Origin of the sequence: Achromobacter sp. JUb104, from assembly GCF_024806975.1 — a bacterium.
In the GTDB taxonomy this organism is placed as follows: Bacteria; Pseudomonadota; Gammaproteobacteria; order Burkholderiales; family Burkholderiaceae_B; genus Achromobacter; species Achromobacter spanius.
The window spans coordinates 1-57,671 of sequence record NZ_JANUEY010000005.1; the positions used below are offsets into that span (position 1 = coordinate 1).

A 57,671-nucleotide genomic window follows, 5' to 3' on the forward strand; every position below is an offset into this window, starting at 1 on the left:
CAAATAGCACCATCACGTCACCCGCCCGGCAAAACGCATCCGTAGGATGGGTGGAGCGCGGCAGGCCATAGCCCAGTACCCAGCCCCCCAACGCGCGAAACCCATCAAGCACCGCCAAATAGCACCATCACGTCACCTGCCCGGAAAAAGCACCCGTAGGATGGGTGGAGCGCGGCAGGCCAAAGCCAAGAACCCAGCCCCCCCACGCGCGAAACCCATCAGGCACCGCCGAATCGCGTCATATATACCCGGCACCAAGCACCCCGAATCGCGTCACCGACCCGCAAAAGCCCGCAGGACGGGTCAGCGCGGCAAGCCCAAGCCAAAAGCCCATGGCCCCGAATGCCTGTCACCCATGTCCCCGAACGCCTGTCGCCCACGTCCCCGAACGCCTGTCGCCCACGTCCCCGAACACTTGTCACCCATGTCCCCGAACACGTGTCACCCATGTTCCCGAACACGCGTCACCCATGTCCCCGAACACGAGTCACCCATGTCCCCGAACACCTCTCTCCCCGTCCCCGCTCCAAACATCCGCGCGAAACCCAAGCCTCCCCATCCACCCCACCCCCAACCCGATTCTTGTTGCGGCCAGTTTCAACTGGAACTTCCAGCGCGCGAAACCGGGACTGACTAGTAGACAATACGGCTTTCTGCATTAGTGCCGGAACCGTTCCATGTCCGAAAGTCGTCCTGTTTCCCAACCCTCCCGCTGGAGCCGCCGCCGCGTTGTCGGGCTGGTGGTGTTGTTGCTGGTGGTGGCGGGTGTTGCCTGGTTTGCGTTGCGGCCTTCCCCCAAGCAAGCCGGGGCGCGGGGGCCGGGCGGGGCGCGTCCGTCGATGGCCGCCATGGCCAACATGCCTGTGCCGGTGCGCATTGCCACCGCCACCCAGCAGGACATCGACATCTACTTGAAGTCGCTCGGCACCGTCACCGCCTACAACACCGTCACCGTGCGCAGCCGCGTCAGCGGTGAACTGGTGGACGTGGCTTTCCAGGAAGGCCAGCGCGTCAAGGCGGGCGACCTGTTGGCGCAGGTGGATCCGCGAGCCTTCCAGGTCGCGCTGGATCAGGCGCGCGGCACGCAGATGCAGAACCTGGCCCAGCTTGAAAACGCGCGGCGCGACCTGCAGCGCTACCAGGCCCTGTTCAAGCAGGACTCCATTGCCAAGCAGCAGGTGGATACGCAGGCCGCGCTGGTGCGCCAATACGAAGGCACCGTCAAGAGCGACCAGGCCAATGTCGACAACGCCAAGCTGCAACTGGACTATGCCCGCATCACCGCGCCCATCAGCGGCCGGCTGGGCTTGCGCCAGGTTGACCGGGGCAACCTGGTGTCCAGTTCGGACACCAACGGGCTCGTCGTCATCACCCAGACACAGCCGATCTCCGTCGTCTTCACCTTGCCCGAAACCCAGCTACCCGAAGTGCGCGGTGAAATCGCCGCCGGCCGCACCCTGCCGGTTGACGCCTATGACCGCGCCGACACCCGCCGCATCGCCACCGGCGTGCTGGAAACGCTGGACAACCAGATTGACGTCACCACCGGCACCTTGAAGCTGAAAGCCAAGTTTGAAAACGCCGACGACGCGCTGTTTCCGAACCAGTTCGTCAACGTGCGCCTGCACGTGCTGACGCGCAAGGACGTCACCGCCATTCCCACCGCCGCCGTGCAGCAAGGCTCGGCCGGCGCCTTTGTCTTCCTGGTGCAGCAAGACGACACCATCGTCGTGCGCCCGGTGAAGCTGGGCGCCATCAACAACGGCATGGTGGCCGTGAACGAAGGGCTGCAACCGGGCGACCGCGTGGTGACCGAAGGCACCGACCGCCTGCGCGCCGGCGCCAAGGTTGAAATCGTGGGCGGCGCCGAAGTCATTCCCGCCACCCGCGACAAGACGCTGGGCGCGGGTGCGCCGGCCGGCACCACGCCGCCGTCGAAATAAGCCGAGCCCATCGTGAGTCCGTCGCGCCTGTTCATTCTGCGTCCCGTGGCCACCACGCTGGCGATGGTGGCCATCCTGATCGCGGGTTTCATCGCCTACCGGCTCTTGCCCGTGTCGGCGCTGCCCGAGGTGGACTACCCGACGATCCAGGTGGTGACGCTGTACCCGGGGGCCAGCCCTGACGTCATGACGTCCCTGGTGACGTCCCCGCTGGAACGGCAGTTTGGGCAGATGCCCGGCCTGAACCAGATGTCGTCCACCAGTTCAGGCGGCGCGTCGGTCATCACCATGCAGTTCAACCTGACGCTGCCGCTGGACGTGGCCGAGCAGCAGGTGCAGGCCGCCATCAACGCGGCGTCCAACCTGCTGCCCAGCGACCTGCCGGTGCCGCCCACCTACAACAAGGTGAACCCGGCCGACGCCGCCGTGCTGACGCTGGCCATCACGTCGCCCACCATGCCCTTGCCGCAGGTGCGCGACCTGGTCGACACGCGCGTCGCGCAAAAGTTGTCGCAGATTCCGGGCGTGGGCCTGGTCAGCGTGGCGGGCGGGCAGCGTCCGGCCGTGCGCGTGCAGGTCAACCCGCAGGCGCTGGCCGCCAATGGCCTGGCGCTGTCGGACCTGCGCACCGCCATCGTGGGTGCCAACGTCAACCAGCCCAAGGGCAACCTGGACGGCCCGCTGCGGTCCACCACCATCAACGCCAACGATCAGTTGAAGTCGCCCACTGACTACAACGACCTGATCATCGCCTACAAGAACAACGCGCCGCTGCGCCTGTCCGACGTGGCGCGCGCGGTCGAGGGCGCCGAAGACACGCGCCAGGCCGCCTGGGTCGGCGACAAGCCCGCCATCCTCTTGAACATCCAGCGTCAGCCGGGCGCCAACGTGATCGACGTGGTCAACCGCATCCAGACGCTGTTGCCGCAGTTGCGCGCCGCCTTGCCCGCCACGCTGGACGTGACCGTGGTGTCCGACCGCACGCAGACCATTCGCGATTCCGTTGAAGACGTGAAGTTTGAAATGCTTCTGGCAGTCGGGCTGGTGGTGATGGTGACCTTTGTGTTCCTGCGCAGCCTGACCGCCACGCTGATCCCCAGCGTCGTGGTGCCGCTGTCGCTGGTGGGCACGTTCGGCGTCATGTACCTGGCCGGCTTCTCCATCAACAACCTGACCTTGATGGCGCTGACGATCGCCACCGGCTTCGTGGTGGACGACGCCATCGTCATGATCGAGAACATCGCGCGCCACCTTGAAGAAGGCGAAACGCCGATGCAGGCCGCGTTGAAGGGCGCCTCGCAGATCGGTTTCACGCTGATCTCGCTGACCTTCTCGCTGATCGCCGTGCTGATTCCGCTGTTGTTCATGACGGAAGTCGTGGGCCGCTTGTTCCGGGAATTCGCCATCACGCTGGCGGTATCCATCCTGATATCGCTGGTGGTGTCATTGACCCTGACGCCGATGATGTGCGCGCGCCTGCTGCGCGCCGAATCCGAACAGAAGCACGGGCGTTTTCATACCGCCACCGGCAACTTCATCGACCGCGTCATCGCCGGCTACGACCGCATGCTGCAAGTGGTGCTGCGGCATCAGACGCTGACCCTGTTCGTGGCGCTGGGCACCTTCGCACTCACGGTGGTGCTGTACCTGATGGTGCCCAAGGGCTTTTTCCCGCAGCAGGACACCGGCCTGATCCAGGCCATTACGCAAGGCCCGCAATCCATCTCGTTCCCCGCCATGGCCGAACGCCAGCAGGCCGCGGCGCGCCTGGTGCTGGAAGACCCGGACGTGCAGGCCGTGTCCTCGTTCATCGGGGTCGATGGCAGCAACGCCACGCTAAGCGCCGGGCGCATGCAGATTGCGCTGAAGCCGCAGGCCGAACGCAACGGCGACCTGGCTACCGTGATGGCGCGCTTGCAGGAATCATTAAGCAAGCAGGATGGGCTGACCGTCTACATGCAGCCCGTGCAAGACCTGACCATTGAAGACCGCGTCAGCCGCACGCAATACCAGATGACGCTGTCCAACCCGGACTTGAAGGTGTTGAGCGAATGGACGCCCAAGCTGGTGGACCGCCTGCGCCAGGTGCCGGGCTTGAAAGACGTGACCGATGACCTGCAAGACGACGGCCTGCAAACCTGGGTCGAGATTGATCGTGACGCGGCATCCCGCTTGGGCATCACCGCCGCCGTCATCGACGAGGCGCTTTACGACGCCTTCGGCCAGCGGTTGATCTCCACGATTTTCACGCAGTCCAACCAGTACCGCGTGGTGCTGGAAGTGCAGCCGCAGTTTCAGATGAACCCCGCCGCGCTGGGCCAGATCCATGTGCCCACCTCGGCCGGCACGCAGGTGCCCTTGTCGTCGGTGGCGCATATTTCCGAAGGCAAGACCGTGCTGGCGGTGAACCGCCTGGACCAGTTCCCGATGGTGACCGTGTCGTTCAACCTGGCCCCGGGCGCATCGCTGTCCAACGCGGTGGAAGCCATCACCGCCGCCGAGGCCGAGATCGGTATGCCGGCCAGCGTTGAAACCCGTTTCCAGGGCGCGGCGCTGGCGTTCCAGAATTCCCTGACCAGCACGCTGTGGCTGATCCTGGCCGCCGTGATCACCATGTACATCGTGCTTGGCGTGCTGTACGAAAGCTACATCCACCCCATCACCATCCTGTCGACCTTGCCGTCCGCCGGCGTGGGCGCCTTGCTGGCCTTGCTGATCAGCGGCACCGAGCTGGACATGATCGGCATCATCGGCATCATCCTCTTGATCGGCATCGTGAAAAAGAACGCCATCATGATGATCGACTTCGCGCTGGACGCCGAACGCAAGCGGGGCTTGAGCCCGCGCGCGGCCATCCACGAAGCGGCGCTGCTGCGCTTTCGGCCCATCTTGATGACGACGCTGGCCGCCTTGTTCGGCGCCTTGCCGCTGATGCTGTCTACCGGCACGGGGGCGGAACTGCGCCAGCCGCTGGGCCTGGTCATGGTGGGCGGCCTGTTGCTTAGCCAGGTGCTCACGCTCTTCACCACGCCGGTCATCTACCTGATGTTCGACCGCCTGTCGCGCCGCTGGCGTGGCGTGCGCGAGCCGGCGGCCGGGGATGCGTCATGATTCTGTCGGCGCCTTTCATCATGCGGCCGGTAGCGACCACGCTGCTTAGCCTGGCGGTGGTGATGGCGGGCTTGCTGGCGTTCTTCCTGCTGCCGGTGGCGCCCCTGCCGCAGGTGGATATCCCCACGATTTCCGTGTCGGCCAGCCTGCCCGGCGCCAGCCCCGAGACCATGGCGTCCAGCGTGGCCACGCCGCTTGAACGGTCGCTGGGCAGCATTGCCGGCGTGACCGAGATGACGTCGCGCAGCTCGCAGGGTTCCACGCGCATCACCTTGCAATTCGATCTGTCGCGCGACATCAACGGCGCCGCGCGCGACGTGCAGGCCGCCATCAACGCGGCGCGCTCGCTCTTGCCAACCAGCTTGCGCAGCAACCCCACTTATCACAAGTCCAACCCGTCGGACGCGCCCATCATGACCTTGGCGCTGACGTCCGACACGCTGAGCCAGGGCCAGCTGTACGACATTGCCTCCACCATCGTGGCGCAGAAGCTGGCGCAGGTGGACGGGGTGGGCGAGGTCACGGTGGGCGGCAGTTCGCTGCCGGCCGTGCGCGTGACCGTGCTGCCCGGCGCGCTGGCCAACCAGGGCGTGTCGCTGGACCAATTGCGAACCACGCTGGCCAACGCCAACGCCAACCGCCCCAAGGGCGTGCTGGAAAACGACCGCTACCACTGGCAGATCATGGTCAGCGACCAGCTTAGCCGCGCCGAGCAGTACCGGCCGCTGATCGTCGCCTGGAAAGACGGCGCGCCGGTGCGCGTGTCGGACGTGGCCAAGGTGGAAGATTCCGTCGAAGACCTCTACCAGACCGGCTTCTACAACGATCGCAAGGCCATCCTGATGATTGTGCGGCGCCAGGCCGACGCCAACATCATCGAAGCCGTCGACGCCGTGCGCGCGCAACTGCCCGTGTTGCAGGCGCTGATGCCGGCGGATGTGAACATGACGGTGGCGCAAGACCGCACGCCCAGCATTCGCGCGTCGCTGCACGAAGCCGAGCTGACGCTGATCATCGCCGTGGGCCTGGTGGTGCTGGTGGTACTGCTGTTCCTGCGGCGCTGGCGCGCGGCCATCATCCCCAGCGTGGCGGTGCCGGTATCGCTGATCGGCACGTTCTGCATCATGTATATGTGCGGCTTCACGTTGAACACGATTTCGCTGATGGCGTTGATTGTGGCCACGGGCTTTGTGGTGGACGACGCCATCGTGGTGCTGGAAAACATCATGCGGCACGTGGAAAACGGCATGTCGCCGATGCGGGCGGCGCTGCGCGGCTCGCGCGAGGTGGGCTTCACCGTGCTGTCCATGAGCCTGTCGCTGGTGGCGGTGTTCATTCCGATCTTGCTGATGGGCGGCGTGGTCGGCCGCCTGTTCCGCGAATTCGCCGTGACCTTGTCGGCCGCCATCATGGTGTCGCTGGTGGTGTCGCTGACCTTGACCCCGATGATGTGCGCGCGGCTGTTGCGCCCCGAACCGCAAGACGCCAAGCCGCCCGGCCGCCTGGCGCGCTGGTCCGAACGCGGCTTCGAGTCCATGCTGAACGGCTACCGCCGCAGCTTGAGCTGGGCTTTGGCGCATGGCCGGTTGATGATGCTGACGCTGGCCGTGGCGGTGGGACTGAACGTGTACCTGTACATGGCGGTGCCCAAGGGATTTTTCCCGCAACAGGACACGGGCCAACTGCTGGGCTTTTTCCGGGTGGACCAGGGCACGTCGTTCCAGGCCACGGTGCCCAAGCTGGATGCGCTGCGCAAGGTGGTGCTGGCGGACCCGGCGGTGCAAAGCATGACAGGCTACGCGGGCGGGCGCGGCGGCAGCAACAGCAGCTTCATGCAGATCCAGCTTAAGCCCCTGGAAGAGCGCAAGGTGTCGGCCGACGACGTCATCAACCGGCTGCGCGGCAAGTTGCAGAACATGCCGGGGGCGCGCATGTTCCTGGTGTCGCAGCAAGACATCCGCATCGGCGGGCGCCAAAGCCAGGGGTCTTACGACTACACGTTGATGTCCGGCGACCTGCAACTGCTGCGCACCTGGATGCCCAAGGTGCAGCAGGCCATGGCCAAGATTCCCGAGATCACCGACGTGGATACCGATGTCGAGGACAAGGGTCGCCAGATTGACCTGGTGATCGACCGCGAGGCCGCGACCCGGCTGGGCGTCAGCATGTCCACGATATCCACCGTGCTGAACAACTCGTTCAGCCAGCGCCAGGTGTCGGTCATGTACGGCCCGCTGAATCAGTACCACGTGGTGCTGGGCCTGGAACCGAGGTTTGCCGAAGACATTGAATCGCTCAAGCAGGTTGAAGTGATTACGTCGACCGGCGCGCGCGTGCCGCTGCTGGCTTTTGCCCGGCTTGAAAATTCCAACGCGCCGCTCAGCGTGCAGCATCAGGGCCTGTTCGTGGCGGATACGGTGTCGTTCAGCCTGGCGCCCGGCGTGTCGCTGGGGCAGGCCACGGCCGCCATCGACGCGGCGGTGGCGCGCATCGGTTTGCCGTCGGACCAGATCCAGGCCGGCTTCCAGGGCACGGCGGCGGCCTTGCAGCAGACCTTGTCGCAACAACCCTGGTTGATCCTGGCGGCGCTGGTCACCATGTACATCGTGCTGGGCATTCTGTACGAAAGCTTTGTGCATCCACTGACGATCCTGTCGACGCTGCCATCGGCCGGGTTGGGCGCGCTGCTGGCGCTGCTGCTGGTGCGCCATGACTTCACCTTGATCGCGCTGATCGGCGTGTTCCTGTTGATCGGCATCGTGAAAAAGAACGCGATCATGATGGTGGACTTTGCGCTGGAAGCTCAGCGGGTGCAGGGCATGGCGCCGCGCGAGGCCATCTTCCAGGCCTGCCTGACGCGGTTTCGTCCGATCATGATGACGACCATGGCCGCCATCTTCGGCGCGCTGCCGCTGGTGCTGGCCACCGGCGCCGGTGTCGAGATGCGCCAGCCGCTGGGCATTACCATCGTGGGCGGCCTGGTGCTCAGCCAGATCCTGACGCTGTACACCACGCCCGTGGTTTATCTCTACCTGGACCGATTTCGCCTGTGGGCCGCGCGCGGGCGCGGCCGGCGCAAAGACGCCTCTGCTTCCATAGAACCTACATGATCCGACCCAAGCCGCTTGTCTTCACCCGTTTTCCTCGCAGCGCCATCACGTTGGCGCTGTGCGCGCTGCTGGGCGCCTGCGCGGTGGGCCCCGACTACCAACGCCCCGAACTGGATGTGGGCGCGTCCTACAAGGAAGCCCAGGGCCAGCAGCAGGTAGAAGGCTGGAAGCCGGCCCAGCCGCGCGACGAGGCGGACCGTGGCAAATGGTGGCTGGTGTACGGGGACGACACGCTGAACACGCTGGTGGAACGGCTGGATACGTCGAACCAGACCATCGCCCAGGCCGAAGCCAATTACCGTCAGGCGCTGGGCCTGGTGCGGGCCGCGCGCGCCGGCTTCTACCCCACCGTGGGCGCCAGCGCGGGCGCATCGCGCGCGGGCGTCGGCAACGGGTCATCGTCGTCGTCGTCCAACGGCAGCAACGTGTCCAACCAGTATTCCGTGACCGGCAGCGTCAGTTGGGAAGTGGACGTGTGGGGCCGCGTGCGCCGCAGCACCGAATCGTCCGAGGCCAGCGCGGCCGCCAGCCTGGCGGACCTGGGCGCCACCCGCCTGAGCGCGCAGGCGGCGCTGGTGCAAACCTATTTCCAGTTGCGTGTGCTGGACGAACAGAAGCGCTTGCTGGACGCCACGGTGGCGGCCTATGAACGGTCGTTGAAGCTGACGCAGAACCGCTACGAAGTCGGCGTGGCGGGGCAGGCCGATGTGGCGGTGGCGCGCACGCAGGTGGAAAGCACGCGCGCCCAGTCCATTGACCTGGACTGGCAGCGCGGCCAGTACGAGCACGCCATTGCGGTACTGATGGGCCAGGCGCCATCGCAATTCAGCTTGGCGCCCGCTGTCTTCACCTTGCAGTTGCCACAGATTCCGGTGGGTCTGCCGTCCGAGCTGCTTGAGCGCCGTCCGGACATCGCCGCGGCCGAGCGCCGCGCGGCAGCCGCCAACGCGCAGATTGGCGTGGCGCAAGCCGCATGGTTCCCGTCGCTGATCCTGTCCGCCGACGGCGGTTTTCGCAACGGCCAATTCGCGGACCTGTTGACCGCGCCCGCGCGCTTCTGGTCCCTGGGGCCGGCGCTGGCGCTAACGATCTTCGATGGCGGCGCGCGCGCCGCGCAAGTGGAACAGGCACGCGCTTCTTACGATTCGCAGGCCGCCGCCTACCGCCAGGCGGCGTTGGTGGGGCTGCGCGAAGTCGAAGACTATCTGATCCAGCTCCGGGTCATGGAACAAGAACAGATCGTGCAGCGCCGCGCGCTGGAGTCCGCGCGTGAATCGCTGCGCCTTATTCAGAACCAGTACCAGGCCGGGCTGGTGGACTATCTGAGCGTGGCGGTGGTGGACGCCACCGCGCTCAATAGCGAACGCAATGCGCTAAGCCTGTTGGGCACGCGGCTGGTGGCCAGCGTGAACCTGATCGTTGCCCTGGGTGGCGGCTGGGAGGTGGCATCCCAGGAAGCCCAGGTAACCCAGGGTGGCCAAGGAGCTCAGCAGCCCCCGGTGTCCCAGGAAACGCAGGAATCGCAGGTGTCCCAACAGCCCTCGGTGGCGCAAGGATCCTAGGCAATTCCTGAGGCTAGGGATTACGCCTAATTCTCTTTGCTGTCGTTGACAAGCGTTCGGCGCCGGTTCTTAATGCGGGAAAAGTGACCGCATGGTCACTTTCGCTGTGCATGACGTCATGCTGCACCGACGCCGACTTCCGTTTGATCACACGAACACAATCATTCGAAGGGGAAAGAGGATGGGCTGGTCATTTCAATGGCGGACCGCCGCCAGTGCCGGGCGCTGGGCAGGCAAGGCGACTTCTGCCGTGGCAGCCGCCACACTGGTGTTTTCCGCGGCCGCATCCGCACAGACTTGGCCCACGCGGCCCATCACCCTGATCGTGCCGTTTCCAGCGGGCGGCACCACTGACCTCTTCGCGCGGACCATCGCGCAGCACATGGCGCCCACGCTGGGCCAGTCCATCGTGGTTGAAAACAAGCCGGGCGCGGCGGGCAACCTGGGCGTAGCCGCCGCAACGCGCGCCGCGCCGGATGGCTACACGATTGTGCTTGGGTCCATCGGCACGCAGACGGTCAACCAGTATCTGTACAGCAACATCGGCTTCAACCCGGCCACCGACCTGGTGCCGCTGGGCATCATCGCGTCCACGCCCAACGTGATGGCGGTGGCCGCCACGTCGCCATGGCGCAATCTGGATGACGTGATGAAGGCGGTGAAGAAGGACCCGGGCAAGTATTCCTATGCGTCGCCCGGCATCGGCTCATCGGTGCATTTGACGGGCGCCTACTTTGAATCGCTGGCGGGCTTGCAGATGCTGCACGTGCCGTTCAAGGGATCATCGGCCGCCATACCCGCCGTGATCGGCGGCCAGGTCGACATCCTGATGGACAACCTGCCCAGTTCCATGGCGGCCATGAAACCGGGCGGACGCTTGCGCGGCATTGCCGTAACGTCGGCCGAACGCAGCCCCGCCGCGCCCGACCTGCCGACGATGGCGGAAGCGGGCTTGCCCGGCTTCGAGGTCACCGCCTGGTCCGGCCTGTACGCGCCGCGCGGCACGCCCGCGCCGGTGGTCGACAAGCTGATCGCCGCCATGAAGCAGGCCTTGAAAGCGCCCGAGCTACAGCAATCGCTGGCGCAAGGCGGCGCCACGCCGGGCAATGTCTTTGGTGCAGACTTGGCTGCGTTTGAAGAGAAGGAACGCGGCAAGTGGAGCAAGCTGATCCAAAGCCGCGGCATCAAGGCGGATTGATCGCACGAGCGTAGGCGGGGCTATTCGCCGCCTGTGCCAGCGCCAGCGCTTACGTCAGCGCCTACGTGTGCCAACGGCAACGTCTACGTCAGCGCCAGCGCCAGTACCAGCCCCTACTTCAGCGCGAAGGCGGACGGGTCCACGGCGGGGTCGCGGCCCCGCATCAAATCCGCCAACACGCGCGCGCTGCCCAGGGCCAGCGTAAAACCCAGGCCGCCATGGCCCGTGTTCAGCCACAGATTGCGGTACGGCGTGGCGCCGATCAGCGGCTTGCCGTCGGGCCGCGCCGGCCGCAGCCCCGCCCAGGCGCTTGGCGCACCCTTGGGCTTCAAGCCAGGAAAGAATTGCGCCACGTCGCGCTCCAGGCTGCGCACGCGCTGCGGGTCGACGCCCGCGCCGCCCGTGCCAATGTCCACCATGCCCGCCACGCGCAGCCGCTGGCCCAGCCGCGCATAGACCACCTTGCGCCGGATATCGCTGATGCTGGCGGTGGGCGCCACGCTGTCCGGCGTCAGCGTGTAGGTGAGGCTGTAGCCCTTTAACGGATAGATGCCCAGGTTCAAGCCCAGCGGGCGCGCCAGCGCTTGCGCGCCCATGCCGCTGGCCAGCACGAAATGGTCGGCTTCCAGATCGCCGGCGGATGTGGCGGCGCCCATGACGCGGCCGTGTTCCCGGCGCAGCGTGTCGACCCGCGTGTTGAAGTGAAAGCGCACGGGGTCGGGCGCGGCGCGCAGGATGCGTTCCAGCTCGGTGCACAGTCGCTGGCAATCGCCGGCGTCTTCGGTGGGGGTGTAGAGCGCGCCCTGGATGCTTGCCCCGATGCCGGCCAGTGCGGGTTCCATCTCAAGGCAGGCGCGCGTGTTCATCACCTGTTGCTCGCAGCCCAGGTCGGCCAGGTAGTCGCGTTGCGCAAGGGCCTGTCGATAGGCGTCGGCGTCTTGGTAGACCAGCAGTTTTCCTGCGCTGGCAAAGTCGAAGTCGGGCTGTTCGTCACGCACCAGCGTGTGCACGCACAAGCGGCTGTACATGCCCAAGGCCAACAGTTCGCGCGTTGTCTCGCGATTCTTGGCGCGTGTGCAGGCGCGTAGAAACGCCAGGCTCCAGCGCCATTGATCGGGATCCAGCCGGGGGCGAAAGCGCAGCGGTGCGTCCTGGGCCAGCAGCCAGGACGGCAGCTTGGGCAGCACGGCGGGGTCAGCCAAGGGGGCGACAAAGCTATAACTCAGTTGCGCGCCGTTGGCCATGCTGGTGGCCTGGCCGGGGCCGGACCCCGCGTCCACGACCGTCACGCGATGGCCCTCGCGATGCAGGAAGTAGGCGGTGGCCATGCCGACCACCCCCGCGCCGATGACAACGATGTGCATGATGCTCCAGGAAAGCCGCCGCGCGCCGAGCGCGCGGCGTTCAGGGTTGCTATTTGCTATTTGCTATTTGCTATTTGCCTTTTGCTATTCGCTTTAAGTAGCGCTCGCGTTACAGGCCGCCCAAGCCGGTGTTTCGAAGCCGGGGGCGGCGCGCTCGTCGCCGCGCAGCAGGCGGCCCGGGCGGGCGCCCGTGGGCGCGCCGCCTTCTTCGACCACTTGGCCATTGACCAGCACCGCGTGGATGCCGGTGGACGGCAGCGTCGGTTCGGCAAAGCTGGCCAGGTCGGCGACGGTGGCGGCGTCGAACACCACCACGTCGGCATAACAGCCGGCGCGCAATACGCCCCGATCCTTCAAGCCGAATTGCGCGGCGGTCAGGCTCGTCATGCGGCGCACGGCTTCTTCCAGGCCCAGCACGCGCATCTCGCGCACATAGCGCGCCAGCACGCGCGAAAACGCGCCCCACAAGCGCGGGTGCGGGCGTTGGTCATGCGGCAGGCCGTCCGACCCGATCATGACGCTGCCATGCCCGATGACCCGCTTGACGTCGGCTTCGTCCATCGAAAAATAAATGGCGCCGCCCGGCGACAGTTCTTCGGCCAGGCGGGTTGGGTCCTTGCCTTCGCGCGCGGCCAGTTCGCGCAGGTCCACGCCCTGGATTTCCGGGCGCGTCTGCGACCACGTGACGATGATTTTTTCGCCGGCCGCCACGCGGCGTGGTTCCAGAATGGTGGACGACGCCGCGTAGGGGTAGACGTCCATGCCCAGCGGCTGGTCGGCGCGCACGCGGTCGAACAGCGCCAGCGTTTGCGCGGTGCGTCCGTGGTTGTGCTTGCCGGTGACCTTGTGGTGCGACAGGATGGCCGGCACGTCGGCCGCGCGGCCAATCAGGAAAGCTTCTTCCATGGCGTCGCAAACGTGGTCGGCTTCGTCGCGCAGGTGGGTGGTGTACAGGCCGCGCCAGGCCGACAAGGACTCGGCCACGCCGATCACTTCCTCGGTGCTGGCGTGCATGGCGGTGGGGTAGTACAGGCCCGTGGACAGGCCGGCGGCACCCGCCGCCATGGCCTCGTCCAGCGCGCGCCGCATGGTGGCGATCTCGCCCTTGTCGGCGGGGCGGTCCAGCCGGTCCATGGCCGATACGCGCAAGCTGGAATGGCCCACCAGCGCCAGGCTGTTGACGGCGGCGGGCGCGGCGGAAAGCGCGTCGGCGTAGTCCTGCATGCGGGCGTAGAGTTCGCCCGTGTGCTTGGCCAGCAGGTTCAGCGGCGGCGGCACCACGTCGCCCGGCGCGCGCACCGGTGCCAGGCTGATGCCGCAGTTGCCGGTGACCACGGTGGTGATGCCCTGGCTGACTTTAGGCCGCATCAGCGGCGTGCCCAGCAACGCGCGGTCATCGTGGGTATGGCAATCAATAAAGCCCGGCGACACCACCTTGCCGGTGGCATCCAGGCGGCGCCGCGCGCGCCATTGCGCGCCGTCGCCGATGGCCGCGATGCGCTCGCCCTGGATGGCGATGTCGGCGCGGCGGGCGGGGCCGCCCAGGCCGTCGGCGACCTGGCCGCCGATGATGATGATGTCGTATTCCTGCGGGGCGGGATGCGCGGGCATGTAGGGCTCAGGTTGGGGGATCGGCGGCCGGCGGTTTGCCGCGCCGCGCTTCCAGGTGGGCAAGGGATTCGGTATTCAAGGGGTCTGGCAAGCCACGGGCCACCAGATGTTCCAGCGCGGCGCTGATCCGCTCCCACCCTTCGGGCGTGCGCAGCGGCACGCCCAGGAAATGGGATTCGGTCTTGGAGCGCAGCATCAGGTACAGCACGCCCGCCAACATCACGCTGACCGTCGCGGGCATGTCCAGGTTGGGCGCCAGGCCGTCCAGGCGGTCGATGAAGCCGCGCGCCGCGCGTTCGCGCCGTTCGGCCAACGGCGCGGACACCTCGTTGCGTTCGATCAATTCCCAGCGGCGCACTTCGCGCAGGGTTTCATTGCCGGCCAGCGCATCGATCTGCGCGCGCAGCATGGACAGCACCAGTTCCGCGGGCGTGCGCTGGCTGGATTCATCTTCGGCCAGCAGGCCGGGGTTGCGTGTCCAGAAATCCTGCTCCTGCATCCAGGCCAGCATCAGGCCGGGCATGCCGTCGAAGTAGCGGTAGATAAGTTCTTTGCTGACCCCCGCGCGTTTGGCGATGGCGTTGATGCCCACCCCGCCCATGCCCGTTTCCAGTATCTGGGCTTCCAGCGCTTGCAGGATCAGTCTCTCGGTATTCTCGCGGCGGGACATGGCTTATTCCTTCATGAAGATGAGGAAGCGGGCGGGGTCCGGCACGCCGGTCACTCGCCCGTCAGCCAGGTCGGCAATAAGTTCGCTGACGGTGTGGCCGATTAGCCTTCCATCTTGCCAGACTTCGCTGCCCAGGTAGACCACATTCGCACGCCTTGGCGTACGCGGCAATGAAGGGTCGGATTGCTCGATGGCAAGAATGCGTCCATACCGGTTCACCTGCACACGGTCATGGGTTGCGAAGGTGATCGGCGTTGCGGCAGGCAGGGTCAGGGCGCGGTAGGAAGCGGCCTCACCGGTCAAGGCGCACCAGGCCAGGTCGGCCATGACGTCGGCTAGCGGCGCGCAGGGATAAATGGAGTTGTGCAGCACCGCGACGCGGCAGTCGCCGTTGTCGCGATGGGCCATGCCGTGGTCGGGCCGGCGCGAGACGCGGCGGGTATTGCCCCAGCCCAATTCGCCCGTGGCGGACAGCGCGATCAGGCCCGCGTCGATTTCCGGATGCGCGTGCAGCACGCGCGCGACGGCGTCGGCGGGCGGGGCGCCGTCGGCCATGTTTTGAAGCGCGGCAAGGTTCAGCGCAACGCCATCCGCGCCGGGCCGGTTGGGCAGGCGGTGGCCGGTCACCAACCCTACGCCATCGGCGCCGGGCAGGAACTGCACCAGGGGTTCGGGGCGGTCGGGACCGCTTTCGATCAAGGCCGCGCGCCGCGCGCGTAGCCAGGTCGGCGGCAAGTCCAGCGCGGTAACGCCGCCGCGCTGGCATGACGTGTGATGCACGCGGCCATCGTCATCCATCACGGCGAACACCGCGAAGCCGCCGATGGCGCCATGGCCCATCAATTCGGCCGCCAGCGCCGCCGTGCGCACCGCCGCGCCCGCATCCCGCCCCGCTGCCGCTACGCCTATGGTCATTGGCTAGTCCGTATTGCTCGTCACGGGGTCGACGATGTTCAGGTTGGTGATGAAGCGCTGGAACAGCATGGCCAACGCCAGCGGGGGCAGGGCGGCCAGCATGCTGGCGGCGGCGAACAGGCCCAGGTCGGCGCGAAAGCCCGGCATCAACGGCGACAAACCCAGCAGCGAGGCCGACAAGGTCTGCGCCGACGTGCCGCCCGTCAACACGATGGCGAACAGCAGATCGTTCCAGCCCACCAGGAAGGCGATGATGAAGGCGGCGGCAATGCCCGGCATGGCCATGGGCAAGGTCACGTGGCGCAGCATCTGCCAGCGCGTGCAGCCGTCCATGCGCGCGGCGCGTTCGATCTCGACGGGCAGTGACGCGAAGTAGCCCATCAACACCCACGACAGCAGCGGGATCACGGCGGTCAGGTACACGATCCACAGACCGAACAGGCTGCCCGCCAGGCCGATGGCGGCAAAGAACACGTAGTACGGAATCAGCAAGGCAATCGGCGGCAGCGTGCGCGAGGCCAGCAGCACATACAGCAGCGGACCCTTGAACGGAAATTCAAAGCGCCCCAGCACATAGCCCGCCAGCGTGGCGATGGCCGTGCCGGCGGCGGCGGCCGGCAGCGCCACCAACGCGCTGTTCACAAAGCCCGTCATGATGGCCTTGGTCTGCCCGCCGAAGATAGAGTCCGACGTCGACAGGCCCAGCACGCGCAGATAGTTGTCGAACGTGAATCCGCCCACGTTGTGCGCCACGCCCATGATGATGGCGGACTCGTCCATGAAGGACGCTTTCAGCGTCCAGTACAGCGGGAACAGGCACCAGAACGCAACCAGGGCCACGCCCGCCCCGACCAGCCAGGGGCGCCAGCCTTCACCGGTGACTTTCGCGGCGTCATTGCGCATGGGCGGCTCCTTGGGGGCGCTTCTTGCGGATCAGCATGAAATAGGCGGTGGCTAGCAGCAGCGACAACACGGTCAGCAAAAAGGCCGCCGCCGACGCCAGGCCATACTTCGAGAATTCGAAGTTGTAGCGGAAGATCAGCAAGGGGAGGATCTGCGTGGACGTGCCCGGCCCGCCGCGCGTCAGCGAGAACAACAGGTCAAACTGGCGCACCGCTTCCACCGTCATCACCACCAGCACGATCAGCGTGGTGTGCTTCAAATGCGGCAGCGTGATATGCCGAAAGCGCGACAGCGGCCCCGCGCCATCCACGCGCGCCGCGCGGTACAGGTCGCGCGGAATGGTCTGCAAGGCCGCCAGATAAAAGAAGCTGCCCAGCGGCGCGATATGCCAGACGAACGCCAGCGCCACCCAGAACAGCGCCCAGTCGCTGGACAGCCACACGGTGGCCGCGTTGGCCAGGCCCAGCGGCGCCAGCAGCCCGGTCAGCGCGCCGAAGCTGGGGTTGAGCAAGAACGAGAACACGGTAGCCGTCACTACCTGGGACATCGCCCAGGGCAAGAGCGCCAGGCCACGCACCAGGCCGCGTAGCGGCATCTCTTCGTTCAGCACCAGCGCAATGCCCAGCGCGGCAACGAAGGAACCCACCACGCACATCGCCACAAAGCCCAGGCTGCGCCAGATGGCGTCGATGACGGCGGGGTCGGAAAGCACCTCGCCGTAGAGATCGGTGCCGACGAATTCCTCGGTGCGCAGAATGGCGTTGGTGTCGTGCAGGCTGAGCCAGAACGAATAGCCCAGCGGCACGCCGATGATCAGCGTGTTCAGCGCGTACACCGCCACGATGACGGTCAGCGCAAAGCTCAGGTCAGACATTTCGCGGCCGCCCTGGCGCACGGGGGCGGGGCGGGCGGGCGACAAGCTGGCGGCGCTCACAGACGCTGCTCCTCGCCGCCATGCACGCGTAAACCTTGCGCGTCGAACAGGTACAGGCGCGCGGCGGGCAGCGCCAGCGCAATGGGCGCGCCCACCTCGTAACGGCGTTCGGGCGGCAGGCGCGCGCGCAGTCGCGGGCCGTCTTCGCCGCCGACGCATACGTCCACGAATTGATCGGGCCCCACGGGTTCCACGGCCCACACGCTGCCTTGCAGCAGCAAGCCGTCGCCCGCCAGCGGCGCGGGCGCCATGGCTTCGGGCCGGATGCCCAGCGTGGCGGCGCTGCCCTCGGGCAGCATGCGCGCGGCCGGGTGCAAGGCGGGCGGCAGCACGTACACGGTGCCGGCGGCGTGCAAGGCAGGCACGCCGTCCTGCGCGTGCAGCGTGCCGCGCAGGAAGTTCATGCCGGGGTTGCCGATGAAGTCGGCCACTTCCATGTTGGCGGGGCGGCGGTAGATGGTGTCGGGGTCGGCGAATTGCAGCAGGTTGCCGCCCGACATCACCGCGATGCGGTCGGCCAGCGTCATGGCTTCAACCTGGTCGTGCGTGACGTAGATGAAGGTGGCTTGCAGCGTGCGGTGCAGGCGCTTGAGTTCCACCCGCATGTCGGTGCGCAGCTTGGCGTCCAGGCTGGACAGCGGTTCGTCGAACAGGAACAGGTCGGGGTTGCGCACCACCGCGCGGCCGATCGCCACGCGCTGGCGCTGCCCGCCCGACAATTGATAGGGCTTGCGGTCCAGCATGGATTCCACGCGCAGCAGGCTGGCCGCCTGGTCCACGCGGGCGCGCACGTCGGCCGTCGGCATCTTCTGCATGCGCAGCGGAAAGCCGATGTTCTCGCGCACGGTCATGTGCGGGTACAGCGCGATGCTCTGGAACACCATGGCCACGTTGCGCCGATGCGGCGGCACCTGGTCCACGCGCCGGTCGGCAATACGGATCTCGCCGCCGGTGGGCGTGTCCAGCCCCGCGATCATGTTCAGCGTGGTGGTCTTGCCGCAGCCCGACGGCCCCAGCAGCACCACGAATTCGCCGTCGCGGATGTCCAGGTCCAGCGAGCGCACGGCCTGGAAGTGGGAATAGGCCTTCTGGATGCCTTGCAGTGTGACGCTGGCCATATCAGCTCCGCTTCAGGATCTTGGCGTACTTCTTGTACAGCGCATCCCAACGGGCGCGCAGCTCGGTGGCCACCTGCGCGGGCGTCTTCGAGCCCTTGATCAGCAGGTCCTGCGCAATCATCTCGTGCATGGCGGTGTCCCATTCCTGATACCAGGGCGCCTTCAGGATGTGCGCGGCAACCGCTTTCTCGCGGCCCTGGAAGAGCCACTGATAGACCTGTTCCGCTTGCGGCGGGTACATCCACTTCATGATGGCGGCGCGGCTGTCCGGGTCGCGGTAGAGCTCGGGGAAGGGCACTTCCAGGTTGGCCTTGGCGATCCAGTTCTTGTGCGTGGTGAGCTGGCCGTCCTTGTCGCGATACCCGAAGTACTTCATCAGTTCCCACAGCGCGGCCTGCTCGGCGTCGCTGCGCTTGCGGGTCGACATGCACAGCAGCGCGTGGCCCACCAGCACGGTGTCGTGCGTGGCGCCGGGCACCACTGGGTTGTAGCTGGAATACGCGGCAATCTGGCTCTTGGCGGGGTCGTTGTAGTTGAAGCTGTAGTAGTCGATGTTCAGGTGGAAGGCGTGTTGGCCCTTCATCCACGAGCTGGACGTTTCGGTGCCCGACCACGTCAGCACGGCGCGTTGCACCAGTTCGTCGTCCCACCAGCGCTTCCAGTCCGTCAGCACTTTCACAAGCGGCGTGTCGGCGTTGAAGGTGGCGCGCAACTCGTCGTCCACAAAGCGTTCGCCTTCGGCAAAGCACTGCGCGATCAAGGCCCAGGGCAGGCCGGTCCAGGCGTTGTACCAGGGCATCAGCAAGGGATGTTCGGACAGGCCCTTCTTCTTGATTTCACGGGCCTGCTTTTCGACGGTGGCCCAGTCCTGCGGGTAGTCGGCGGCATTGGCGGTGCCTTGAAACCCTGCTTCGCCCAGCATCTTTTCGTTGCGGAACAGCGCGAAGGGGCCGCCGTTGTAATAGGTCAGGCCCAGGGTGCGGCCGTCGGTGGCGTGGGCGTCGTCAACAATGCCGGGGAACATCTGCTTCTGGATGTCGGCCAGGCCGGGCATGTCGTCAATGGGTCGGATCCAGCCCGCCGCGTACCAGCGCGACGCCTGGCCGCGCTGCGCGTAGAACATGTCCAGCCGCGCCTTGGCGGCCAACTGGGTTTCGAGCACGGCGGCGTAGTCGCCGGGGATGGGAGAAAGATTGACCGGCACGCCGCTTTCCTGCGTGAAGCGCGTGGCGCCCTGCTGCACGATTTCGCTGCCCCAGGGCCAGAAGGCGAAGGTGAGGGGCGAGACGGCTTGGGCTTGCGCCAAACCCGGCAACGGCCAGCCCGTGGCCGCCAGCCCGGCCGCGCCGGCCAACCCTGCGGCGCCGCGCAAGAGGAAGTCGCGGCGGGCCGGATTGGCATCGCCTTCAAAGGGGGAACGCTGGGGCATGCTGGACTTCCTTGTTGTGGGAACGACGACAAAGAGAGGGTGCAGCGACTGCGAGAAAGACATAATGTGACTACGTGGTCACATTAAGGATTCCAAGATATTGCTTTCGGCCAGAGGGCAGCAAGGGGGGAGTTTCCCTAGGGGATCAGTGCGGTGATGGCGGCAATGCAGCCGCAGGGCAAGGGATAGGCAAGCGAAGGACAAGCGCAACGCAACCAAGCGCAATCGAAGCGCAATCGGAACGTGGCCGTAACGCAATCGAAGGGCAACCGGAACGTGGCCGTAACGCAATCGAAGGGCAACCGGAATGTAAAAACGCCGCGCCGTGGCAAGCACGGAACGCGGCGTCTTGATGCAGCCGACAGACGATAAGGTGCGTGTCAGATCACGCCACGAATGCCGGCGATGCCGTGCGCGCCATGGCGCAGCGCCTGCGACACGGTCGTGGTCGATTGGCCGCCCAACGCGAACACGGGGATGCCCGCATCACGGTTGCCGGCAACAAAGCCATCCCAGCCCAGCGTGGCCGCGCCGGGGTGGCTGGGCGTGTCCAGCACCGGGCCCAGCACCGCGAAGTCGGCGCCGAGTTCGCGAGCGTGCACCACCTGCGCGTTATCGTGCGCGGACACGCCGACGAGCGCGCCCGCCGGCAGTTCGGGCCGCGCGTGCAGGCGGGCCGCATCCGCCGTGCGCAAGTGAACGCCGTCGGCTTCCTTCCACCAGGCGGCGGGGTGTGCGCTATTGACGAGCACGCGCGCACCAGCGGCGCGGCAACGCTTGATGACCTGCTGCAAGACCTCGTGCAGCGAGCTTGCGTTCGCGCCGTCCGGCCATTGCGGCTCACGAAACTGCACCAGCTTCACACCGCGCGCCAGTGCCGCGTCCAGACGGCCCAGGAACGCTGCCACGCCCGCGCGCGAGCCGATAGAACTGATGCCGTAGGTGGTGGGCAGTTGCAGCCAGCGCAACGGGGGCAGGGTGGCGGGCAAGAGATCGCCGACGGATGCTGCGTGGGCGGGGTCCACCCATTCCAGGCGCTGGTTCTCAAGCCCTTGCGGCTCGCCTTCCCACGCGGTCACGTGGCAGAACGCCAGGCGCACCGTGGTGTGCGGATACACGTGCACATAGGTCACCCACGGCCGCGACTGTGTCACGCGGATGCCCAGCTCTTCTTGCAGTTCGCGGGCCAGCGCTTCCAGCACGGTTTCACCCGGCTCCAGTTTGCCGCCCGGCAATTCCCACCAGCCCGACCACGGCTTGCCTTCGGGCCGCTGGCCCAGCAGCAGCATGCCGTCGGGGCGCAGGATCAAACCGGCGGCAACGTCAACGATCTTCTCAGACATGGCGGGCCGCCCAATCGCGCGCGAATTGATAAGCCACTCGGCCCGAACGCGAGCCGCGTTCGATGGTCCATTGCAGCGCCTCGGTGCGCGACGGCTCGATATGCGCCTCGGGGCAACCCAGCTCGCGCAGCCAGTGGTAGACGATGTCCAGGTAGTCGTCCTGCTTGAAGGGGTAGAACGACAGCCACAGGCCGAAGCGTTCCGACAGCGAGATTTTTTCCTCGACGGTTTCGCCAGGGTGGATTTCGCCATCGGGCTGGTGCTTGGCTTGCAGGTTTTCGCTCATGTATTCCGGCATCAGGTGGCGCCGGTTGGACGTGGCGTAGATCAGCACGTTGTCGCCCGAGGCCGATACGGAGCCGTCCAGCACGGACTTCAGCGCCTTGTAGCCGGGCTCGCCTTCTTCAAACGACAGGTCGTCGCAGAACACGATGAAGCGCTCGGGGCGCGAGGCGACGAGTTCAACGATGTCGGGCAGGTCGCCCAGGTCGGACTTGTCGACTTCGATCAAGCGCAGGCCGCGCTCGCCATAGGCCGCCAGCATGGCCTTGACCAAGGAGCTTTTGCCGGTGCCGCGCGCGCCGGTCATGAGCACGTTGTTGGCCGGCTTGTTCTCAAGGAACTGCACGGTGTTGCGGTCGATGGTGGCCTTCTGGCGTTCGATGTGCTGAAGGTCCTGCATGTCGATGCGCGCCACGTGGCGCACCGCGTCCAGCCAGCCACGCGAGCCACGCTTGCGCCAACGGAAGGCGTGCGCGCTCCAGTCGATCTCGGGCGTGGCGGGCGGAAGAAAGGCCTCAAGCTGCGCCAACACCCGCTCGGCGCGCTGGATCAGGGTGGAAAATTCAGTTGCGGTCACGTCTTCATCCTTGGGTGGCGTGGGGGCGGTTGTTGTGGGTTGCGGTTGTGCTGTGGATGATCTTGGTTGGAGGTTCGACGCTGCTTGATGGGTTTGCGCGTTTGGCGTTTGTGCTTTTGGCGGCAGCCTGCCGCGCGGCACCCATCCTACGTTAGAACTCCGACGCTGCTTGATGGGTTTCGCGCGCTTGGCGGTGGCGTTCTTGGCAACCGTCTTGCGCGCTGCACCCATCCTACGATGGTCGTCCAACCGTACGATGGTGGTCCAACCGTACGATGGCCGTCCGACCGTCCGATGGTGGTCCAACCGTCCGATGGTGGTCCAACCGTACGATGGTTGTCCAATCGTCCGATGGTTGTCCAACCGTACGATGGTCGTCCCGGCGTACGACGGTCGTCCCGGCGTACGACGGTCGTCCCGGCGTATGACGGTCGTCCCGGCGTACGACGGTCGTCCCGGCGTACGACGGTCGTCCCGGCGTACGACGGTCATCCCGGCGTACGACGCTCATCCCGGCGTAGGATGGGTGAAGCGCGCGATAGCTTCAAGAAGAACACCGCCTAAGATCGCGCGCAACCCATCAACCTACACCGTGCGCAACCATCAACCTACACCGCAGGCAACCATCAACCTACACCGCAGGCAACCATCAACCTACACCGCGGGCATCTCACCAAATAAATGCCTCGCGCCCCATCAATTTACGAACGGTAATCCGCGTTGATCGACACGTACTCATGCGAGAAATCGCAGGTGTACACCGTGTCCGCCACCTTGCCGCGGCCCAGCGCGATGCGCACCTGGATCTCGGCCTGCTTCATCACGCGCTGGCCGTCGGCTTCCTGGTAATCCGGGTTGCGGCCGCCGTCTTTCGCCACCAGCACATCGTCCAGCCACAGGCGAATGTTCGACACGTCCAGATCGTCAATACCCGCGTAGCCCACCGCCGCCAGGATGCGGCCCAGGTTGGGGTCCGAGGCAAAGAACGCGGTCTTGACCAGCGGCGAATGCGCCACGGCATACGCCACCTTCAGCGCTTCTTCCGTGGTGCCGGCTTCTTCCACGCGGATGGTCATGAACTTGGTGGCGCCTTCGGCGTCGCGCACGATCTTCGTGGCCAACTCCAGCGCGGCGGCGGTCAGCGCCTCGCGCACGGCGGCGTAGGCGGCGTCGGACTCGCTGTTGACGTTCACGCCCGACTTGCCAGTCGCGGCGATGATGAAGGAATCGTTCGTGGACGTGTCGCCGTCAACCGTGATGCGGTTGAACGAAGCATCGGCGATTTCCACCGCCAGCTTCTTCAACAGCGGCTGGGCGATGCCGGCATCGGTGGCCAAAAAGCTGAGCATCGTGGCCATGTTGGGGCGGATCATGCCCGCGCCCTTGCTGATCCCGGTGAAGGTAACGGTCTTGCCGTCGATCTGCACCTTGGCCGACGAGATCTTGGGCAGCGTGTCCGTCGTCATGATGCCGTGGGCGGCGCTGGACCAGTGGTCGGCGGCCAGGTTGGCGATGGCGCCCGGCAGGCCGGCGACCAGACGGTCCAGCGGCAGCGGCTCAAGAATGACGCCGGTGGAAAACGGCAGGATCTGCGAGGCGGGCACGCCCAGCAATTTGCCCAGCGCGTCGCAGGTGTCGCGTGCTTTCTTCAGGCCTTCTTCACCCGTGCCCGCGTTGGCGTTGCCGGTGTTGATGACCAGCGCGCTGATCGGGCCGCCGGCGGCCAAGTGGGCCTGGCAGACCTGCACCGGCGCGGCGCAGAAGCGGTTGCGGGTGAACACACCCGCCACGCTGGTGCCTTCGGCCAGGCGGAACACGGTCAGGTCACGTCGGTTGGCTTTGCGGATGCCGGCCTCGGTGACGCCGATTTCAACGCCGGCAACAGGAAAAATTTCGGACTCGGAGGGGATCTGCAAATTAACGGCCATGACTTCGTCTCTTGGTAGGCAGGACAAAATCGCCGCCAGGCTAGGCGGCGTGCGGGGGAAAGGTTCGTATTATCCCACCGCTTTGCGGCAGGGGTTTGTCAGGGGGACGGCTCAGGGGGTCATGCGCATCGCGGCCACGTCCAGCACCCCGGCCTCGCGGTTGCTGAGCACGCTGCGCACCGTGCCATCCGGCGCTTGCAGCACCGAACTGCCGGCCGCCACGTCTTCGCCGCCGTCGCGCCGCGCCGAGCGGCCGCGCGAGGGCGAAAACAGCAGGTCGCCAGGTTGCGCGCCGGGCAGGCGGGGGTTGGCGGTCAGCACGCGGGTGCCGGGGGGGTAGGTCATGGCGCCCAACGTGGTGTCGCGGGCCAGCAGGCCTTCGAAATCCAGCAGGCGGCGTTGGCCGTCCAGCCGCATGTCCACCTTCAGCAAGGGCAGTTTGCGCAGGTCCATCGCGTCGCTGCCTTCGGTGCGCAGCAGCCAGCGCGGCGCGCCGGCGTTGGCTTCCGGTGCCGTGCCGCGCGCGGCTTCGTCCACCTTCAGCCAGGCGCCGGGCGGCACCGCTTGCTGGTCCAGCGTATTGCCCACGGCCAGGTGGCAACTGGCAAACCGCGCCTGGCCGCCCTGCAACACAAATTCAAGCCGATGCCCGTGGGCGCACAACCATCCTTCCTGCGCCTGGTCGCGGTCAATTTCCACGGACAGGGTTTCAGGCTGCTTGGGGGTGGCGGCGTAGCGGAACAAGCGGGTGGCGGCAAGGCCCTGGATGGCGGCGGGCTGTGTGTCGGGAAATACCGCGCGGTCAAACGAGGCCAGGTCGCCCGCTTGCGTCAGGCTGAGCACGGTGCCGGCGGGCATGTCGACACCGGCCAGCCGGGTGGGCTGCGTCAGCGTCGTCTTGCGGCCGGCGTCGGCCTGGGCATCACGCTGGGCGGCGAACCACACACTTAGCTGCTGATACGGAAAGATGGCGCCCACCAGCGCCAGAATGGTCATCAAGATGGTGCCGGCGCGCCGGTGGTCGCCCAGCCAAAGCCGCGCGCTGGGCGTGGTGGCCAGCACGGCCAGCCAGGTCAGCAAGGTGGCCAGGCAGGCCAGCGAGGCCACCATCAGCACGTAGAAGTTACCGCCAGGAAGAGAAACCGGAATCATGGCGGCAATTATGCGCCAATCCGGATGCGGTTTTCAGCCCTGGCGGCAAGGCGGCGGCGGGGTCAGCCCTTGGCGGATTCCGAGCGGGTGGCCACCACTTGCAGCTTGAGTTCGCCCAGCGCCTGGAACAGCGCATTGCGGGTGGACTCGGGCAGTTCGCCAAACATGGACTTGACCCAGGCTTCGTGCGCGCGGGCCATGCGGGCAAAGCTCTTCTTGCCCTGCGGCGTCAGCTTGATCAGTGAACTACGGCGGTCGGACTCGACCTTGGTGCGCACCACCAGCCCTTCTTTTTCAAGCTGGTCGGTAATGCCGGTGATATTGCCGTTGGTGACCATCATGTGGCGCGACAATTCGCCCATCTTCATGCCCTTGGGCGCGCGTTGCAGTTGCGCCATCAGGTCGAAGCGGGGCAGGGTGGTGTCGAATTCATTGCGCAGGCGGCTGCGGATTTCGCCTTCGATGAGGTTGGCGCAGGTGAGCATGCGCAGCCACAGCCGCAGCGCGTGGTGGTCGTCGGGCGCGGCGCGGGATTCGAGATCAGGAGCGTCAGTCATCGGCGGTTTTCTTGAGGTTCGGCGAGATGTCGGGTACTGTCGCGCGAGCGTCGTACCCAGCGTTTCGTCGATACGGTCATCGTTGATGGAAGGGCTGGTGTAAACCCAGGGCTGGTAAAAACCCTAGTCTTGTTTTGAAGAATACTTTAAACCTAAACTATGAACCGCGCCAGCTTTCCCTGTGCAGCACAAGGGGGATGGTGGTGTGGCAAGCGCAGGCTTGCAAGCACGTGTTTGACGGCGGCGCATTGGCGCCGGCAGGCCGCGCAAAGAAGTCATTCGAATCGCACCCTCAATAAGAACACCCTCTGCGCGGGCTCGCGCACGGAGCACACCACCATGCGTTTGATCACTTCCCTTATCGCCGCCGCCGCGCTGGTTCCGGCCGTGGCTATGGCTGACGCCGTCAAGGTCGGCATCGCCAACGACATCTCCGGCCCGTTCTCGGCGCTGGGCGCCGAAGCCCGTGATGGCTTCAACCTGGCCATCAAGCAACTGGGCAGCAAGCTGGGCGGTCAGCCCGCCGAATTCGTGCAGACCGACATGGGCGGCAACCCGGACCAGGCCCGCCAATTGGTCACGCGCTACATCCAGCGCGAAAAAATCGACTTCTTCACGGGCCCGATTGGTTCCAACGTGGCACTGGCCGTCGGCCCCGCGCTGTTCGCCGCCAAGATTCCGTACCTGTCGAACAACCCGGGCCCCAGCCAGTTCGCCGGCGCCCAGTGCAACAACTACTGGTTCGGCACGTCCTACCAGAACGACGCCTTCCACGAAGCGGCCGGCAAGGTTGCCGCCGACCGTGGCTTCAAGAAGATGTTCATCATGGCGCCCGACTACCCGGCCGGCAAGGACGCGCTGACGGGCTTTAAGCGCGGCTACAAGATCGCCCCGGGCGACGAGGTCTACACCAAGCTGGGCCAGATCGACTACGCCGCCGAAATCGCGCAGATCCGCGCGGCCAAGCCGGACGCGGTCTACATCTTCCTGCCGGGCGGCATGGGCATCAACTTCGTCAAGCAGTTCGTGTCGGCGGGCCTGTCGCAAAGCGTCAAGCTGATCGGCCCCGGCTTCTCGGCCGACGAAGACGTGATCCAGGCCGTGGGCGAACCCATGCTGGGCATGTACAACACCGCGCAGTGGGCGCATGACCTGGACGTGCCGCAGAACAAGACGTTCGTGGACGCCTTCCGCAAGGAATACAACGGCCGCTACCCGTCGGTGTACGCCGCCCAGGCCTATGACGTCATCATGGCCATGGACGCCGCCGTCAAGCAGGCCGGCGGCAAGGCCTCGGACCGCGCGGCCGTCGTCGCCGCGCTGGAAAAGGCCGACTACCCCTCGGTGCGCGGCAAGTTCACCTACGGCAAGAACCACTATCCGATCCAGGCTTACTACCTGCGCGTCGTCGACAAGGACGGCAGCGGCCGCATCACCAACAAGCTGGTGGGCAAGGTGTTCGACAAGTACCAGGACGTCTACGTCGGCGAGTGCAAGCTCTGAGGTAAGACGCCCAAGCACACGTCAGCCGCGGTTTCCGGCAATGCCGGACGCGGCCGGCGCGTGCCGCCGTCCAATGTAGGTTCGAATCGCACGCGCACCGCCATCAAGGTTCGCGGCAGGGGGAAGTGTTCATGACGTTTACGCTGATCGTCGAGCAATTGCTGAACGGTCTGCAGTTTGGGTTGATGTTGTTTTTGATCGCGGCCGGGCTGACCCTGGTTTTCGGCATCATGGACATCATGAATCTGGCTCACGGCTCGCTCTACATGGCCGGCGCCTATGTCGCCGCCGAAACCATGCAGCGCACAGGTTCATTCACCGCCGCCGTCCTGGTGGCGGCCGTCGCCACCGGCCTGGTCGGCGTGGTGCTGGAACTGACGCTGATCCGCCGCCTGGCGCTGCGCGACCACCTGGCTCAGGTGCTGGGCACCTACGCCGTCATTCTTATCGCCAATGACCTGGTCAAGATGATCTGGGGGCCTGCCCCCGTCATGCTGAACATGCCGGCCATGCTGTCAGGTCCCGTGCGCTTGATGCCCGACCTGCTGTATCCCGCCTACCGCTTGATGATTATTGTGTTCGGCGTTGCCGCCGCCGCGGGCCTGTACTGGTTCGTGACGCGCACCCGTGCCGGCGTGCTGGTGCGGGCCGGGGCGTCCAATCGGCAGATGGCCACGCTGATGGGCGTGCGCGTGCCGCTGCTGTTCCTGGGCGTGTTCGTGCTGGGCGCGATGCTGGCCGCCGTGGCCGGGGCGCTGCTGGGGCCGATCACCGCCGTGCAGTTGGGCATGGGCGAAGACATCCTGATCCTGGTGCTGGTGTGCATCGTCATCGGCGGCATCGGTTCCATTCGTGGCGCCTTCGTGGGCGCCTTGCTGGTGGGCATGGTGGACACGGCGGGGCGGGCCTTCCTGCCCATGCTGCTGCGCCAAATCTTTTCGCCGGCCGTGGCCTCCAGCGTCGGCCCGACGCTGGCCGCCATCGCCATTTACGTATTGATGGCGGCTGTGCTGGTGTTCCGGCCCTCTGGCCTGTTTCCGGCGCGGGGTTGATGATGAAAAGCACAATCTGGACCGTTCTCCTGCTGCTGGCGCTGGCGGCATTCCCGCTGGTGGCCCCGGCGCTGGGCCTGGACTTCTACATATCCTTCGTGCGCCGCGTGCTGATCTACGCGCTGGCCGCGACCAGCCTGAACCTGATCCTGGGCTATGGCGGCATGGTGGCGCTGGGGCACGCGGCCTTCTTCGGCGCGGGCGCCTACGCCGTCGGCATCCTGGCCATGTCGGGCGTCACGTCGGCGCTGATCGTCTGGCCGGTGGCCATGGTGCTGGCGGGCGTGCTGGCGGCAATCACGGGCGCGATCTCGCTGCGCACCCGTGGCGTGTACTTCATCATGATCACGCTGGCGTTCGCGCAGATGCTCTACTACATCTTCATTTCGCTGCGCCAGTACGGCGGGGAAGACGGGCTGAACCTGCCCGGCTATTCCACGCTGCCGGGCATCGACCTGGCCAACGACGTCAGCTTCTATTACCTGGTGCTGGCGCTGTTCGCGGTGTTGATGTGGGTGTTCAGCCGCGTGGTGTCTTCGCGCTTTGGCACCGCCTTGCAGGGCATCCGCGAAAACGAATCGCGCATGGAAGCCATGGGCTATCCGGTCTACCGCATCAAGCTCGTGGCCTTCACGCTGAGCGGTGCGGCGGCGGGCCTGGCGGGCGCGCTGCTGGCCAACCACAACCTGTTCATCTCGCCCAACCTGATGCAATGGACCCAGTCGGCCAACCTGCTGATCATGGTGCTGGTGGGCGGTATCGGCCTGCGCTGGGGCGGGGTGGCCGGCGCGGTGGTGATGCTGACGCTGGAAGAAGTGCTGCGCCTGTGGACCGAATACTGGCACCTGCCCCTGGGCGTGCTGCTGCTGTGCGTGGTGTTTGGTGCGCCGCGCGGTCTGGTCGGCCTGTTCGGCCCGATGTTCGGCGGACGCGCCGCGGCCCAATCCGGCAAGGTGGGATCATGAGCTTGGCATCCAACACCAACAACAACTCGGGCGTGCCGGCCTTGCAGGCCACCGGCCTGGTGCGCCGCTTTGGCGCCCTGGTCGCCACCGACAACGTGTCGCTATCCCTGAACCCGGGCGAAATCCACGCGCTGATCGGCCCCAACGGCGCCGGCAAGTCCACGCTGATCCATCTGCTGTCGGGCACGCTGGCGGCGGACTCCGGAACGCTGACCGTGGGTGGGCGCGACGTCACCAGCATGAACGCGCACCAACGCGTGGCGGCCGGGCTGTCGCGGTCCTACCAGATCACCAACATCTTCAAGCAGTCCAACGTGTTGGACAACCTGGTGCTGGCGGTGCAGGCGCACGCGGGCAGCAGCTTCCGCTTTTGGTCGCCGCGCACGGCCCAGACCGCGCTGTACGAACAGGCGCGCGAGCTGGCGCGGGAATGCGCCATCGACGCCAGCCTGCTGGAACGCCCGGCCGGCACGCTGCCGCACGGCGAACAGCGCAAGGTGGAGTTCGCGCTGGCCTTGGCCGCGCGCCCCAGCGTGCTGTTGCTGGACGAGCCCATGGCCGGCATGGGGCCGGACGAAACCGTGCGCCTGACCGAATTGATCGAATCCCTGCGGGGCCGCGCCGCCATGCTGCTGGTTGAACACGACATGCAGGCGGTGTTCCGCCTGGCCGACCGTCTGTCGGTGCTGGTGTATGGCCGCGTCATCGCCACCGGCACCCCCGACGAAATCCGCGCCAATCCGGAAGTGCGGCAAGCCTATCTGGGCGACGAGGAGACCGCATGATGCTCACCATCGAATCCGCCCAAAGCGGTTACGGCGCCAGCCAGGTGCTGTTTGGCGTGGACCTGCAAATTGGCGCCGGCCAGGTGGTGACCTTGCTGGGCAGGAACGGCATGGGCAAGACCACGTTGCTGCGCACGCTGTTCGGCCAATTGCCGCTGCGTGGCGGCAAGATCCATTTCGCGGGCCAGGACATCAGCGGCTGGAGCTCCGATCGCATCGCGCGCGCCGGCGTGGCCATCGTGCCCGAAGGGCGGCAGTGCTTTCCCAACCTGACGGTGCGCGAACATCTGACCGCGTTCACGGCTTCGCGCAACCCCGGCATCGGTGAACCCTGGACGCCGGACCGCGTGTTCGAGCTGTTTCCACGCTTGCGCGAACGCGCCCGCAACATGGGTAACCAGTTGTCGGGCGGCGAGCAGCAGATGCTGGCCATCGGCCGCGCCCTGGTCACCAACCCGCGCCTGCTGATCCTGGACGAAGCCACGGAAGGCCTGGCGCCCAAGATCCGCGAAGAAATCTGGATGTGCCTGGCGCGCCTGCGCCAAGCGGGCCAGACCATCCTGGTCATCGACAAATATGTTGAAAGATTGCTGAGCCTGGCCGACCAGCACGTCATCCTGGAACGCGGCAAGGTCGTCTGGACGGGCGATTCCAAAGCGCTGGATGCGGACCGCGGCCTATGGGAACGCTATCTGGGCGTGTAGTAATAAAGCTGCACAATGCGCGGGTGAGCGAAAGAAAAATTAGATATAAATCGCAATAAACCGCCATTTTCATTGCTGGGCTGAAACACAAGGTGTCTGGATCGAATCCTGATGTTTGCACCTGTTTCAATTGCCCCGGCTGTTCTCTACACTTGTCCCGCCAGGCCCTTCGCGAGCCTACCGAGTGGGCACGCACGTTACGCAAGTACGTCTTATCAAGCTGTCAGGAAGACTTCGCATGGCGAAATGGGGTTTGCGCAAAAAATCATTGATGGCGCTGTTGTTGGCGTGCGTGGTCGCCCTGGCGCCCGCGGCGGTAATCGGTTGGTTGGTGCTGGATGGGGTCAGGGACCACTTCGGACGCGCCTTCGCCGACAACTTCACGCAATTGAACCGGCAACGCATCCTGGCGCCGGTATCCCGTGAACTGGCATTGTCCTTGCGCCTGGCCGACAGCGAAGTCACTCGCCGCTGGCTGCGTGATGAAAGCGATCCGGCCGCGCGCGAATTGTTCTTTCGAGAAGCGGATGGCTACCGACGCGATTTGCTCGGACGCGCCTACTTCATCGCCAGCGCCGCCACCGGCAACTACTACTTCAACGACGACAAGCCGCTGTCCGAAGCACCGCGCTACACGCTCAGCCCCAGCGCGGCCGACGACGGGTGGTTCTACGCGTCGCTGAAATCGCCGGCCAAATACAACATCAACGTCAACCCCGACCTGAAGCTGAAAACCACCAAAGTGTGGATCAACGTCCAGGTGCGCGACGGCAACAAGGTCGTGGGGCTGACCGGCGCGGGTTTGGACGTGGGCGGCTTCCTGCGGGAATTCGTCAACAGCGGCCAGCCCGGCGTCACTCCCATCATCGTGGACGAAGACGGCGCGATCCAGGCGCACATGGACGCCTCGCTGATCGCCTATAACTCCGGCGCGGGTGGCGGCGCCGCCGATCGCGGTCGCGTGTTCAACCTGTTGGACGCGGGGCCGGGGCAGGACGAACTGCGCTCGGCCATGCACGCGGCGCAAGCCGACCCGCAATCGGTGCAGACGGCGTGGGTCAGCATGGACGGCACGCGCCAACTGGTGTCGGTGGCCTATATGCCCGAGCTGCACTGGCACGTGCTGACGGTGGTGGACCTGGGCGCCGCGCGCGTGCTGGACACCGACTGGCTGTGGCCGGCCGCCATCGGCCTGGTGGTGCTGTTTGCCGCCATGCTGCTGTGCTTTGGTTTTGCCATCGAGCGCTTGATGCTGCGTCCCTTGCGCCGCTTGCAGCAATCGGCCCGCGCCATTGCCGATGGCAGCTACGACGTGCGCCTGCCGCCGGGCGGTCAGGACGAAATCGGTGACCTGAGCCGCGCCTTCGGCGTCATGGCCGACAAGGTCCGCCAGCACACGGCCGAACTGGAAACCAAGGTGCGCGAACGCACCTCGGCGCTGGAAGACGCCAACCGCGCCATGGCCGCCGCGCACAAGAAAATTGGCGACTCCATCGACTACGCCAGCCTGATCCAGCGCGCCATCCTGCCCGACCGCCAACTGACGCAGTCGCTGGGCGCGCACCATTTCGTGCTGTGGAAGCCGCGCGATGTGGTGGGCGGCGACTTCTACGTGTTCCGCTCCGACGGCGCCAACTGCCTGCTGGGCATCATGGACTGCGCGGGCCATGGCGTGCCCGGCGCGCTGATGACCATGCTGGCGCGCGCCGCCATTGACCTGGCGATCACCGAGGTCGGCCCCGCCGACCCCGCCGGCGTCCTGACCCGCACCGACGGCGCCATCCGCGCCATGCTTGCGGATGCGCAATTGCCGCGCGCGCTGGCCACCAATACCGACGCGGGCCTGGTATATATTGACCGCCAATCCGGGCGCCTGCGCTATGCGGGCGCCAAGATCAGCCTGTATGCCAGCGATGGCGAGACCTTGCGTGAAGTGCCCGGCGGCAAGCGCGCGCTGGGCGACAAGCGGGTTGGCCGCTATGAAAACATCGACGTGCAAATGGAGGCCGGCTGGACGTACTACCTGGCCACCGACGGCTTCCTGGACCAGGCGGGCGGCGAGCACGGCTTTGGCTTTGGCAACACCCGTTTCGCGGAAATGCTCAAGAGACACGCGCGCCGGCCGTTAACAGAACAGGCCGCCGCGTTTTCGCAGGCGCTGGCCGAATACCAGGGTGGCCGTCCGCAACGTGACGACATCACCCTGTTGTCTTTCCGTTTCGAATAATCGTTATCAGGGCGGTAACCCCTATGAATGCCTCCGATCTCTACGCGCTGGGTGAACGGTTCAACCAGAACCGGACCCTGCTCTGCTTTAACGGGCCGATCTCCCGCAGCCTGATCGAAGAAATCGGCAACGCGCTCAAGAATTACCTGAATGCGGAACATGCGCGCCCGGCGGAAGCCATGGACGTCTTTTCGGTCTATATCGAAATGATCCAGAACATCCGCCAGTACGCCGCCGCCAATGGCGATGCCGAGGCCAGCGCCACGGTCGTCATCGGCCGCCGCGACGAAAGCCGCTACGTGGTGTCGGCGGGCAACCTGGTCAAGTCCGACGACGGCCACGCGCTGGTCGCCCGCATCCGCGAACTGGCCGCGCTGGACAAGGCGGCGTTGAAGGCCGAATACAAGACACAGTTGCACAAGCCGCGTGCCCAGGGCGTTGCGTCGGGCGCGGGCTTGGGCTTGATCGATATCGCGCGGCGCGCCGGCGCTCCGCTGGAAGCCAGCCTGACGCCCACCGCGCACGAAGGCAAGGCGTTCTTCAGCCTGAGCGTCGTGATTTGAAGGCTCCGCGCGCATCAAAGAATCATTTTCGGAGTATCTGATGAAAGACCTGAACATTCCCGGGACGCAGTCCACGCCCGCCATCACCGCCGACGCCGCCGCCGGCGTGCTGGCGATGCGCGGCGACTCCTATCCCGAGAATTCCTTTGAACTGTTCGGTCCGGTGATCGAATGGGTCGAAGCCTATCTGCTGAACACGGCCGCCCCGCTGAACCTGGAACTGGAACTGCTGTATCTCAACACCAGCAGCATCAAGTCCGTCATGGACATCTTCGACCTGCTCGAAGCCGCCCATTGCAAGGGCCGCGAAGTCAGCGTCACCTGGTTCTACGACAAGCGCAACGAACGCGTCGGCGAACTGGCCGAGGAATTCAAGGAAGACTGCACCTTTCCGTTCTCGGTGGTTGGCCGCGAATGAAGCCGGGCGCCGCCGAACTGGATCGCCGCATCGCCGAATTGCTGGCTGATCCCACCCATGCCGGACACCCGCTGCGCGAAGCGCTGGAGGCGCTGTGGCGGCATACGGCGGACCAGATGGCGCGGATCGAGCGCGTGACCCAGTTGTCGGACGCCTATCAGTCCATGGCGCACGAGCGAGAGCTGGGGCTATGCGACCAGTTCGACCGCCAATTGCGGCGCTTGACGCGCATTGCGCGCATATCCGATCACTACCAGAACATGATGCGCGACCTGAACACGGCGCTTGCGGAAACGTCCAGCCGCGACCCGCTGACCGGCCTGCTCAACCGGCGCGCGTTGATGGACATGATCAAACGGGAAGTCGAGCGCGCCGCGCGCAGCGGAGAGAGCTTTGTAGTGGCCATGCTGGACGTGGACCACTTCAAGGCGGTCAACGACCGTTACGGCCACGAAACGGGCGACCGCGCCCTGGTCGAACTGGCGGGCGTGCTGGGCGAAAGCCTGCGCGAATACGATATGTGCGGCCGTTGGGGCGGCGAGGAATTCCTGGTGATGCTGCCCAACACCCAACCCGAAGCCGCTCAGGGCGTCATGGACCGGCTGGTCGGCGCGGTGCGCGGACTGGTGGTGGCGGCAGGAGAAAACGACGTATTGAGGCTGACGGTAAGCATCGGCATGGCGCATCACCAGTTGGGAGAAACCTTCTCGGAGACGCTGAGCCGCGCGGACCAGGCGCTGTATCTGGCCAAGCAGGACGGACGCGACCGCGTCGCCCTTGGTTTTCCAAAGCGCTGAATGAAACCGGAACCGCTGTATTCCGGTATGGAGCCCCTTATGCTTGACACTCAAGCAAGCGTTTCAAGCGCGGGCCCCCAGGGCGCCGCGTGGCATGCCGACAATTATCTGGCGTCGATGGACCGGGCGCTGTTGCTGTTCGATTTCGACACGAACGGCGCGCTGCTGAACGCCAACGCCAATTTCCTGGCGGCCGTGGGGTACACCCTTGACGAGGCCTTGCTGCTGCGCCACGACATGCTGTGCGACAGCGTGGACGAAGGCAAGGGCATCGCCAGCGGCGAGCAGGTGTGGGCCCGGCTGCGTCGGGGTGAACACTTTTCTGGCACCTGCCGCTACCGCATGAAAGACGGCGGTAGTTTGTGGATCGAAGCCACCTATCTGCCCTTGCCGGGCGACGACGGCCTGACCGCTCGCGTGTCGGTCGTGTCGCGCAAATCCATCGCCGACGCCGAACGCCAGGAAGAAATCCGCCTGTTGCTGCTGGGCATCAACGAAACCGGCAACGCGGTCGCGGTATCCGGCTCGGACGGCCGCATCGTCTATGTGAACGATGGGTTTCAACGCATGCTGGGCTTTGCGCGCGGCGACGCGCTACAGCAGGAGCTGGGTGAACTGCTGGCCGGCGGCCGCCCCGATGGCGGCACCCGCGAAGAGCTGGACCGCCGCATCGCCTGCCGCGAAGGCTTCCACAAGGACGTGCTGGTCTATGACCGCTGCGGCAAGCCGCTGTGGGTGTCGGTCATGGCCAATTCCGTCTTCGATGACCGGGGAACACTGGTCAATATCGTCGACGTGCTGACCGACATCACGCCCACCAAGGTGCACGAGGTATTGCAGCGGCGCGTGTTGCAGGCCATGGTCAACGAGGCGTCGGTGGTTGAAGTGATGAACATGGTGTGCCGCGAGGTCGAGCGCCTGGCGCCCGAAGTGGCGGCCACGGTCTTGCGCGTGGACGATACCGGCCATCTGCGGCCGCTGGCCGCGCCCAGCATGCCGGAGGCCTATTCAAACGCGCTGGACGGCGTGAAGATCGGGCCGCAAGTGGGCGCCTGCGGCACGTCGGCCTTTCTGGGCCGCCCGGTCATCGTGCCGGACATCGCCACCGACCCGCTGTGGGACGATTACCGCCATCTGCCCTTGCCGGATGACATCAAGGCGTGTTGGTCATCGCCCATCAAGTCCAGCGATGGCAGGGTGATCGGCACCTTCGGGTTCTATTTCCGCGAACGCCGCCTGCCTGATGATTTCCATCATCGCCTGGTCGACGTGTGCGTCTACCTGTGCGCGCTGGCGCTGGAACGCGAAGAAGCGCGCGCCCGCATTCGGCAACTGGCGTTCTACGACGAGCTGACCGGCCTGCCCAACCGCAACCTGCTGCTGGCGCAAGCCGAGCAGGCCATCGCGCGGGCCGAGCCGGAACGCAAGCGGGTGGCGGTGCTGTTCCTGGATCTGGACCGTTTCAAGCAGGTCAACGACACGCTGGGCCATCCGGTGGGCGATGCGCTGCTGCGCGATGTGGCACAACGTCTGCGCCGCCTGGCGCGCGCGTCGGACATCGTGGGCCGCCTGTCGGGCGACGAGTTCGTGATGCTGATGCCGGACTTTGAACACGGCCGCCTGACCGCGGCCGCCGAACATGTGCTGGTGGCGCTGGCGCAGCCGTTCACGGTGGGCGGTATTACGCTGAATCCGTCGGTCAGCATCGGCATCAGCGTGTTCCCGGAAAACGGGCGCGACATGGATACTTTGCTGCGCCACGCCGATATGGCCATGTACCAGGCCAAGACGGCGGGCCGCAACCGCATCTCGTTCTTCAGCGCCGAAATGAACCGCCAGGCGCAAGAACGCCTGGCCCTGGAAGCCGCGCTGCGCGATGCGCTGGAAGCCAAGGCGCTGCGCTTGCACTATCAGCCGCAGGTGGGGTTGAAGAACGGCAGCCTGTATGGGGTCGAGGCGCTGGCTCGCTGGCGTCATCCCACGTTGGGCGATATTTCGCCCGTGCGCTTCGTGCCGCTGGCCGAGGAATGCGGGCTGATCGGCGACCTGGGCGACTGGGCGCTGCGCGAAGCGTGTTCGCAACTGGCTATCTGGCGCAACAACGGCCTGCGGGTGCCGTCGGTGTCGGTGAACCTGTCGGCGACCAATTTCCACAACCTGAACCTGCCGCGGATGATTGCGGCGACCCTGGCCGAGTTCGGCTTGGCGCCGGCGGATTTGATGCTGGAGATTACCGAAGGCGTGGTGCTGGACGCCACGGCCGGCACGCTGCGCACCATTGCCGAGCTGCATCGGCTGGGGGTGCGGCTGTCGATGGACGACTTCGGCACGGGGTATTCCAGCCTGGGGCACTTGCGGCGCTTGATTGTGGATGAGTTGAAGCTGGACCGCAGTTTCGTGCAGGGCCTGGAAAGCGACGATGCGGCGCGGGCCCTGACCAGCGCCGTCATAAGGATCGGAGAAAGCCTGAGCCTGCCGGTAGTGGCCGAAGGGGTTGAGAACGAAGAGCAGCGCAGGTTCTTGATCGAGCAGGGCTGCGCGGCGGGACAGGGGTTTTTGTTTTCGCCGCCGTTGCCGGCGGAGGAACTGGAGGAGTGGCTGCGGGGGAGGTAGGTGGGATGCGCTGCACCCATCGTACGTGGCCCTGGTTCATACGTTGTCTCGGGGCGGGGCGCCGCTGATGGGTTCGCGCGCTGGGGGGCTGTTGTTCTTCTCTTCATCTGTGCGCGCCGCACCCATCCTACGCGGCCGCGTCACACGGTGTTTCGGGTTGGTGCACCGCTGATGGGTTCGCGCGCTGTGGGCTGTTGTTCTTCTCTTCATGTGCGCGCGCCACACCCATCCTACTTGGCCGCGTCACACATTGTCTTGGGGCGGGGCACCGCTGATGGGTTCGCGCGCTGTGGGCTGTTGTTCTTCTCTTCATGCGCGCGCGCCGCACCCATCCTACGTGGCCGCGTCACACGGTGTTTCGGGTTGGGGCACCGCTGATGGGTTCGCGCGCTGGGGGCTGTTGTTCTTCTCTTCATGTGTGCGCGCCGCACCCATCCTACGTGGCCGCGTCACACGGTGTTTCGGGTTGGGGCACCGCTGATGGGTTCGCGCGCTGGGGGGCTGTTGTTCTTCTCTTCATGCGCGTGCGCCACACCCATCCTACGTAGGATGGGTGAAGTGCGCGAAGGCGGCCCCGGGGACTCCGGCGCCCAGCGCACGTAACCCATCTCTTCGCCCGCCACCAAAGCGTCCCCCATTTCAATCCCGCCTAATAGCTTTCCCCCATTTGCGAACCCCTTGCTTCGGGTATATATTTCAAGCCTAAACTATCCAGACCTAAATATCCGCGGCGCCCCGCTCCCGATAAGCGAGCGACTGTCGCGTACCTCGGAGCGTTACGGCAATGAAAATAGTCTGCATCGGCGGCGGTCCCGCCGGCCTGTATTTCGGTCTGCTCATGAAACTGCAGAACCCCGCCAACGACGTCACTGTCATCGAACGCAATCGTCCGTATGACACTTTTGGATGGGGTGTGGTGTTCTCCGACGCCACCATGCAGAACCTGCGCGAGGCAGACCCCGTTTCCGCTCAGACCATTGGCGACGCGTTCAACCATTGGGATGACATCGACATCCATTTCAAGGGCCGCAGCATCCGCAGTAGCGGCCACGGCTTTATCGGCATTGGCCGCAAGAAGCTGTTGAATATCCTGCAGGCGCGTTGCGAAGACGTGGGCGTGAAGCTGGTGTTTGAGAACTTCGTCCAGGACGACCAGGCCATCGCTCGGGAATACGACGCCGATCTCGTCATTGCCTCCGACGGCATCAACAGCCAGGTTCGTACCCGCTACGCCGACACCTTCCACCCCGACATCGACCAGCGCCGCTGCCGCTTCGTCTGGCTGGGCACCAAGAAGGTGTTCGACGCCTTCACCTTCGCCTTCGTCCAGACCGAACACGGCTGGTTCCAGGCGCATGCCTACCGCTACGAAGACGGCATGTCCACCTTCATCGTGGAAACGCCCGAGGAAACCTGGCAGGCTGCCGGCATCGAGCAGATGAGCCAGGAAGAAGGCATTGCCTACTGCGAAAAACTGTTCGCGCCCTGGCTGGACGGCAATGCGCTGATCAGCAACGCCACGCACCTGCGCGGGTCCGCCATCTGGATTCGTTTCCCGCGCGTCATCTGCAACACCTGGGTGCACTGGAACACGCTGGACACGGCGCGCGGCCAGCGCCGCGTGCCCGTCGTGCTGATGGGCGATGCCGCGCACACCGCGCACTTCTCCATCGGCTCCGGTACCAAATTGGCGCTTGAGGATTCCATCGAACTTGCGCGCTGCCTGAGCGGCGCCGAAGGCAGCGTTGAAGCGGGCCTGAAGCACTACGAAGAAGTGCGTAGCGTCGAGGTCCTGAAGATCCAGAACGCCGCCCGCAACTCCACCGAGTGGTTCGAAAACGTCGAGCGTTACGCCGAACTGGAACCCGAACAATTCGCCTACTCGCTGCTGACCCGCTCGCAGCGCATCTCGCACGAAAACCTGCGCTTGCGCGACCCGGCCTGGCTGGAAGGCTTTGAGCGCTGGATCGCCGAACGCGCCGGCGCGCCCACCGCGTCCGGCCAGCGTCCCGCCATCCCGATGCTGACGCCGTACCAGGTACGCGGCGTGCGGTTGAAGAACCGCATTCTGGTGTCCCCCATGGCCATGTATTCCTGCACCGACGGCGTGCCGGGCGATTTCCACCTGGTGCACCTGGGCGCGCGCGCCATGGGCGGCGCCGGCCTGGTCATGGTCGAAATGACCTGCGTGTCGCCGGATGGCCGCATCACCCCGGGCTGCCCGGGCTTGTGGAACGACGAACAGGCGCAGGCGTTTACCCGCATCGTGGATTTTGTGCACGGCAATAGCGACGCCCGCATCGGCGTGCAGTTGGGCCATGCCGGCCGCAAGGGCTCCACGCAACTGGGCTGGCAGAAAATCGATCACCCCCTGGCCGAAGGCAATTGGCCGCTGCTGTCGGCGTCTGCCTTGCCGTACATCGAAGGCGTGTCGCAAACGCCGCGCGCCATGACGCGCGCCGACATGGACGACGCCCGCGACAACTTCGTTGCCGCCGCCCGCCGCGCCGAGCAGGCCGGTTTTGACTGGCTGGAACTGCACTGCGCCCACGGCTACCTGCTGTCCAGCTTCATCTCGCCCCTGACCAACCACCGCGACGACGAATACGGCGGCAGCCTGGAAAACCGCCTGCGCTTCCCGCTGGAAGTGTTCAAGGCCGTGCGCGCCGTCTGGCCCGAAGACAAGCCCATGTCGGTGCGGATTTCCGCCAGCGACTGGGTGGAAGGCGGCATTACCGCCGATGACGCGGTGGACATCGCGCGCTACTTCAAGGCCGCCGGCGCCGACATGATCGACTGCTCGTCCGGCCAGGTCAGCAAGGAAGAAAAGCCCGTCTACGGCCGCATGTTCCAGACGCCGTTCGCCGACCGCGTGCGCAACGAAGCGGGCATCCCCACCATTGCGGTGGGCGCCATCTTCGAAGCCGACCACGCCAACGGCATCATCGCCTCGGGCCGTGCCGACCTGTGCGCCCTGGCGCGTCCCCACTTGGCCGACGCTTCCTGGACGCTGCGCGAAGCCGCGCGCGTGGGCTATCGTGACATCGCCTGGCCCAGCCAGTATTTCGCGGGCAAGCGCCAACTGGAAACCAACTTCGAACGCGCCGCCGCCATGGCGCAACTGGACATCAAATGACGAGTCTTGCGCAACCCTTGGCCGGTCGCCACGCGCTGGTGACGGGCGGCGCGCGCGGCATCGGCCTGGCCAGCGCGCGGGCGCTGCTGGCGCGCGGCGCGCGCGTCACGCTGCTGGGCCGCGACGGCGCGACGCTGGATGCCGCCGCGGACAGCCTGGCCAGCCTGGGGCAGGTGCAGGCGGTTAGCGCCGACATCGCGGACGAAGCCTCGGTGCGTGCCGCCTTTGCCCAGGCCGAAACCGAATTCGGCCCGGTGCTGGTGCTGGTGAACAACGCCGGCCAGGCCGTCAGCCAACGCTTTGACCGCACCGACGCCGCGCTCTGGCACCAGATGATTGCCGTCAACCTGACCGGCACGTTTCACTGCATCCAGGCCGCGCTGCCGGGCATGCTGCAAGCCAAGTGGGGCCGCGTCATCAACGTGGCCAGCACCGCCGGCCTGATCGGCTACGGCTATGTCAGCGCTTACTGCGCCGCCAAGCATGGCGTAATCGGGCTGACCCGTTCGCTGGCGCTGGAAACGGCGCAAAAGGGTGTGACCGTGAACGCCGTCTGCCCCGGCTATACCGAGACCGACATCGTGCGCGGCGCGGTCGCCAACATCGTGGAAAAGACCGGCATGACGCCGGACGCCGCCCGCGCCAAGCTGGCCGAGCGCAACCCCCAAGGCCGCCTGGTGCAACCCGAGGAAGTGGCCGAGACCGTGGCCTGGCTGGCGCTGCCGGCCTCCGCCTCGGTCAATGGGCAGGCGATCGCCGTGGACGGCGGCGAAGTGATGACCGGCTAAGCCCGGCGCCCCATCAACCCCTGGATAAAGAACGGAGACACCATGAGCACCCAGTCCGAAGAGCACACCATGAAGCACCACAAGCGCCCGCTGGCCGGCTATCAGGCCAAGACGTTCCTGTGGGAGGTGTCGGCCGACGGCAAGATCGGCACGGTCACGCTGAACCGGCCCGAACGCAAGAACCCGTTGACGTTCGATTCCTACGCCGAACTGCGCGACCTGTTCCGCTCGCTGGTGTACGCCACCGACGTCAAGGTGGTGGTGGTGACGGGCGCGGGCGGCAACTTCTGCTCGGGCGGCGATGTGCATGAAATCATCGGGCCGCTGACCAAGATGAGCATGCCCGAACTGCTGGACTTCACCCGCATGACGGGCGATCTGGTCAAGGCCATGCGCGCCTGCCCGCAGCCCATCGTGGCGGCGGTGGACGGCGTGTGCGCGGGCGCGGGTGCCATGGTGGCGCTGGCCGCCGACATGCGCCTGGGCACGCCCGCCGCGCGTACCGCCTTCCTGTTCACCCGCGTAGGTTTGGCCGGCGCCGACATGGGCGCCTGCACCTTGCTGCCGCGCATGATCGGCCAGGGCCGCGCCTCTGAATTGCTGTACACCGGCCGCGCCATGACGGCTGACGAAGGCGCCAGCTGGGGCTTCTTCAACGCGCTGCACGATTCGGCCACCTTGGCCGAGGCCGCGCAGAAGCTGGCCGCGCAACTGGCCGCCGGCCCCACCTTCGCGCACGGCGTCACCAAGAAGCTGCTGCACCAGGAATGGAACATGGGTGTGGACGAGGCCATCGAGGCCGAAGCCGAGGCCCAGGCCATTTGCATGCAGACGCGCGACTTCCACCGCGCCTACGAGGCCTTCGTGGCCAAGCAAAAGCCCGTCTTCGAGGGGAACTGATGATGCGTGATGCAAGCTGGCTGGACTGGCCCTTTTTTGACGACGCGCACCGCAAGCTGGCGCACGACGTCGACGCCTGGTGCGAAGCGTCCTTGGGCGACGTGGACCATCACGACGCCGACGCGGCCTGCAAGAAACTGGTCAAGGCCATGGGCCAGGCCGGCTGGCTGCGCTATGCGGTCGCGGGCGGCCCGGGCGGCGCCTGGGGCGGCGCGTTGCCGGAAGTCGATTCCCGCGCCGTCTGCATCCTGCGCGAAACCTTCGCCCGTCACGAAGGGCTGGCGGACTTCGCTTTCGCCATGCAGGGCCTGGGCAGCGGCGCCATCTCCTTGATGGGGTCGGACGAACTGCGCCAGCACTACCTGCCGCGCGTGGCACGCGGTGAAGCCATCGCCGCCTTCGCGCTGTCCGAGCCCGACGCGGGCTCGGACGTGGCGGCGCTGGCCTGCGAGGCCAAGCTGGACGGTGACCACTACGTGCTGAACGGCGCCAAGACCTGGATTTCCAACGGCGGCATCGCGGACTTCTACGTGGTCTTCGCCCGCACAGGCGAAGCGCCGGGCGCGCGCGGCATCAGCGCCTTCGTGGTGGATGCCGACACCCCGGGCTTCGAGGTCAGCGAACGCATTGAACTCATCGCTCCGCATCCGCTGGCCACGATCACGTTCGACAACTGCCGCATCCCGGCCTCGCACCGCCTGGGCGATGCGGGCCAGGGCTTCAAGCTGGCCATGATGACGCTGGATATTTTCCGTGCCTCGGTAGCCGCCGCCGCGCTGGGGTTTGCCCGCCGCGCGCTGGACGAAGGCCTGGCGCGCGCCAAGTCGCGCCGCATGTTCGGCCAGACGCTGGCCGACCTGCAACTGACGCAAGCCGCGCTGGGCGACATGGCCACCGCCATCGACGCCTCGGCGCTGCTGACGTATCGCGCCGCGTGGATGCGCGACGTGCAAAAGCTGCGCACCACGCGCGAAGCCGCGATGGCCAAGATGATGGCCACGGAATCGGCGCAGACCGTGATCGACCGCGCCTTGCAGATGTTTGGCGGCGCGGGCGTGGTGTCGGGGATGCCGGTGGAGAAGCTTTACAGGGAAATCAGAGCGCTGCGTATCTACGAAGGCGCCACCGAAGTGCAGAAGTTGATCATCGCCCGTGAACTGCTGAAGGCGTAAAGGGCCATCGAGCGCTCGCCATCAGCACAGCAAACCACACCGCACAAGCAAGGGGAATTTCATGGAAGTATCCGCCCACACCGACACCTTCGCCCGGGACAACCTACCCCCGGGCGAACAATGGCCTGAATTCCTGCTTGATGGCCCCGACGTGGCCTACCCCAAGCGTTTCAACTGCGCCGTGGAACTCGTGGACGCCATGGCCGATCGCGGCTTTGCCGACCGCGTGGCGCTGCGCTGGCGCGACGGCGACAAGCAGGCCACGATGACCTATCGCGAACTGGCTGCGCTTACCAACCGCATCGCGCGCGTGCTGACCGAAGACATGGGTCTGGTTCCCGGCAACCGCCTGTTGCTGCGCGGGCCGAACAACCCGATGATGGCGGCCTCTTGGCTGGCGGCGATCAAGGCGGGTTTGGTGACGGTGCCCACGATGCCGCTGCTGCGCGCCAAGGAACTCAAGCAGATCATCGAGAAGGCCCAGATCCAGGCCGTGCTGTGTGATGCGCGCCTGAAAGAAGAAGCCGGGTTCTGCGTCCAGGCGGGCCACGAGCATCACTGCCCGCAGTTGACCCAGGTGATGGTTTTCAACGATGCCGCGCCCGATGCGCTGGATGCGTTGGCCGCGGCCAAGCCCGACGATTTCACGGCCTGCGACACCGCCGCCGACGACGTCTGCCTGATCGCCTTCACCAGCGGCACCACGGGTTCGCCCAAGGGCTGCATGCATTTTCATCGCGACGTGCTGGCGATGTGCGACCTGTTCCCCAAGCATGTGATCAAGCCGGGTCCCGACGACATCTTCTGCGGCACGCCGCCGCTGGCGTTCACGTTCGGCCTGGGCGGCCTGCTGTGCTTTCCCTTGCGCGTGGGCGCCAGCACCGTGCTGGCCGAAAAGCTGTCGCCGGAAAGCCTGCTGGAACTGATTCAGGACTTCCGCGCCACCATCGTCTTCACCGCGCCGACGTTCTATCGCCAGATGGCCGCGCTGGTCGGCAAGTTTGATCTGTCTTCGCTGAAGAAAAGCGTGTCGGCCGGCGAAGCGCTGCCGGATGCCACGCGCCAGTTGTGGAAACAGGCCAGCGGCATTGAGATGATCGACGGCATCGGCGGCACCGAAATGATCCACGTGTTCGTGTCCAGCCCGCCCGAAGCCGTCAAGCGCGGCGCCATCGGCAAGGTCGTGCCAGGCTATGTGGCGCAGGTGGTGGACGACGACATGCAGCCCGTGCCTAACGGCACGGTGGGCCGGTTGGCCATCAAGGGCCCCACGGGCTGCCGCTACCTGGCCGACGACCGTCAGCGCCGCTTCGTGCAGCAGGGCTGGAACCTGCCGGGCGACACCTTCATGCAGGACGACGACGGCTATCTGTATTACCAGGCGCGCAATGACGACATGATCGTCTCGGCGGGCTACAACATCGCCGGCCCCGAAGTGGAAGACGCGCTGTTGCGCCACGAAGCCGTGGCCGAATGCGGCGTGGTGGGGGCGCAGGACGACGAGCGCGGCCAGTTGGTCAAGGCCTTCGTGGTGCTCAAGCCGGGCTTTGCGCCCAGCGATGCGCTGGTGGCCGACATGCAGGCGTTCGTGAAGGCCAGCATCGCGCCGTACAAATATCCGCGCGCCATCGAATTCGTGGCGACGCTGCCCCGTACCGAAACTGGCAAGCTGCAACGCTTTGCGTTGCGCCAGATGGCTTGAACCGGTCGTTCAAATAAGTAATCAGGAAATCATCATGTCCGCAGCATTCACCAGCCAGGTAGAAGTCCGCTTCCGTCATTGCGACCCGGCGGGCATTGTCTTCTATCCGCGCTATTTCGAGATGATCAATGACTTTGTCGAGGAATGGTTCGACAAGGGCATGGGCCTGCCGTTTCATGCGCTGCATGTTGATCGGCATATCGGTACGCCGATGGCCTCGGTCACCTGCGATTTCAGCGCGCCCAGCCGCTGGCATGAACGCTTGCGCCAAACGCTGGAAGTCCAGCGCATTGGCGGCGCGTCCTTCAAGGCGCTGGTGCGCTTTGAAGGCCCGGACGGACAGTTGCGCTTGTCGGCCACGCTGACGATCGTGACGGTGGATTTGCGGACGATGAAGTCCATGCCCATGCCTGCCGACCTGCGGGAACGCATGCAGGCTTATCTGGTTCCCGCGGCGTAAGGCCGCGAGACCACCCTGTCGTTTGTTTTTTATAAATAGGATGAGACGTTATGAAGATTCTGCAACCGCCGGATTGGATGGCGCCCCGGGGCTATTCGAATGGTGTGCTCACCGAAATGACGGTGGGCAGCAAGCTCGTGTTCGTGGGCGGGCAGGTGGGGTGGAATGGGCAGCAGCAATTCGAATCGGATGACCTGGCGGACCAGGTCCGCCAGACGCTGTCGAACATTGTCGCCATCCTGGCCGAAGGCGGCGCCAAGCCCGAACATATTGTGCGGATGACCTGGTACGTCACCGACAAGGAAGCCTATGTGGCCGCGTATCCGGCCATCGGCAAGCACTACCGCGAATTCATCGGCCGGCACTTCCCGGCGATGACGGCGGTGGAAGTGGCCGACCTGGTCGAGGACCGCGCCAAGGTGGAAATCGAAGTGACGGCGGTGGTGCCGGCGGCCTGATCGCGGCGGGGTGCTGTTTACCCCTGCCCACGCCGCGTCTCGCGCGGCAGTTCTCCAAACCGTTCCCGGTAGTACTCCGAGAACCTTCCCAGATGTCCAAACCCCACGCCCAGCGCGACGTCGGTCACGCTGGCGTGGGCGTTCGCCCGCAACTTCTGCCTGGCCGTGTCCAGGCGCAGCGACCGCAGCGCCATCATGGGCGTGGTATCGCGGTGTTCCTGGAACAGGCGGGTCAGCGCGGTGACGCTGGCGCCGGCGTGGCGGGCGATGTCCGTCAGCGTCAGCGGGGCCGACAGGTGCGCGCGCATATAGGATTCCGCCAGCGTCAGGCGGCGCGGCAGATCTTGGGCTTGCCCCGCCTGCGCTTGCCAGCTATTGGGCTGGTTGTACAGCAGGTGCAGCACCAGCGTGTCTTCCAGGTGTTCCAACCACGCGGCGGGCGGGCGCCGCGCGCCGTCGTCCAGCGTGGGCAGCAGGTGGATCATGCTGGCGACCATGCTGCGCCAGGCCGCGCCCACCGGGTTGTCCAGCCGCAGGGCGGGGCTGAAGTCCAGTGCCAGCGTGGCGGCGTCGCCAAAGGCGCGGCGGCCCATGGCTTCGAGCTTGCCGCGCGGAATCTTCAACAACAGTTGTTCGCAGCCGGCCTCCCAGTGCAGCCGTACCGGGCGGTTGGGCGCGATGACGGCGGCGCAGTCGGGGTGGGCGTCCACGTGCTCGCTGCCGCATTCGATGCGCGCGCGGCCGCGCAGCGGCACTTGCACCAGCATGAAGTCCTGCAGGCGGTCGGGTTCGATGTGGACTTCGGCGCCGTAGCGCAAGGTACAGACCGTTAGCGAGCCGAACCGGCCCCGGTTCAGTTCGGCGTCCACGCGGCCCGCCTTCCAGGTCAGCCGGTGTTCCTTCAGCGCTTCCGACACGCGGGTGCGTGTTTCGTCCTGTTGGGTGGAGCTGAACACGCGCCGATTGAAAAGCGGCGCCAGTTCGAGTCGGGACCAGCCGTGCATGGGTGCCTCCGGGACGGGAACGCTCCCGTATCAGCAGCCCAGAATAAATTAACTGTCCAGGCTTTGGAATTAAGTGAATCCCGGATAAGACTGCGCGTATTCGGATAGAGCGGCGCGGCCGCGAGGCATACGCTAGCCAGCAGGCTCTCCCTCAGCAGCTCTTGGAGGGCGTCGTCACGGCGCGTAAGCTTGGCGACTTTGATCGGCGGCATGCGTGTACCGACGGCAGACGGGATCTGTCAGCTTTCCGCCAGCGCGGCTGGCGGCAGAATCGAAGGTGGCCCATGAATCGAAATCACTGGAGCCGGCGCGCGCTGGCGGCACTGGTCTGTATGTCCGCCATGGCTGGCGCCTCGGCGGCCGACAAGGTCAAGGTAGGCATGCTGACAACGCTGTCCGGCCCGGGGTCCGCGCTGGGCAACGAGATTCGCGACGGCTTCAATCTGGCGCTGCAACATACGGGCGGCAAGCTGGGCGGGCTGCCCGCCGAGGTGGTGGTGGCCGACGACCAGCAAAAGGCGGATACGGGCCGCCAGGCGGTGGAACGGCTGCTCAAGCGCGACCGCGTGGACGTCATGACGGGCATCGTGTTCTCCAATGTGCTGCTGCCGGTGATGCCGGCTATTTTGCAGTCTGACACCATTTACCTCAGCACCAATACCGGCCCTGAAAACTACGCGGGCGCGGGCTGTAACCCCAACTTCTTCGCGGTGGCCTGGCAGAACGAGGACATCCCCGCCGCCATGGGCAAGTACGCCACGGACCAGGGCTACAAGAGCGTGGCGCTGATCGCGCCCGACTACCCGGGCGGCCGTGAGTCACTAAAGGGTTTCAAGCGTCTATACAAGGGCGGCTTGTCCGAAGAGATCTACACCCAGCTCGGCCAGTTGGACTACGGCGTTGAAATCTCGCGCTTGCGCGCCAGCAAACCCGATGCGGTCTTCTTCTTCCTGCCCGGCGGCATGGGCGTGAACTTCATCAAGCAGTTCAACGGCGCGGGTCTGTCCAAGGACATCGCGCTGTTGGCGCCGGGCTTCTCGGGCGACGAGGACACCATCGCCGCCGTCGGCGCGCCGATCGCCGGCATGCGCAACACGTCGCAATGGGCGGCCGATCTGGACAACCCAGCCAACCGCAAATTCGTTGAAGACTTCAAGAAGACCTACAAGCGCACGCCCACGCTGTACGCCTCGCAAGGCTATGACGCCGCCATGCTGCTGGACAGCGCGGTGCGCCAAACGGGCGGCAAGCTTGACGCCGACGCGCTGCGCCCGGCGCTGCGGCGCGCGGATTTCAAATCGGTGCGGGGCGACTTCAAGTTCAACCGCAACCAATACCCCATCCAGAACTACTACCTGCGCGTCGTGGAAGCGGGCGCGGACGGCAAGCTGGCCAACAAGCTGTCGGGCACGGTGCTGACCCAGTACCAGGACCCGTTTGCCGCTACCTGCCAGATGAAATAGGCGGCCAGCCACGCAACCCAGGCATCTTGCATCAGGCATCAAGCAACACAGGAGAACCGAATGACCCAACAGATCTCGACGCGCGAGGTGACCATTCCCTCGCACGATGGCAAGACCTTCAGCGCCTACCTGGCCGTGCCCGCCTCGGGCCATGGCCCCGGGCTGGTGCTGTGCCAGGAAATCTTCGGCGTGAACGACTTCATGCGCCGCGCTGCGCAGTTGCTGGCCGAAGAGGGCTATGTGGTGCTGGTGCCCGATCTGTTCTGGCGCCAGCAGCCCGGCATTCAACTGACCGACGGCCCGGCCGACATGCCGCGCGCGTTCGAGCTCTACCAGGGCTTTGACGTTGAGCAGGGCCTGAAAGACATCGCGTCCACCATCGCCATGCTGCGCGAATTGCCCGAGCAACAGGGCGGCGTCGGCGTGCTGGGCTACTGCCTGGGCGGCAAGCTGGCCTACCTGGCCGCCTGTCGCACCGATGTGGACGTGGCCGTGGGCTATTACGGAGTGGGCATCGAAGACAGCCTGGACGAAGCGGCCAACCTGCGCGGCCGCCTGGTGCTGCACATTGCCGAGCAGGACGGCTTCTGTCCGCCCGCCGCGCGCCAGCGCATCCTGGATGCGCTGGGCGGCAAGCCCGGTGTTGAACTGTATGTGTACCCCGGCATGGACCATGCGTTCGCCCGCACGGGTGGCGATCACTACGACAAGCCGTCGGCACTGATGGCGCACCAGCGCAGCATGGCCGCGCTGCAACGCGCCATCGGCCCCGAGTTCGATTATTCGTATTTGTGGGACAAGCACTGCGAATACGAATTCGGCACGCGCGACGTGGCCGCCACCATGGCCACGATGGTGGCCGAACCCTACGTGAACCACATTCCCACCATGACGGGCGGCGTGGGCCACAAGGAACTGTCGCGCTTCTACCAGCACCATTTCGTCAACGGCAACCCGCCCGACACGCGCTTGGTTCCGCTGTCGCGCACGGTGGGCGCCACGCAGATCGTGGACGAACTGCTGTTCTGCTTCACGCACACCACCGAGATCGACTGGATGCTGCCCGGCGTGGCGCCCACCGGCCGGCCGGTTGAGATTCCGCTGATCGCCGTTGTGAAGTTCCGGGGCGACAAGCTCTACCACGAGCACATCTATTGGGATCAGGCCAGCGTGCTGGTGCAGGTGGGCTTGCTGGACCCCGCCGGCCTGCCGGTAGCGGGCCGCGAAACCGCCGCCAAGCTGCTGGACGAAACCCTGCCGTCGAACACGTTGATGGCGCGCTGGAAAGACAGCGAGAACAAGTAGGAGCCCCCCATGTCTTACACCGACCAACAACTGTCCGAGATGGTGCGTGGCGACAGCGTGCACCGCGGGGTCTACACCGACCCGGCCATCTTCGACCTTGAAATGCAGCGCATCTATGGCCGCGCGTGGATCTACGTGGGCCATGAAAGCCAGGTGCCCAAGACGGGCGACTATCACACCACCCGCGTGGGCGACCAGGATGTGCTGATGGTGCGCGCGTCCGATGGCCATGTGCACGTGCTGTACAACCGCTGCCCGCACAAGGGCGCCAAGGTGGTGGCGGATGGCGAAGGCTGCGTGGGCAAGTTCTTCCGCTGTCCGTATCACGCCTGGACCTTCAAGCTGGACGGCAGCCATCTGGGCGTGCCGCTCAAGCAGGGCCTGGAAGGCACGTCGTATGACCCCACCGACCCGGCGTTCTCGATGCGCCGGCTGGCGCGCGTGGAAAGCTATCGCGGCTTCGTGTTCGCCAGCCAGGCCAAGGAAGGCCCGGCGCTGACCGACTTCCTGGGTGGCGTGCGCTCGTCTATCGACAACCTGTGCGACCGTTCGCCGGTAGGCGAAGTGGAAGTGGCGGGCGGTATTTTCCGTGTGATGCAGCGGTCGAACTGGAAGGTGTTCTACGAAAACCTGCACGACACCATGCACGCCCGCGTCACGCATGAATCGTCCTACGCCGCTGCGCGCGACGAAGCCAAGGAAATGGGCGAGATGCCGCTTGAGCTGCACATCATGGACGGCAACGGCGAGCCCTACGAGTTCTGGGAAAAGCTGGAGCTGCGCGCCTACGAAAACGGCCATGGCTATATGGAAGGCATCTTCAACCCGGGCGCCGCCGAACGCGACCCCGTGTCGCGCGCGCACTTTGAAACGCTGGCCGCTGCCTACGGCGAGGAACGCGCCCGCGAAATCCTGGGCATGAACCGCCACAACACGGTCATCTACGGCAGCGGCTCGCCGCACACCGTATTCCAGCAATTCCGCGTGATCCGCCCGATTGCCGTGGACCGCACGCTGATCGAGATCCAGACCTTCCGCTGCAAGGGCGCGCCCGACGGCGTGTTCAAGCGCGCGATGCTGTACGCCAACGTCATCAACTCGCCGTCGTCCAACGTCATGCCTGACGACATCGAGCTTTACAACCGCTGCCAGGAAGGCAACGCCACGCGCGGCGGGGAATGGGTCAGCATGCACCGCTACCACGGCAGCGACCGCAGCGATGCGGACGGCATGGTGTCGGTCAACGGCACCAGCGAACTGCCCATGCGCAACCAGTTCCACGCCTGGAAGACCTATATGGAAGCCGGCGCGGCGTCGAACGCGCCCGCCACGGGAGAAGGCGCATGCTGCTAGACCTGGATTTCGATGTCGGCACGGCCGACCTGGCGCCCGCCGATGTGCCCGCCGACGCCTATCACCGCATCGCACAGTTCCTGTACCGCGAGGCTCGTTTGCTGGACGAGCGGCGCTACGACGACTGGCAGGCCTTGTGGACGCAGGACGGCATGTACTGGATGCCGCGCGTGCACGGCCAGCAAAGCCCGTACGACCATATTTCGCTGTTCTGGGAAGACCGCATGCTGCGCGACGTGCGCATCCGCCGCCTGGAGCACCCGCGCAATTGGTCGCAGCAACCGCCCACGCGCAGCGTGCGCCTGGTGGGCGGCGTGCAGGTGGAAGGGGTGGACGCGGGCGGCAACCTGGTGGTGCATTCCGCTTTTCAGATGACCGAATGGCGCAAGCGGCAACCCCGCCAACTGGCTGGCCGCTACACGCACAAGCTGGCGGCCGACGGGGATAGCTGGCGCATCCGCATGAAGCGTGTGGATCTGGTCAATTGCGACGACGTGCACGACGTGTTCGAGGTGTTCGTCTGATGACGGCGGACACCGCGGTGCTGGCGCTGCACTATCAGAATGACGTGCTGCATCCCGACGGCAAGATCCGCGTCGGTCTGGACGCCGACAACGGCGCGCGCCAGCGCCTGCTGGACAACGCTGCCGCCTTGCTGGACGGGGCGCGCGCGCAGGCCATGCCCATCGTGCATGTGCGCATCGCCTTCCGCCCGGACTACGCCGACCTGCTGCCCAACTGCGCCATCTTCCGCAACGTGGCCGCGATTGGGGCGGTGCCGGAAGGGCAGTGGGGCAGCGAGTTCTACGACGGCTTGCAGCCCTTGGCGAGCAGCCCGCGCGAGTTCATCGTGAAGCACACCCGCATCAGCGCGTTCTACGGCACGCCGCTGGAAGAAACGCTGCGTGTGATCGGCGCGCGCCGGCTGGTGGTGGCGGGCGTGGCCACGCATTCCGTGGTGGAAGGCACGGTGCGCCACGCCGCCGACATTGGGTTTGACGTGATGGTGGCCGAAGACGCCTGCGCCTCCGCCGACCTGGCGGTACATGAGGCCTCGCTGGCCAGCATGCGCCTGATTGCGCAAACGGGTTCGGTGGCGCAAGCGGTGCGCTGGGCTGCCGCGCCGCACTGATCAAGGATTATTCATGGATTTTTCAGGCTTTCCCGGCTTGGCCGGCAAGACCGCCATCATCACCGGCAGCACGCAGGGGCTGGGCGCGGACATCGCGCGCGGCCTGGCCGCCGCTGGCGCCAATGTGATGCTGGTGGGGCGCAACGCGCAAGCCGGCCAGGTGCTTGAGCAGGAACTGGACGGGCGCGCGCTTTTTTGCGAAACCGACATCGGCAGCGACGCGCACATCCAGCGCTGCATCGACGCCGCGCTGGCACGCTTTGGTCGCCTGGACATTCTGGTGAACAACGCCTGCCAGTACACGGACCGGGGGTTGGCCTCCTCTCGCGAGGAATGGCACGCCACGCTGGACACCAACCTCGTGTCGGCCGCCATCTTCACGCAGTTGGCCGCGCCGCACCTGCCGCGCGGCGGTGTGGTGGTCAATATGGGCAGCACGGGCGGCAAGTTCGGCGCGGCGGGGCGCGCGCTGTATCCGGCGTCCAAGGCGGCCATGTTGCAAATCACCAAGAATTTCGCGGTGGAACTGGCGCCGGCGGGCGTGCGGGTGCTGGCGGTGTCGCCGGCATGGACCTGGTCGCCGTCGGTGGAACAGTTGTCAGGCGGCTCGCGCGAGGCGGCGGACGCCGTGGGGGCGCACTTTCATCCGCTGGGCCGGGTGGGGTCGGGCGAAGAAATCGCCGCCGCCGTGTGCTTTGCGTGTTCGGATGCGGCGTCCTGGATGACGGGGGTGGACATTCCCGTGGACGGCGGTTTTTCCATCCTGGGGCCAGACCGCGGCATTTCGCCGCGCGTCTGGTTCAAGGAACTGGCGCCTTGATTCCCTGAGCGATCGGGCCGGGCCACGCGCGCCGTGGGGCTCTAAGGCGGCCTGCCGGGAGGCAGGGCGCGGCCTTAGCGGCCTTAGCGAATGACGATCTCGCCTTCCTCCAGCCCGGCTTTGCCGCCGACCTGGTCTTCCAGGAACTCCTGCATCTTGTTGCCCAACTGAATCTTCGTCCCGCTGCAAAAGCGGCGCGTGGCGGCTACCGTGGCGGTGTGCAGCGGTTGCAGGTCGCGCACCAACTGGGATTCTTCTTCGTCCAGCGCCAGCAAGTCGCTGCCCAGCTTCACATGGGTATTGCGGGCGCGTTCCACCACGTCGCCGGGCGCGCGCTGCGGGTTGGCTTGCAGGAACATCAGCAGTTGTTCCAGCTTGGCCTTTTCCTCGTTCATCTTCAGGCGCTTGCGCGTCAGTGCCGAGCGCTTGATGTCGGCATGCGGGTCCAGGCCGGCCTGCACCAGCGTGGGAATGCCGGAGGGAGACCCGATGGTGCCGGCGCGCACGGCATTCAGCGCGCGGATCTGGCCGCCGGTGATGGCGCTTTGCTGCGTGTTGGGCGGGCCGACGTTGACGCTGCCGCCCGCCGCGATGCTGCTCTGGCGGATCTCGCGTTCAACGTCCACGTCCTGCCCGGCGCTGATGATGGCGTTTTCAATGAACTTGGCGCGCAGCATTCCGCCACAGACGATGTGGGCCGTGCGCGCGGTGGCGGCGGGGTCTTGCAAGGCTTCGGCCATGCCGATGATGCCGCCCTTGACCGTGACGCTGCCACCTGCTTCCACCAGCGCCGCCTCGATGGTGCCGTTGACGACGACGTCGCCCGTCACGCGCACTTCCATGGTGGCGGCGATGTCGCCGCGCACCTGTAGCGAGCCTTCAAAGGTGATGTTGCCGGTGGACAGGTTGACGGCATCCACCTCGACCATCGGGTTCACCTGCACGCCGTGGCTGACCAGCGTGGGCGTGCCGGCGATGGTCGCGCGCAGCAGCAGCGGGTCTTCCGGGTCCACGGCCACACCGCTTACATCCTTGGAGAACGGCGTGTCGGGCATTTCGTCCGGCAGCACCGGTTCGCCCAGCACGTTGACGCCGTCCACGCCCGGCAGGGGCGGGAAGCGGCGCATCAAGGGCGTGCCCGGCGACACCAGCAGCAGGCTGCCAAGGTCGCGGTAGTCCACATGGGCCAGCTCGTCGATTTCCTGCGCGCGCGGCTTCAGGCGGTCAAGCAGGCTTTCGAAACGGGTGGGGGTGCCGCGCGTGGGCGGCGTGCCTTGGGCGATGACGACGGTTTCGCCATTGCCCTTTTCCACGGCCTCGGCCAGCGCCTGTTCCTGCACGCCATGCACAATGCCGCGGTCGGCCACGGCCTGGCGCAGCATGTCCAGGGTGACGGGCTGGCCGCCCCTGGGTGGGTGCAGGGTCAGCAGCGCGGTCATGCGGTCGGGGTCGAGTTCCAGCTCGAACGAGCCGTCCACCACCTGGCCCACCGGAAACTGCACCGGTTCCGTGGCGCTGCGGCAGCGGTCGATGAAGGCCAGCACCGCGTGGTTGTCCAGCGCGTCGGCGCTCCAGCCGTGGGCGATGGCGGCGGCGGTCAGGGTTTCCCAACTGGGGATGTCGGTATTGATGATGGGGGCGGGCTCGGTCTCCACCTCTGCCGCCACGTCACCGGCGGCTACGTCGAGGTCGGCCTCGGACGCCTGGGTGTCGCCGGGGCTGCCAACGGGAGCTGGCTCAATGGCTGCGGTGGAGGGCTCTACCGGGTCGGGATCAGGGCGCGGCGGGGGCGTATAAATTGCCGACAGGACGTTGGTGCCGGCGTCCAGCACCAGCTGCAACGTGTTTTCTGCGTCCATCTTTGCCTCTCCCAGCCTGGCACGAGCGGCCAGGTTCATTCATTTGGTAAATAACGGAAATATTGCGACATATTAGCTCAGACGTCCGCCGTATGCCCTAGGTAAGTCCCCGAGGTTTTCGAAGTTTTTCTGCCGGTTCCCGGTGGCGGCCGGGCAAAGCGAGGATTAGGGCGAAGGGGCGAGCGACAAACCGGGTTGATCGCCGCAGCATAGGGGCTCGCCAACGCGTCTTCGGACGCCGCCGGAGCCCCAAACCATGGACCCTCGACACCGAAGTTACCCGCCCGTTTGTAGTGCCTTCCTGGCGCGCATTGGCGGCATGGCGGTGCTGATGGCCTTGGCGGTGGGTGCTCTGGCGCTGGCGCCCGCAAGCCCCGCCCAGGCCGCCGAGATCTACCGCTACAAAGACCCCTACGGCGTCTGGCGCGTGATGAAAGTGCCCACCGGTTACGGCAAACATTACAAGCGGGCGCAGGCGCGCACCGCCTGGCGCCGCAATGCCACCACCAAGGTCTGTCTGGAATGCGCGCCGCGCCAGGGCGACGGTGCGCGCATGGCGACGCTGGCGCCAACGTCCCGGGCGCAGCGCTGGGGCGAGATCAAGCTGCCCACCGCGCATGATGGCCTGATCGAGCGCGCCGCCAAGGATTCCGGCGTGGACCGGGCCTTGCTGACGGCCGTTATTGCCATCGAATCAGGGTTTCGCAGCGACGCGCGTTCGCCCAAGGGCGCGCTGGGGCTGATGCAACTGATGCCCGCCACGGCGGCGGCGGTGCTGGCGGTGGACGATATTGAACGTGCGCTGGTGGACCCGGCGACCAATGTGAAGGCGGGCTCGCGGCATTTGCGCCGGCTGATCGACCAATACCCCGGCCGGCTGGACCTGGCGCTGGCGGCGTACAACGCGGGCGAGGGGGCGGTGCGCAAATACGATGCGGTGCCGCCGTATGCCGAAACCCAGGCGTATGTCAGGGACGTGACCGCCCTCTACGAACAGTACAAGACGCCCTGAGCAGGGCGTCTTGTTTGGGGTTTTTATACCGGGCTTTTTAACTGGGGCCCTGGGCGGACCCCAGCCGCTTAAATCGCGGCGAAAACCTTTTCGGCGATGTCCAGCGTGGACTTGATCACCGCGTCGTCGTGCGTGGCCGACACGAAGCCCGCTTCGAACGCGGACGGCGCGAAGTGCACGCCGTGGTCCAGCATGGCATGGAAGAAGCGGTTGAACGCCGCCGTGTCGCACTTCGAGACCTCGGCGAACGAGGTGGGCACGGTGTTGCTGAAATAGATGCCGAACATGCCGCCCACCGAATCGGCCGAAAAGGCCAGGCCGGCGGCACGGGCGCGCTCTTGCAGGCCCTGGGCCAGCTTGGCGGTTTGCGCCGACAGCTTGTCGTAGAAGCCGGGCGCGGCGATCAGGCGCAGCGTGGCCAGGCCTGCCGCCACGGCCACCGGGTTGCCGGACAAGGTGCCGGCCTGGTATACGCCGCCCAGCGGGGCGATGTGCTTCATGACTTCAGCGCTGCCGCCGAAAGCGCCCACCGGCATGCCGCCGCCAATCACCTTGGCCAGCGTGGTGATGTCCGGCTTCACGCCGGTCAGCCCCTGCACGCCTTGCGGACCCACGCGGAAACCCGTCATCACTTCGTCAAAAATCAGCAGCGCGCCGTGCTGCGTGCAGACCTCGCGCAGGCCTTCCAGGAAGCCGGCCGTGGGCTTGATCAGGTTCATGTTGCCGGCGACGGGCTCCACGATGATGCAGGCGATGTCGGCGCCGTGCTGGGCGAAGGCCTCGCGCACCGCGTCCAGGTTGTTGTATTCCAGGGTCAGCGTGTGCGACACGAACTCGGGCGGCACGCCGGCCGAGCTGGGGTTGCCGAAGGTCAGCAGGCCCGAGCCCGCCTTGACCAGCAGGCTGTCGGAATGGCCGTGGTAGCAGCCTTCGAACTTCACGATCTTGGCGCGGCCGGTGGCGCCGCGCGCCAGGCGGATTGCCGTCATGGTGGCTTCGGTGCCCGAGCTGACCAGGCGCACCTGTTCCAGCGACGGCAAGCGCGAGATCAACACTTCGGCCAGTTCGATTTCGGCTTCGGTGGGGGCGCCGAACGACAGGCCGTTGACGGCGGCTTCCTGCACCGCTCGCACCACGTCGGGGTGCGAATGGCCCAGGATGGCGGGGCCCCAGGAGCCCACGTAATCGATGTACTGCTTGTCGTCCGCGTCCCACACGTACGGGCCTTGCGCGCGCTTGATGAAGCGCGGCGTGCCGCCGACTGAGCGGAAAGCGCGCACGGGCGAATTGACGCCGCCGGGGATGCTGCGGCAGGCGCGTTCGAAAAGCTGTTCGTTACGGGACATGGCGTTCAAGGCTTGCGAAGAGGGTTGACGGAATAGGGCGCGGAGCAGGCCGTCGCGGCGGCGCGGATGCTGGGCGCTTCGAAAAGTGCGGTGATGACGGCGATGGCGTCGGCGCCCGCCTGGGCCACCAGCCGTGCGTTGTCGGGCGTGATGCCGCCGATGGCCACCACGGCGGGGCGGGGCGCATCGCGCTCGTCGACCAGGCGGCGGGCTTCGGTCAGCACCGACAGCGGCGCGCGCACGGTGTCGGGTTTGACGGTGGACGCGAACATGGCGCCAAAGGCGATGTAGTCGGCGCCCGCGTCCAGCAGTTCGCGCGCGCGCGTCAGGTCGTCGTAGCTGGAGCCGCCCAGGATCAGGTCGGGGCCGGCTTCGGCGCGGATGCGCGCCAGGCTTTCGTCGTCGCGGCCCACGTGCGCGCCGTCGG

The 57,671-nt window shown here is 66.0% G+C and carries 46 protein-coding genes (1 of these 46 running past the window's edge); 29 read left to right on the forward strand and 17 right to left on the reverse strand.

What is annotated here, in order from left to right; genetic code table 11:
- Positions 1-677: 677 nt before the first annotated feature.
- The 5 genes from M2361_RS27380 (at position 678) to M2361_RS27400 (ending at position 10,924) form a co-directional block, all read left to right on the forward strand.
- A complete protein-coding gene (locus M2361_RS27380; protein ID WP_259252914.1) occupies positions 678-1,943 on the forward strand; it encodes an MdtA/MuxA family multidrug efflux RND transporter periplasmic adaptor subunit in 1,266 nt (421 codons plus the stop codon).
- 12 nt (positions 1,944-1,955) lie between these two features.
- Positions 1,956-5,054, forward strand: coding sequence for an MdtB/MuxB family multidrug efflux RND transporter permease subunit (locus M2361_RS27385; protein WP_259252915.1), 3,099 nt, complete (start codon positions 1,956-1,958; stop codon positions 5,052-5,054).
- Positions 5,051-8,164 carry a multidrug efflux RND transporter permease subunit gene (locus M2361_RS27390; protein ID WP_259252916.1) on the forward strand — a complete coding sequence of 1,038 codons (3,114 nt, stop codon included), beginning with the start codon at positions 5,051-5,053 and terminating at the stop codon, positions 8,162-8,164. The genes M2361_RS27385 and M2361_RS27390 overlap by 4 nt, the downstream gene beginning before the upstream one ends.
- A complete protein-coding gene (locus M2361_RS27395) occupies positions 8,161-9,726 on the forward strand; it encodes an efflux transporter outer membrane subunit (RefSeq protein ID WP_259252917.1) in 1,566 nt (521 codons plus the stop codon). The genes M2361_RS27390 and M2361_RS27395 overlap by 4 nt, the downstream gene beginning before the upstream one ends.
- Before the next feature lie 181 nt (positions 9,727-9,907).
- Positions 9,908-10,924, forward strand: a complete 1,017-nt coding sequence (locus tag M2361_RS27400) for a tripartite tricarboxylate transporter substrate binding protein (protein ID WP_259252918.1) — start codon at positions 9,908-9,910, stop codon at positions 10,922-10,924.
- A 113-nt stretch (positions 10,925-11,037) separates the two neighbouring features.
- On the opposite strand, the gene M2361_RS27405 is transcribed toward M2361_RS27400, so the two are convergent.
- The 13 genes from M2361_RS27405 to M2361_RS27465 all read right to left on the reverse strand — a co-directional run bounded on the left by M2361_RS27405 (position 11,038) and on the right by M2361_RS27465 (position 25,707).
- Positions 11,038-12,288: a D-amino acid dehydrogenase gene (locus M2361_RS27405; RefSeq protein ID WP_259252919.1), complete on the reverse strand. Its 1,251-nt coding sequence runs from the start codon at positions 12,286-12,288 to the stop codon at positions 11,038-11,040.
- 93 nt (positions 12,289-12,381) lie between these two features.
- Positions 12,382-13,899, reverse strand: a complete 1,518-nt coding sequence (locus M2361_RS27410) for an amidohydrolase family protein (RefSeq protein ID WP_259252920.1) — start codon at positions 13,897-13,899, stop codon at positions 12,382-12,384.
- Positions 13,900-13,906: 7 nt separating this feature from the next.
- Positions 13,907-14,569 carry a TetR/AcrR family transcriptional regulator gene (locus M2361_RS27415; RefSeq protein WP_259252921.1) on the reverse strand — a complete coding sequence of 221 codons (663 nt, stop codon included), beginning with the start codon at positions 14,567-14,569 and terminating at the stop codon, positions 13,907-13,909.
- Between the two features lie 3 nt (positions 14,570-14,572).
- Positions 14,573-15,484 (reverse strand): DUF6963 family protein, encoded by a 912-nt coding sequence (locus M2361_RS27420; protein WP_259252922.1) that lies wholly within the window; start codon positions 15,482-15,484, stop codon positions 14,573-14,575.
- Positions 15,485-15,487: 3 nt separating this feature from the next.
- Positions 15,488-16,387: a carbohydrate ABC transporter permease gene (locus tag M2361_RS27425; RefSeq protein ID WP_259252923.1), complete on the reverse strand. Its 900-nt coding sequence runs from the start codon at positions 16,385-16,387 to the stop codon at positions 15,488-15,490.
- Entirely contained in the window at positions 16,377-17,321 is a 945-nt protein-coding gene (locus M2361_RS27430) for a carbohydrate ABC transporter permease (RefSeq protein WP_259252924.1), read from the reverse strand. Before M2361_RS27430 ends, M2361_RS27425 begins: the two co-directional genes overlap by 11 nt.
- Positions 17,318-18,439, reverse strand: a complete 1,122-nt coding sequence (locus M2361_RS27435) for an ABC transporter ATP-binding protein (RefSeq protein ID WP_259252925.1) — start codon at positions 18,437-18,439, stop codon at positions 17,318-17,320. Before M2361_RS27435 ends, M2361_RS27430 begins: the two co-directional genes overlap by 4 nt.
- A 1-nt stretch (position 18,440) precedes the next feature.
- Positions 18,441-19,868 (reverse strand): ABC transporter substrate-binding protein, encoded by a 1,428-nt coding sequence (locus M2361_RS27440; protein WP_259252926.1) that lies wholly within the window; start codon positions 19,866-19,868, stop codon positions 18,441-18,443.
- A gap of 380 nt (positions 19,869-20,248) precedes the next feature.
- Positions 20,249-21,211, reverse strand: a complete 963-nt coding sequence (locus tag M2361_RS27445; protein ID WP_259252927.1) for a Nudix family hydrolase — start codon at positions 21,209-21,211, stop codon at positions 20,249-20,251.
- Positions 21,204-22,070 carry an ATP-binding protein gene (locus M2361_RS27450; protein WP_259252928.1) on the reverse strand — a complete coding sequence of 289 codons (867 nt, stop codon included), beginning with the start codon at positions 22,068-22,070 and terminating at the stop codon, positions 21,204-21,206. Before M2361_RS27450 ends, M2361_RS27445 begins: the two co-directional genes overlap by 8 nt.
- A 701-nt stretch (positions 22,071-22,771) precedes the next feature.
- Complete coding sequence (gene argJ, locus M2361_RS27455) at positions 22,772-23,998, reverse strand: bifunctional glutamate N-acetyltransferase/amino-acid acetyltransferase ArgJ (protein WP_259252929.1); 1,227 nt, start codon at positions 23,996-23,998, stop codon at positions 22,772-22,774.
- A gap of 111 nt (positions 23,999-24,109) precedes the next feature.
- Positions 24,110-25,150, reverse strand: coding sequence for a hypothetical protein (locus M2361_RS27460; RefSeq protein WP_259252930.1), 1,041 nt, complete (start codon positions 25,148-25,150; stop codon positions 24,110-24,112).
- 62 nt (positions 25,151-25,212) lie between these two features.
- Positions 25,213-25,707 carry a MarR family winged helix-turn-helix transcriptional regulator gene (locus tag M2361_RS27465; RefSeq protein WP_259252931.1) on the reverse strand — a complete coding sequence of 165 codons (495 nt, stop codon included), beginning with the start codon at positions 25,705-25,707 and terminating at the stop codon, positions 25,213-25,215.
- 339 nt (positions 25,708-26,046) lie between these two features.
- Between M2361_RS27465 and M2361_RS27470 the strand changes: the two genes are divergently transcribed.
- From M2361_RS27470 to M2361_RS27550, 17 genes are all read left to right on the forward strand, one after another.
- Entirely contained in the window at positions 26,047-27,210 is a 1,164-nt protein-coding gene (locus tag M2361_RS27470; protein WP_259252932.1) for an ABC transporter substrate-binding protein, read from the forward strand.
- Between the two features lie 131 nt (positions 27,211-27,341).
- A complete protein-coding gene (locus tag M2361_RS27475) occupies positions 27,342-28,262 on the forward strand; it encodes a branched-chain amino acid ABC transporter permease (RefSeq protein ID WP_050447047.1) in 921 nt (306 codons plus the stop codon).
- Complete coding sequence (locus M2361_RS27480; RefSeq protein ID WP_259252933.1) at positions 28,262-29,227, forward strand: branched-chain amino acid ABC transporter permease; 966 nt, start codon at positions 28,262-28,264, stop codon at positions 29,225-29,227. The genes M2361_RS27475 and M2361_RS27480 overlap by 1 nt, the downstream gene beginning before the upstream one ends.
- Positions 29,224-30,012: an ABC transporter ATP-binding protein gene (locus M2361_RS27485; RefSeq protein ID WP_259252934.1), complete on the forward strand. Its 789-nt coding sequence runs from the start codon at positions 29,224-29,226 to the stop codon at positions 30,010-30,012. Before M2361_RS27480 ends, M2361_RS27485 begins: the two co-directional genes overlap by 4 nt.
- A complete protein-coding gene (locus M2361_RS27490; RefSeq protein WP_100857487.1) occupies positions 30,012-30,716 on the forward strand; it encodes an ABC transporter ATP-binding protein in 705 nt (234 codons plus the stop codon). Before M2361_RS27485 ends, M2361_RS27490 begins: the two co-directional genes overlap by 1 nt.
- A gap of 238 nt (positions 30,717-30,954) precedes the next feature.
- Positions 30,955-32,943: a biofilm regulation protein phosphatase SiaA gene (gene siaA / locus M2361_RS27495; protein ID WP_259252935.1), complete on the forward strand. Its 1,989-nt coding sequence runs from the start codon at positions 30,955-30,957 to the stop codon at positions 32,941-32,943.
- A 23-nt stretch (positions 32,944-32,966) separates the two neighbouring features.
- On the forward strand, positions 32,967-33,506 hold the full coding sequence (siaB, locus tag M2361_RS27500; protein ID WP_050447051.1) for a biofilm regulation protein kinase SiaB: 540 nt from the start codon (positions 32,967-32,969) through the stop codon (positions 33,504-33,506).
- 40 nt (positions 33,507-33,546) lie between these two features.
- A complete protein-coding gene (gene siaC, locus M2361_RS27505; RefSeq protein WP_259252936.1) occupies positions 33,547-33,924 on the forward strand; it encodes a biofilm regulation phosphoprotein SiaC in 378 nt (125 codons plus the stop codon).
- Positions 33,921-34,721: a biofilm regulation diguanylate cyclase SiaD gene (siaD, locus tag M2361_RS27510; protein WP_259252937.1), complete on the forward strand. Its 801-nt coding sequence runs from the start codon at positions 33,921-33,923 to the stop codon at positions 34,719-34,721. The genes siaC and siaD overlap by 4 nt, the downstream gene beginning before the upstream one ends.
- Before the next feature lie 39 nt (positions 34,722-34,760).
- Positions 34,761-37,334 carry an EAL domain-containing protein gene (locus M2361_RS27515; protein WP_259252938.1) on the forward strand — a complete coding sequence of 858 codons (2,574 nt, stop codon included), beginning with the start codon at positions 34,761-34,763 and terminating at the stop codon, positions 37,332-37,334.
- Positions 37,335-38,118: 784 nt separating this feature from the next.
- Positions 38,119-40,470 (forward strand): bifunctional salicylyl-CoA 5-hydroxylase/oxidoreductase, encoded by a 2,352-nt coding sequence (locus tag M2361_RS27520; protein WP_100853261.1) that lies wholly within the window; start codon positions 38,119-38,121, stop codon positions 40,468-40,470.
- Positions 40,467-41,258, forward strand: coding sequence for an SDR family NAD(P)-dependent oxidoreductase (locus tag M2361_RS27525; protein WP_259252939.1), 792 nt, complete (start codon positions 40,467-40,469; stop codon positions 41,256-41,258). The genes M2361_RS27520 and M2361_RS27525 overlap by 4 nt, the downstream gene beginning before the upstream one ends.
- A gap of 42 nt (positions 41,259-41,300) precedes the next feature.
- A complete protein-coding gene (locus M2361_RS27530; protein WP_259252940.1) occupies positions 41,301-42,158 on the forward strand; it encodes an enoyl-CoA hydratase family protein in 858 nt (285 codons plus the stop codon).
- Positions 42,159-42,160: 2 nt separating this feature from the next.
- The gene (locus M2361_RS27535; RefSeq protein WP_259253093.1) at positions 42,161-43,330 is read left to right on the forward strand and encodes an acyl-CoA dehydrogenase family protein; all 1,170 of its coding nucleotides are present in this window, start codon (positions 42,161-42,163) and stop codon (positions 43,328-43,330) included.
- A 61-nt stretch (positions 43,331-43,391) separates the two neighbouring features.
- Positions 43,392-45,032, forward strand: a complete 1,641-nt coding sequence (locus M2361_RS27540; RefSeq protein ID WP_259252941.1) for an AMP-binding protein — start codon at positions 43,392-43,394, stop codon at positions 45,030-45,032.
- Positions 45,033-45,066: 34 nt separating this feature from the next.
- On the forward strand, positions 45,067-45,492 hold the full coding sequence (locus M2361_RS27545) for a thioesterase family protein (RefSeq protein ID WP_050447059.1): 426 nt from the start codon (positions 45,067-45,069) through the stop codon (positions 45,490-45,492).
- Positions 45,493-45,542: 50 nt separating this feature from the next.
- Positions 45,543-45,950: a RidA family protein gene (locus tag M2361_RS27550; protein ID WP_006217230.1), complete on the forward strand. Its 408-nt coding sequence runs from the start codon at positions 45,543-45,545 to the stop codon at positions 45,948-45,950.
- Between the two features lie 17 nt (positions 45,951-45,967).
- On the opposite strand, the gene M2361_RS27555 is transcribed toward M2361_RS27550, so the two are convergent.
- A complete protein-coding gene (locus M2361_RS27555; protein WP_259252942.1) occupies positions 45,968-46,954 on the reverse strand; it encodes an AraC family transcriptional regulator in 987 nt (328 codons plus the stop codon).
- Between the two features lie 284 nt (positions 46,955-47,238).
- Here M2361_RS27555 and M2361_RS27560 point away from each other — a divergent pair, with 284 nt between their 5' ends.
- Genes M2361_RS27560 through M2361_RS27585 form a run of 6 tightly spaced genes read left to right on the forward strand, consistent with a single transcriptional unit; the run spans position 47,239 to position 53,027 of the window.
- Entirely contained in the window at positions 47,239-48,417 is a 1,179-nt protein-coding gene (locus tag M2361_RS27560) for an ABC transporter substrate-binding protein (RefSeq protein ID WP_259252943.1), read from the forward strand.
- A 60-nt stretch (positions 48,418-48,477) separates the two neighbouring features.
- Complete coding sequence (locus M2361_RS27565) at positions 48,478-49,722, forward strand: dienelactone hydrolase family protein (RefSeq protein WP_259252944.1); 1,245 nt, start codon at positions 48,478-48,480, stop codon at positions 49,720-49,722.
- A 9-nt stretch (positions 49,723-49,731) separates the two neighbouring features.
- A complete protein-coding gene (locus M2361_RS27570; protein ID WP_259252945.1) occupies positions 49,732-51,075 on the forward strand; it encodes an aromatic ring-hydroxylating dioxygenase subunit alpha in 1,344 nt (447 codons plus the stop codon).
- A complete protein-coding gene (locus M2361_RS27575) occupies positions 51,066-51,599 on the forward strand; it encodes an aromatic-ring-hydroxylating dioxygenase subunit beta (protein WP_259252946.1) in 534 nt (177 codons plus the stop codon). The genes M2361_RS27570 and M2361_RS27575 overlap by 10 nt, the downstream gene beginning before the upstream one ends.
- Positions 51,599-52,207 carry a cysteine hydrolase family protein gene (locus M2361_RS27580; RefSeq protein ID WP_259252947.1) on the forward strand — a complete coding sequence of 203 codons (609 nt, stop codon included), beginning with the start codon at positions 51,599-51,601 and terminating at the stop codon, positions 52,205-52,207. The genes M2361_RS27575 and M2361_RS27580 overlap by 1 nt, the downstream gene beginning before the upstream one ends.
- 13 nt (positions 52,208-52,220) lie before the next feature.
- A complete protein-coding gene (locus M2361_RS27585; protein WP_259252948.1) occupies positions 52,221-53,027 on the forward strand; it encodes an SDR family oxidoreductase in 807 nt (268 codons plus the stop codon).
- A gap of 83 nt (positions 53,028-53,110) precedes the next feature.
- Here the strand turns inward: M2361_RS27585 and M2361_RS27590 are convergent, their stop codons facing one another.
- A complete protein-coding gene (locus tag M2361_RS27590) occupies positions 53,111-54,886 on the reverse strand; it encodes a DUF342 domain-containing protein (RefSeq protein ID WP_259252949.1) in 1,776 nt (591 codons plus the stop codon).
- A 256-nt stretch (positions 54,887-55,142) separates the two neighbouring features.
- Between M2361_RS27590 and M2361_RS27595 the strand changes: the two genes are divergently transcribed.
- A complete protein-coding gene (locus tag M2361_RS27595) occupies positions 55,143-55,898 on the forward strand; it encodes a lytic transglycosylase domain-containing protein (RefSeq protein WP_259252950.1) in 756 nt (251 codons plus the stop codon).
- A gap of 68 nt (positions 55,899-55,966) precedes the next feature.
- On the opposite strand, the gene hemL is transcribed toward M2361_RS27595, so the two are convergent.
- On the reverse strand, positions 55,967-57,244 hold the full coding sequence (hemL, locus tag M2361_RS27600; protein ID WP_259252951.1) for a glutamate-1-semialdehyde 2,1-aminomutase: 1,278 nt from the start codon (positions 57,242-57,244) through the stop codon (positions 55,967-55,969).
- Between the two features lie 5 nt (positions 57,245-57,249).
- Positions 57,250-57,671, reverse strand: partial view of a thiamine phosphate synthase gene (thiE, locus tag M2361_RS27605; protein ID WP_259252952.1) — the 3' portion only. Its footprint extends 244 nt past the window's final position; 422 of the gene's 666 nt are visible here — the last part of the coding sequence; its start codon lies beyond the right edge, outside the window; its stop codon occupies positions 57,250-57,252.

What these genes read in the sequence shown, in the direction of transcription:
- M2361_RS27380 (WP_259252914.1), top strand. Translation starts at nt 678, where the DNA reads ATGTCCGAAAGTCGTCCTGTTTCCCAACCCTCCCGCTGGAGCCGCCGC.
- M2361_RS27390 (WP_259252916.1), top strand. Translation starts at nt 5,051, where the DNA reads ATGATTCTGTCGGCGCCTTTCATCATGCGGCCGGTAGCGACCACGCTG.
- M2361_RS27395 (WP_259252917.1), top strand. Translation starts at nt 8,161, where the DNA reads ATGATCCGACCCAAGCCGCTTGTCTTCACCCGTTTTCCTCGCAGCGCC.
- M2361_RS27400 (WP_259252918.1), top strand. Translation starts at nt 9,908, where the DNA reads ATGGGCTGGTCATTTCAATGGCGGACCGCCGCCAGTGCCGGGCGCTGG.
- M2361_RS27405 (WP_259252919.1), bottom strand. Translation starts at nt 12,288, where the DNA reads ATGCACATCGTTGTCATCGGCGCGGGGGTGGTCGGCATGGCCACCGCC.
- M2361_RS27410 (WP_259252920.1), bottom strand. Translation starts at nt 13,899, where the DNA reads ATGCCCGCGCATCCCGCCCCGCAGGAATACGACATCATCATCATCGGC.
- M2361_RS27415 (WP_259252921.1), bottom strand. Translation starts at nt 14,569, where the DNA reads ATGTCCCGCCGCGAGAATACCGAGAGACTGATCCTGCAAGCGCTGGAA.
- M2361_RS27420 (WP_259252922.1), bottom strand. Translation starts at nt 15,484, where the DNA reads ATGACCATAGGCGTAGCGGCAGCGGGGCGGGATGCGGGCGCGGCGGTG.
- M2361_RS27425 (WP_259252923.1), bottom strand. Translation starts at nt 16,387, where the DNA reads ATGCGCAATGACGCCGCGAAAGTCACCGGTGAAGGCTGGCGCCCCTGG.
- M2361_RS27435 (WP_259252925.1), bottom strand. Translation starts at nt 18,439, where the DNA reads ATGGCCAGCGTCACACTGCAAGGCATCCAGAAGGCCTATTCCCACTTC.
- M2361_RS27440 (WP_259252926.1), bottom strand. Translation starts at nt 19,868, where the DNA reads ATGCCCCAGCGTTCCCCCTTTGAAGGCGATGCCAATCCGGCCCGCCGC.
- M2361_RS27445 (WP_259252927.1), bottom strand. Translation starts at nt 21,211, where the DNA reads ATGTCTGAGAAGATCGTTGACGTTGCCGCCGGTTTGATCCTGCGCCCC.
- argJ (WP_259252929.1), bottom strand. Translation starts at nt 23,998, where the DNA reads ATGGCCGTTAATTTGCAGATCCCCTCCGAGTCCGAAATTTTTCCTGTT.
- M2361_RS27460 (WP_259252930.1), bottom strand. Translation starts at nt 25,150, where the DNA reads ATGATTCCGGTTTCTCTTCCTGGCGGTAACTTCTACGTGCTGATGGTG.
- M2361_RS27465 (WP_259252931.1), bottom strand. Translation starts at nt 25,707, where the DNA reads ATGACTGACGCTCCTGATCTCGAATCCCGCGCCGCGCCCGACGACCAC.
- M2361_RS27470 (WP_259252932.1), top strand. Translation starts at nt 26,047, where the DNA reads ATGCGTTTGATCACTTCCCTTATCGCCGCCGCCGCGCTGGTTCCGGCC.
- M2361_RS27475 (WP_050447047.1), top strand. Translation starts at nt 27,342, where the DNA reads ATGACGTTTACGCTGATCGTCGAGCAATTGCTGAACGGTCTGCAGTTT.
- M2361_RS27480 (WP_259252933.1), top strand. Translation starts at nt 28,262, where the DNA reads ATGATGAAAAGCACAATCTGGACCGTTCTCCTGCTGCTGGCGCTGGCG.
- M2361_RS27485 (WP_259252934.1), top strand. Translation starts at nt 29,224, where the DNA reads ATGAGCTTGGCATCCAACACCAACAACAACTCGGGCGTGCCGGCCTTG.
- M2361_RS27490 (WP_100857487.1), top strand. Translation starts at nt 30,012, where the DNA reads ATGCTCACCATCGAATCCGCCCAAAGCGGTTACGGCGCCAGCCAGGTG.
- siaA (WP_259252935.1), top strand. Translation starts at nt 30,955, where the DNA reads ATGGCGAAATGGGGTTTGCGCAAAAAATCATTGATGGCGCTGTTGTTG.
- siaB (WP_050447051.1), top strand. Translation starts at nt 32,967, where the DNA reads ATGAATGCCTCCGATCTCTACGCGCTGGGTGAACGGTTCAACCAGAAC.
- siaC (WP_259252936.1), top strand. Translation starts at nt 33,547, where the DNA reads ATGAAAGACCTGAACATTCCCGGGACGCAGTCCACGCCCGCCATCACC.
- siaD (WP_259252937.1), top strand. Translation starts at nt 33,921, where the DNA reads ATGAAGCCGGGCGCCGCCGAACTGGATCGCCGCATCGCCGAATTGCTG.
- M2361_RS27515 (WP_259252938.1), top strand. Translation starts at nt 34,761, where the DNA reads ATGCTTGACACTCAAGCAAGCGTTTCAAGCGCGGGCCCCCAGGGCGCC.
- M2361_RS27520 (WP_100853261.1), top strand. Translation starts at nt 38,119, where the DNA reads ATGAAAATAGTCTGCATCGGCGGCGGTCCCGCCGGCCTGTATTTCGGT.
- M2361_RS27525 (WP_259252939.1), top strand. Translation starts at nt 40,467, where the DNA reads ATGACGAGTCTTGCGCAACCCTTGGCCGGTCGCCACGCGCTGGTGACG.
- M2361_RS27530 (WP_259252940.1), top strand. Translation starts at nt 41,301, where the DNA reads ATGAGCACCCAGTCCGAAGAGCACACCATGAAGCACCACAAGCGCCCG.
- M2361_RS27535 (WP_259253093.1), top strand. Translation starts at nt 42,161, where the DNA reads ATGCGTGATGCAAGCTGGCTGGACTGGCCCTTTTTTGACGACGCGCAC.
- M2361_RS27540 (WP_259252941.1), top strand. Translation starts at nt 43,392, where the DNA reads ATGGAAGTATCCGCCCACACCGACACCTTCGCCCGGGACAACCTACCC.
- M2361_RS27545 (WP_050447059.1), top strand. Translation starts at nt 45,067, where the DNA reads ATGTCCGCAGCATTCACCAGCCAGGTAGAAGTCCGCTTCCGTCATTGC.
- M2361_RS27550 (WP_006217230.1), top strand. Translation starts at nt 45,543, where the DNA reads ATGAAGATTCTGCAACCGCCGGATTGGATGGCGCCCCGGGGCTATTCG.
- M2361_RS27555 (WP_259252942.1), bottom strand. Translation starts at nt 46,954, where the DNA reads ATGCACGGCTGGTCCCGACTCGAACTGGCGCCGCTTTTCAATCGGCGC.
- M2361_RS27560 (WP_259252943.1), top strand. Translation starts at nt 47,239, where the DNA reads ATGAATCGAAATCACTGGAGCCGGCGCGCGCTGGCGGCACTGGTCTGT.
- M2361_RS27565 (WP_259252944.1), top strand. Translation starts at nt 48,478, where the DNA reads ATGACCCAACAGATCTCGACGCGCGAGGTGACCATTCCCTCGCACGAT.
- M2361_RS27570 (WP_259252945.1), top strand. Translation starts at nt 49,732, where the DNA reads ATGTCTTACACCGACCAACAACTGTCCGAGATGGTGCGTGGCGACAGC.
- M2361_RS27575 (WP_259252946.1), top strand. Translation starts at nt 51,066, where the DNA reads ATGCTGCTAGACCTGGATTTCGATGTCGGCACGGCCGACCTGGCGCCC.
- M2361_RS27580 (WP_259252947.1), top strand. Translation starts at nt 51,599, where the DNA reads ATGACGGCGGACACCGCGGTGCTGGCGCTGCACTATCAGAATGACGTG.
- M2361_RS27585 (WP_259252948.1), top strand. Translation starts at nt 52,221, where the DNA reads ATGGATTTTTCAGGCTTTCCCGGCTTGGCCGGCAAGACCGCCATCATC.
- M2361_RS27590 (WP_259252949.1), bottom strand. Translation starts at nt 54,886, where the DNA reads ATGGACGCAGAAAACACGTTGCAGCTGGTGCTGGACGCCGGCACCAAC.
- M2361_RS27595 (WP_259252950.1), top strand. Translation starts at nt 55,143, where the DNA reads ATGGACCCTCGACACCGAAGTTACCCGCCCGTTTGTAGTGCCTTCCTG.
- hemL (WP_259252951.1), bottom strand. Translation starts at nt 57,244, where the DNA reads ATGTCCCGTAACGAACAGCTTTTCGAACGCGCCTGCCGCAGCATCCCC.